The organism is Mesorhizobium shonense (assembly GCF_040545255.1).
GTDB classification, from domain to species: Bacteria; Pseudomonadota; Alphaproteobacteria; order Rhizobiales; family Rhizobiaceae; genus Mesorhizobium; species Mesorhizobium shonense.
Map to the genome: position 1 here is coordinate 341427 of NZ_JBEPLM010000002.1, position 56171 is coordinate 397597.

Sequence of the window (56171 nt, forward strand, 5' to 3'; positions counted from 1 at the left end):
TGCGCGGCCTGAACGCGTTCGGAGTGAAGCGGATCAGCATTCTCACGCCTTACACCGTCGAGACCAGCCGGCCGATGGCGACCTATTTCGCCGCGCACGGTTTCGATATCGAGAGCTTCACTTGCCTCGGCTTCGAGGACGATCGCGAGATGGCGCGCATCAAGCCGGGCGCTCTCGTCGAGTTGGCGCGCAAAGCCACCCATGCGCAGGCCGATGCGCTGTTCGTTTCGTGCACGGCGCTGCGCGCCGCACTTGCGGTCCCCGGAATGGAGGAGGCGATCGGTCGTCCGGTCGTCACCAGCAACCAGGCCAGCGCCTGGAATTGCCTGCGGCTCTGCGGCGATGACGCGCCGCGACCCGAGTTCGGCCGGCTGATGACACTGCCGCTTGGACAGTAAAAATTATGTCCTGCGTACAAGAGCGACCCCTTCTGGCCTGCCGGCCATCTTCCCCTCAAGGGGGGAGATTGGCTGCTGCTACGCTTTCGCCAATCATCGACGTTGCAGGAAGAGAGACAGTGTCGAAGCTGCGGATCTCCCCCCTTGAGGGGAAGATGGCCGGTAGGCCAGAAGGGGTCGCCCCATGACGCGCGCCATCGCTCTCGCGGACATCCGTACCGCCCGCGAACGCATTGCCGGCAAGGTCGAGCGGACGCCCGCCGTTAAGTCGCAAAGCCTTTCGGACCGCGCCGACCATCCCATCCACCTCAAGCTGGAGCATCACCAGACCACCGGCGCGTTCAAGCTGCGCGGCGCGTCCAACGCCATCGCCGCGTTGAGCCCGGAGCAAAGATCGCGAGGCGTCGTCGCGGCGTCGACAGGCAATCACGGCCGCGCGCTCGCTCACGCGGCGAAACTCGAAGGCATGCGCGCGGTGATCTGCATGTCCAGGCTGGTGCCCGAGAACAAGCTCGACGCGATCCGCCGCCTCGGCTCGGAGATCCGCATTGTCGGCAACAGCCAGGACGACGCCCAGCAGGAAGTCGACAGGCTGGTCGCGGAAGAGGGGCTCGTCATGCTGCCGCCTTTCGACCATCCAGACATCATTGCCGGGCAAGGCACGCTGGGGCTCGAGCTCATGGAGCAAGTTCCGGACGCAGCAAGCGTGCTGGTGCCGCTCTCCGGCGGCGGATTGGCAGCCGGTGTTGCCGCTGCCGTCAAGGGCGTGAGCCCGGCCACCAAAGTCATCGGCATCTCGATGGCGCGCGGCGCCGCGATGAAAGCAAGCCTCGATGCCGGTCGGCCGGTGCAGGTCGAGGAACTGCCGACGCTCGCCGATTCGCTCGGCGGCGGCATCGGCCTCGACAACCAACTGACCTTCGGCATGTGCCGTGGCCTGCTCGACGACGTCATCCTGCTTTCCGAGGATGAGATCGCCGCCGGCATCCGCCATGCCTATGAGGAAGAGCGCGAGATCATCGAAGGCGCGGGCGCCGTCGGCATCGGCGCGCTGCTTTCCGGAAAGGTGAAAGCGAACGGCCCGACCGTCCTCATCCTGTCGGGCCGCAATATCGACATGAGCCTGCATCGCCGCATTGTCTGCGGCGACACTGCACTGGAGGAGAGCGCAGCATGAGCCGCATGATCATCCTCACCGAAGCGGAACTGCGCAAGATCGTGACGCTGGATCTCGATGCCGTCGCCTGCGTCGAGAACGCATTCCGCGCTTTGGCCACGTTGCCGGTGGCGATGCCACCTATTCTCAGGCTCGACATTCCCGAGCATCGCGGCGAGGTCGACGTGAAGTCCGCTTACGTGCCCGGCATCGACGGCTTCGCCGTCAAGATAAGCTCAGGTTTCTTCGACAATCCGACGCTCGGCCTGCCGAGTGGCGGTGGCATGATGGTGCTGCTTTCGGCAAAGACCGGCGTGGTCGAGGCGCTGCTGCTCGACAATGGCTATCTGACTGATGTCCGCACGGCCGCCGCCGGCGCGGTAGCGGCCAAGCATCTGTCGCGCGAAGATTCCACCGTAGCCGCGATCTTCGGCGCCGGTTTGCAGGCCGGCCTGCAGTTGGAAGCCTTGCGCCTTGTCAGGCCGATCGAGGAAGCGCGTATCTGGGCGCGCGACGCAGCCAAGGCCGAGGCGACCGCCGCCCGCTTGCGCGAGAAGTTGGGCATCATGGTGCGCGCCGAGCCGGATGCGGCGAAGGCGGCGGCAGATGCCGACATCATCGTCACCACCACGCCGTCGACCGAGCCGCTGATCAAGGCCGGTTTCGTTTCCGCTGGACAGCACATCACGGCCATGGGCTCGGACGCCGAGCACAAGAACGAGATCGCGCCGGCGATCCTTCGCCTGGCCGATCTCTACGTCGCCGACAGCGCGAAGCAGACGCGGCGCTTGGGCGAGCTCCACCATGCCATCGAGGCTGGTGTAATGCCCGCCGACGCGGACGTCACCGAACTCGGCCAGATCATCGCCGGGAAAAAGCACGGACGACGCTCGGCCGGCGACATCACGATTGCCGACCTCACCGGCACCGGCGTGCAGGACACCGCGATCGCCACTTTAGCCCGCGATCGCGCCCATACGGCCAATGCCGGAACCATTTTCGAAAGCTGATACCCGGCCAAGCGTGATCCGGAAAAGTGGAACCGGTTTTCCGGAAAGATCACGCTCAAACAGAAATAGGCTCTGGGCCCAACAAACGAGGATCAAGAACAATGCAGCCAAACCTGAAATTCTCGCGAAGCGAATTTGCCGATCGCCTCGCCAAGACGCGGAAAGCCATGGAGGCCAAAGGGGTCGATCTGCTGATCGTCAGCGATCCCTCGAACATGGCCTGGCTGACCGGCTACGACGGCTGGTCGTTCTATGTGCATCAGGCGGTCATCGTGCCGCCTTCGGGCGAGCCGGTCTGGTACGGCCGCGGCCAGGACGCCAACGGCGCCAAGCGCACCGCCTATCTCGCCCACGACAACATCATCGGCTATGCCGACCATTATGTGCAGTCGACGGAGCGGCACCCGATGGACTACCTCGCCAGCGTGCTTGCCGATCGCCGCTGGGACAAGCTGACCATCGGCGTGGAGATGGACAATTACTGGTTTTCGGCGGCTGCTTTCGCCTCGCTGCAGAAGCATCTGCCCAATGCCCATTTCGTCGACGCCACCGCGCTGGTCAACTGGCAGCGCGCCGTGAAGAGCGCGACCGAGATCGGCTACATGCGCAATGCCGCCCGCATCGTCGAGGCCATGCACAAGCGCATCGTCGACAGAATAGAGGTCGGCATGCGCAAATGCGATCTGGTCGCCGAGATCTATGACGCCGGCACGCGCGGCGTCGAAGGCATCGGCGGCGACTATCCGGCGATCGTGCCGCTGCTGCCGTCGGGCGCCGACGCTTCGGCGCCGCATCTCACCTGGGACGACAAGCCGATGAAGGCGGGCGAGGGCACGTTCTTCGAGATCGCCGGCTGCTACAACCGCTACCATTGCCCGCTGTCGCGCACCGTCTTCCTCGGCAAGCCGACGCAGGGCTTCCTCGACGCCGAGAAGGCGACGCTGGAAGGCATGGAAGCAGGCCTCTCTGCCGCCAAGCCCGGCAACACCTGCGAGGACATCGCCAATGCCTTCTTCGCCGTGCTGAAGAAGTACGGTATCGTCAAGGACAACCGCACCGGCTACCCGATCGGCATCTCCTATCCGCCGGACTGGGGCGAGCGCACCATGAGCCTGCGCCCCGGCGACCGCACCGAGCTCAGGCCCGGCATGACTTTCCATTTCATGACGGGTCTCTGGCTGGAGACGATGGGACTGGAGATCACAGAGTCGATCCTGATCACCGAGACCGGCGTCGAATGCCTGGCCAATGTGCCGCGCAAGCTGTTCGTGAAGGATTGAGGCCGATGTCAACCCTGCGTCCATCGCCGATCACGCCCACCGTCGATTTCGAGCGCGACGGCGTCCAGCACGGCTTCCTGCGCCTGCCCTACAGCCGCGACGATTCCGCCTGGGGTTCGGTGATGATCCCGATCTGCGTCGTCCGCAACGGCAGGGGGCCGGCGGCTCTGCTCACCGGCGGCAATCACGGCGACGAATATGAGGGGCCGCTGGCGCTCTATGAGCTTGCCCGCACCCTCGACCCGAAGGACGTTTCCGGCACGGTCATCATCGTGCCGGCGATGAACTATCCGGCCTTCCGTGCCGGTACGCGCACCTCGCCGATCGACAAGGGCAACATGAACCGCTCTTTCCCCGGTCGTCCCGACGGCACGGTGACGGAGAAGATCGCCGACTATTTCCAGCGCGAATTGCTGCCGCGGGCGGACATCGTGTTCGACTTCCACTCCGGCGGAAAGACACTGGACTTCGTGCCGTTCTGCGCCGCGCACACGCTGCCGGACAAGGCGCAGGAGAAGAAGGCCTTCGCGGCGGTCGAGGCCTTCTCGGCGCCGTTCTCGATGCGCATGACCGAGATCGATACGGTCGGCATGTATGACACGGCGGCCGAGGAGATGGGCAAGGTCTTCGTCACCACCGAGCTCGGCGGCGGCGGCACGTCACGGGCCGAGACGGTGCGCATCGCGCGCCGCGGCGTGCTGAACGTGCTTCGCCATGGCGGCATCGTTGCTGGTGCCGTGGAGAAGGGCAGAACTCAATGGCTCGACATGCCCTCGGGCGATTGCTTCGCCTTCGCCGAGGACGACGGCATGATCGAGACCATAGTCGATCTCGGCGAGAGAGTGGATGAGGGTCAGGTCGTGGCGCGCATTCATTCGACCGGCCGCACCGGCGTGGCGCCACAGGAAATCAAGGCCAGGATGTCGGGCCTGCTGGCGGCGCGTCATTTTCCGGGCCTGGTCAAGGCCGGCGATTGCGTCTCGGTGTTTGCCGTCGAGGTCGACTGACGCAAAATCACGCGGCGCGCCGAACGCCTGGAGAAGCAAGTCGTAACGCGGGCCTAATCGCCTGCGTTACGACTCTGATCAACCACGGTGCCGATAGGCGGCAATGGAATCCGGCTTCATCTCGATCGAGAAGCCCGGCGCCGTCGGCGGCATGTAAGCCGCGTTCTCGATGGTGCAGGGTTCGAGGAAATGCTCGTGCAGGTGGTCGACATATTCGATCACTCGATCCTGCTTGGTGCCCGAGACGGCGACATAGTCGATCATCGACAGATGCTGGACGTATTCGCAGAGGCCGACGCCGCCGGCATGCGGCCAGACCGGCAGGCCGAACTTGGCTGCGATCAGCAGGACGGCAAGCACCTCGTTGAGGCCGCCCATGCGGCAGGAATCGATCTGCACGACGTCGATGGCGCCGCCGGCGATGAACTGCTTGAACATGATCCTGTTCTGGCACATCTCGCCGGTCGCGACCTTGATCGGCGCCACGGCCTTGCGGATCTTGGCATGGCCGGCGACATCGTCCGGGCTGGTCGGCTCCTCGATGAAGAAGGGCTTGGCGAAGGCAAGGTCACCCAGCCAGTCGATTGCCTGGTCGACCTCCCAGACCTGGTTGGCGTCGATCATCAGGTAACGGTCCGGGCCGATCACCTCGCGCGCGATCCTGAGGCGGCGGATGTCGTCGGCGCGGTCGCGGCCCACCTTCAGCTTGATGTGATCAAAACCCTGGTCGACCGCTTCCTGGCAGAGCCGCCTCAGCTTGTCGTCGGGATAGCCGAGCCAGCCGGCGGAGGTGGTGTAGCAGGCATAGCCTTCGCGTTTTAGCGTGGCGATGCGCTCGGCCTTGCCGGCCTCGGCTTTCTTCAGAATCTCCAGCGCCTCGGCCGGCGTGATGGCATCGGTGAGGTAGCGGAAGTCGACGATCCGCACGATCTCTTCCGGGCTCATCTCGGCGACCAGCCGCCAGACCGGCTTGCCGGCTTCCTTCGCCCACAGGTCCCAGACTGCATTGACGACCGCGCCGACGGCAAGATGCATGGCGCCCTTGTCCGGGCCGATCCAGCGCAGCTGGCTGTCGCCGGTCACGTGGTGCCAGAAACGGCCGGGATCCTCCTTGACCCAGTCGAGGTCGAGCCCGACGACCAGATGGCGCAGCGCTTCTATCGCCGCGCAGCAGATCTCGTTGCCGCGGCCGATGGTGAAGGTGAGCCCATGGCCCTTCAACGACGGCACGTCGGTGTCGAGGATGACGTAGGCCGCGGAGTAGTCCGGGTCGGGGTTCATCGCGTCCGACCCGTCGAGGCTTTGCGACGTCGGAAAGCGTAGGTCGAAGGTGCGAAGATCGGTAATGCGGATCATGCTCGGTGCCTCATCAGATCGACCAGCCGCCGTCGATATTATAGGCCTGTCCGGTCGTGTAAGTCGCCCCGCCAAGATAGACTGCGAGATCGGCGATTTCTTCGGCCGTGCCCAGCCTTCCCATCGGCTGACGGGCGATGAAGGCCGCGCGGGCCGTCTCATAATCGCCCTGGGCGCGCATTCGGCTTTCGAGCGATGGGCTCTCCACCGTGCCGGGGCAAATCGCGTTGCAGCGGATTCCTCTAGCGACATAGTCGGCGGCGATCGACTTGGTCAGCCCGATCACGGCCGCCTTGGTCACGCCATACGCGAAGCGGTTGGGCACGCCCTTCGGGGCACCCGCGACCGACGCCATGTTGATGATCGAACCATCGCCGCGCTCCAGCATGCCGGGCAGCACCGCGCGGATGGTGCGGATCATGGCGCGCACATTGAGATTGAAGGCGAAGTCGAGGTCCTCGTCCTTCATCTCGAGGATCGAGCCCGAATGGACGAAGCCGGCGCAGTTGAACAGCACGTCGACGCGGCCGATTTCGGTAAAGGCGGCCTTCACGGCATCGTCGCTCAGCACATCGAGCTTGCGGGTCTTGATGCCGGGCGTCTTGCCGAGTTCGGCCAAAACCGCCTCGTTGAGGTCGGTGGCGTTGACGGTGGCGCCGGCCCTGGCGAAGGCAAGCGCACTTGCCCGACCGATGCCTTGCGCCGCAGCGGTAACGACAACGACCTTGCCTGTCAGATCAGTCATGTTGTTTTGTCTCCGTTTTCAGCCGAGCCGGGGGCGCCGCTCGACGATATAGATGTGGTCCGCGGCCAGCACGACCTCGTCACGCTGGTTCAAAACTTCGACGCGTTCGATGACGCGACCGGAGTCCGGCCGCTTCGGGTCATCCTCCTTCGCGGCGATCGTCGTGCGCGTGCGGATCGTGTCGCCGATGAACACCGGCTTGATGAAACGCAGCCTGTCATAGCCGTAGGAGAAGGCGACAGGGTTGATCACGTTCGCCGTCAGGCCGACGCCGACCGAAAACACCAGCGTGCCATGGGCGATGCGCTGGCCGAAGGGCGTCGTCTTCATGAACTCGGCGTCCATGTGGTGCGGAAAGAAATCGCCGGTGTGGCCGGCATGGACGACGAAGTCCGTCTCGGTGATCGTGCGGCCGCTGGTGAGCCGCGACGAACCGATCTCGTAGTCCTCGAAGTAGGTGACCTGTTCCATGCCGTTCCTTACGGTTTCTCGGCCAGCGGCATCGCCAGCGCGGCGCTCGATCGATAGGCGGCTTCCACCAGCGCCATCGTGTTCCAGGCATCCTCGACGGAACTGACCAGTTCGCTGTCCTCTCCGCAAGCGAAACGCTGGACATTGGCCATGCGTCCGACAAAGGCGTCGGGGAACCATTCGCCTATAAGCGGCACGCTGACCCAGTCGGATCCGCCCTGGGGGTAGATCTCCAGCACGTCGGGCTCGCCGCGCGGATAGTCGAGATTGAGGCCGAGCTTGACGTAGGCAGCGCCCTCGGTGCCGCAGATGCGGAACTCGCAGGCCTGGTGCCGGCGTCCGAACTTGTGATCGTGATTGATCGAAAGCGCGCAGCGCACCGTGTCGCCATAGTCGAGAATGGCGCTGGTGCGGGTCTGCGCGACCTTGTGATTGGGATGGCCGAGGGTTTTGGCGTGAACCCCCTTGGGGTCGCCGAGGATCTGCCGGATCAGGTCGAGATAGTGGATCGAATGCATGGCTATCTCGACACGCGGCGCCGTGAGCAGGAATTCCCAGAGCTGCCAGGGTGTGGCGAGTGCCAGCCAGGCGTCGAAGTCGACGACCTCGCCAAGCCAGCCCTTGGCTATCGCGTCCTTCAGCGCCAGCATCATCGGCGCGAAGCGCAGCTGGAAATTGACCGCCGCCATGAGTTTCCTGGCGCGGCAGATTTCGAGGATCTCGGTTGCCTCGCCGAGATAGTTGCCCATCGGCTTCTGGATCAGCGCCACCGCGCCGTCAGGCAGGGCCTTCAGGACCTCGGCGTGCCGGCTAGGCGGCGTCGCCAGATCGAAGATCGCGTCCTCGACGGCGGCTGCCTCATCCACTGAGCGGAAGGCCGTCACGCCCCATTTCTCGGCCAGTTTCTGCGCCTTTGCCTGGTCCGGATCGTAGAGGCCCACCACTGGAAAGCCGGCCTTGCGATAGGCGGGAAAGTGCGCATCGCCGACGATCGAGCCGGCGCCGAAGGTCACGATCGGACGCGGCTTCGCAGGCCTTGGCCAGGACTGCGCCAGCGAGGCGGGATCGAAGGCGTCAGTCATGGTGGAAGACTTCATCCATCATCGCCCACCATTCGCCCTCCTGCCTTGTCGGCAAAGGCTCCTGGCAAGGCATGCAGACCGCCCACCATTCCTGGGTTATTGGATCGGCGGCCATCCTGGCCATGTCGGCGGCATAGTCGGTGCCGTGATACTCGAAATAGGAAAACAGCAGGTTCTCCGGCCGCTTGAGGTAGATCGAGTAGTTTTCGATGTTGCAGGCCGAGATCATCTTCAGCACGTCCGGCCAGACGGCGGCGTGCAGGCGCACATATTCCTCGACCTTCTCCGGCTTCAGGCCGAGCACCATGCCCATTCGCTGCATCTCAGTTCCTCCGTTCGGTGACGGTGACGCTGAACTCGGCGATGCCGCGCGCCTTGAGCGCATCGAAATCCCAGTCGATGCCGAGGCCCGGCTCGCTCGGCGCCAGCGCATGGCCGTTCTCGATCACCATCTTCTTGCCCGTCAACTCATCCAGTTGCGGAATGTACTCGACATATTTGCCGTTCGGCACCGCGCAGGCCAGGCTGACATGCAGTTCCATCAGGAAATGCGGGCAGATGGGCATGTCGAAGGCTTCCGCCATATGCGCCACCTTCAGCCAGGGCGTGATGCCGCCGATGCGGCCGACATCGACCTGGACGATGTTGCAGCCACCCCTCTGCATATACTCGCGGAAATGGCGGATCGAATAAAGCGACTCGCCGACCGCCACCGGCGTCGCGGTCGAACGCGACAATCGCACATGGCCATCGATGTCGTCGGCCGGCAGCGGCTCCTCGATCCAGGCGAGGTCGAGGTCGCGCAGCCGCTCGGCGCGCCGGATGGCTTCGTCGACGGAAAAGCCCTGGTTGCAGTCGGTCATGATCTCGTAGCCGTCGCCGACCGCCTTGCGCACCGCCGAAAGACGGGCGAAATCCTCCGAGCCGTGCGGCTTGCCGATCTTGACCTTGGAGCCGGTGAAGCCTTTCGCCTTGGCTGCCAGCGCGTCGGCAACCAGCGCCTGCGTCTCGATGTGCAGCCAGCCGCCTTCGGTGGTGTAGAGCGGGCAGCGATCCTTGGCGCCGCCGGCGAGTTTCCAGAGCGGCAGCTTCTGCTTCCGCGCCCGCAGGTCCCAAAGCGCAGTGTCGATCGCGGCGAGCGCAATGGCCGTGATGGCGCCGATCGTGGTGGCGTGGGTCTTGAATTCAAGATCGTGCCAGATGGCCTCGATCTGGTCCGCGTCCTGGCCGATCAAGCGCGGCGCCAAATGGTCGGCCAAAAGCCGCATCACCGAGGAGCCGCCGGTGCCGATCGTGTAGCTGTAGCCCATGCCGACCGCGCCATCGGCGTCGGTGATGGTGACGATCGGCGTCTCCTGGCTGACGAAACTCTGGATGGCGTCGGTGCGCTTCACCTTCGGCACCAGGTCGACCATTGCAAGCTCGACTTTCTCGATCTTCGCCATCGTCAGCTCCTCAAGGATTTGCCGGTTTCCGCGGAAAAGAGATGCGCCTGCGACAGGTCGAAGTGCATGGCGACACGGTCGCCCGCCTTCAGTGGCTTGGGATTCAACATGCGCGAGACCCAGTCGCGGCGGTCGAATTCGGCGAACACCAGCGTTTCGTTGCCGAGCGGCTCGGTCACCGTCACCGGCAGGTCGACCTCATGGACGTCCGCGGCGTCGCCGGAATGCAAGCCGTGACCCACGGGGTAGAGATCGTCGGGCCGCAGGCCGAACACCACCTTGTCTCCGGCGCTCACCCTGGCCTTGAACCGGCCGGGAACCGGCAGGCTCTGGCCGCTGGCGAAGACGATCTTGCCGTCGTCCACGGTCGCCTCCTGCAGGTTCATCGGCGGCGACCCGATGAAGCCCGCGACGAAGCGCGTCGCCGGGCGCTGGAAGACTTCGTCCGGCGTGCCGACCTGCTCGATATAGCCGTCGCGCATGATGACGATGCGGTCGGCAAGCGTCATCGCCTCGACCTGGTCGTGCGTAACGTAGATGACGGTGGACTTCACCTTGGCGTGCAGCTTCTTGATCTCGGTGCGCATCTGCGTGCGCAGCTTGGCGTCGAGATTGCTGAGCGGCTCGTCGAACAGGAAGACGTCCGGATCGCGCACGATGGCGCGGCCCATGGCGACGCGCTGGCGCTGGCCGCCCGAAAGCTGGGAGGGACGGCGCTCCAGCAATGCGTCAAGGCCGAGAATGGCCGACGCCTCGGCGACGCGGCGGTCCATCTCCTCCTTCGGCGCGCCGGCAATCTTCAGCGAGAAGCCGAGATTCTCGCGCACCGTCATGTGAGGATAAAGCGCGTAGGATTGGAACACCATCGAGATGTTGCGCGAGCGCGGCGGCAGGTCGTTGACGACGCGCCCGCCGATCTCGATCGTGCCGCCGGAGATGTCCTCCAGCCCGGCGATCATGCGCAGCGTGGTCGACTTGCCGCAGCCGGACGGCCCGACGAGCGCGATGAACTCACGGTCGGCGACGTCGAGGTCGATGCCGTGGACGATCTCCATGTTGCCGTAACGCTTTGTGAGTTTCTTGAGCGAGACAATCGCCATCGGATCAACCTTTCACCGCGCCGGAGGTCAGGCCGCCGACGAGGTGTTTCTGGACGATGAAGGTGAGGATAAGCGCCGGAATGATCATCACCACGGCCAGCGCGCACATGCCGCGCCAGTCGATGGTGAATTCGGCGGTGTAGTCGAGCAGCCCGACGGGCAGCGTCTTGGAATTGATCGAGCGCGTCAGTTGCGAGGCCAGCGCGAACTCGTTCCAGGAGGTGAGGAAGGCGAAGATGCCGGCGGACGCGATGCCGGGTCCGGCGAGCGGAAACTCGACCTGCCAGAAGGCCTGCCAGCGCGTGCAGCCGTCGATCTGCGCGGCCTCGGCAAGGTCCTTCGGCACCTGGCGGAAGAAGCCGTCGATCAGCCAGATGGTGAAGGGCACGTTGAGCGCGACATAGGCCAGGATCAGGCCGAAATGCGTGTCGATGATGTCGAGCCGCGCATAGACGAAGAACAGCGGCAGCGACAGCGCGATGCCTGGCACGGTGCGCGTCAGCATCAGGCCGAGGAACATCGCCGACTTGCCGCGGAAGCGGTAGCGCGCGAAGGCGTAGCCGCCGGCCATGCCGATGGCGATGGCAATGACCGTCGACGTCACCGAGATGATCAGCGAGTTGCGGAAATAGTCGAGGACGGGGATGCCGCCCTTGCCGACGCCGCTGAACATGGTGACGTAGGCGTCGAGCGAGACCTGCTGCGGAATCCAGACCGGCGGCTTGGCCAGGATCTCGACCGTCGGTCGTAGCGAGGACAGCACGATCCAGATGCCGGGCAGGCAGATCAAAAGCATGGCGAAGAACAGGCCGACGCGGTGCGCGACGACGCCGGCGCGGCGCTTCAGGCGGGCGGATGCGTTGGCGTCCATTCTCACCACTCCGCGCCGATCTGGGTGCGCGCCGCGGCGAGCTTCCTGAAGAAATAGACGGTGAAGACGATCGACAGCAGGATCGAGAAATAGGCCATCGCGTTGGCGACGCCCATGCGCGCATCGCCGTAAGCGGTGCGCGCCACCAGCGTCCACAAAAGTTCGGTGCGGCCGGCGGGCCCGCCATCGGTCATGATCTTGACGATGTCGTAGGCGCGCGCGACGTCGAGCGAGCGGATGGTCATGGCGATATAGGCGAAGGGCATGATGAAGGGCCAGGTCACATAGCGGAAGGTCTGCCAGGGTGTGCAGCCGTCGACTCGCGCCGCCTCGACCGGCTCCTTCGGCATGGCGAGCAGGCCGGCAAGGATCAGGATCGCGAAGATCGAGGTCGACGACCAGATCTCGGCGATCGAAATGGCGATGAAGGCGAGGTGGCCTTCGATCAGCCAGGGGATGGCATCCCGCGTCAGCCCAAGCGACTGCAGCGCGTTGTTCACCAGCCCGATATTGTCGTTGAACATGAACTTGAACTGGAAGCCGACGAGGATCGGCGAGAACATCATCGGAAACATCATGACGGTGCGCAGCAGCCGCTGGCCGCGGCTGGCCTTCTCGACCAGCAGCGCAAGGCCGAGCCCGAGCAGCATTTCGAGATTGAGCGCGATGGTGAGCAAAAGCACGGTGCGGCCGAATGCCCACCAGAAATTCGTGTCGGACAGGATGTTGCGATAGTTGCGCAGGCCGATGAAGGTGAAGAAGGTCTCCGGCCGCGTCAGCCTGAACGGCGTGAAGCTGGAATAGAAGGACAGGCAAAGCGGTACGACCACCACCGCCGCCAGCACGAGGACGGCCGGCAGCAGGAGAAGGGTTGGCGCGGATAGCCGCTTGGCCGTCATGCGATGTCCTAAAGAAGTTTGCGCGGCCGGCGATCGTGTCGCAGGCGGCGGCATCGGTCAAAGCGGCGCCGGTCGCGAGGACCGGCGCCGCGGGGAAGATAGCGCTTGAAGCGCGTCGCTTCGAAACGAACTCCAAGCGACGCGCTTTAAGCCTTTGTTCCGATGCATGTCGTTCACCCAAAACCGCTGCGCACTTTTGGGCGACATGCATTAGAGCTTGCCCGCGTCCTCGAGGATCTGCGTCGCCTTGGCGGCAGCGTCGTCGAGCGCCTGCTTGGAGGTCTTGTCGCCAAGGATCGCCGCCTGCAGCTCCGGATAGACGGCGTTGGAGATCTCGATCCACTCAGGTGTCTGCGGCACCGGGAAGGCGTTCTTGGCGGCTTCCTGGAAGGCCTGCAGCACTTCGGTCTTGTATGGATCGGACTTAGCCTGCTCTAGGTCCCATTCCCACACCTTGGTGCGGGTGGGCAGCGGGCCGGCGGCGGCTTCCAGCTTCTGGCTGTCCTCGTTGGTCAGCCACCAGACCAGCGAGGCGGCGGCTTCCTTGTTGGCGCAGTTCTCGGTCACCGAGAAGCCATGCGCGCCGGACCAGCCGGAGCGCTTGCCGGACGAGCCCTTGGGCTGCACCTTGACGCCGACATTGCCGGCGACCTTGGACGACTTCGGGTCGTTGAAGAAGCCGGCCCAGCCCGGCCAGTCGAGGTTGATCGCCACGGTGCCGGAGGCGAAGCCCTGGCCGAGGTCATCCCACAGATAGTTGGTCGTGCCGGCGGGCACTGCCTTCGCCTTGTAGAGGTTGACGAACCAGTCGAGCGCCTTGACGCCGGCATCGGAATTGAAGGCCGGCTTGCCGTCCTTGTCGAGATATTCGCCGCCGTCGGCGATCAGCATCTCGTAGAAGCGGCCGTTGATCGCCTCTTCCTTGCCGGCATATTGCGTGCCGTAGAAATCGGGCGGGCTGGCGAAGAATTCCGCCTGCTGGGCCATCTCGTCGAACGTGTCCGGCGGGGCGAGATCCTCGCCGTACTTCTCCTTGTAGGCCTTCTTCTTGGCTTCGTCCTGATAGAGGCTCTTCTGGTAGTAGAGCGCCGAGACGTCGAACTGCGCGCGCGGCAGCATCACCAACTTGCCGTCGAGCGTGCCGGCGGCGATGTTGGCCGGAACGAAGGCGTCGATCTCCTCCTTCGGCAAGAGCTTGGCGAGATCGGTATAGATGCCCGGATATTGCGGCGCGAACGAGGTGTGGTTGGAGCCGACGCACCAGGTGATCGAGTTGGAGGCGATGTCCGACTTGATCTCCTTGTCGAGATCGAAGTGATTCTTCTTGGAGATGACGTTGACCTTTGCGCCGGTCGCCTTCTCCCACTCGCCGATGCGCTCGTAGAGTTTTTCGTATTGCTGGCCGCCGATCAGCTTGGCGTCGATGGTGACGCCGGGAAACTTGCCCGGCAGGTCGGCCGCGAATGCAGCGCCCGATGCCATGAGCAATGCGCCGGCGGCGACGCCGGTAAGCAGTCTGTTCATGAATTCCTCCCTGGACGGCCGATGGCCGTCATGACCTGAAGCTCTGCCGCTTCATTCATATGCAAACAAAATATTCATAAGTCGTCAAGCCGAAACTTCTTTCCAATGAAGGCGCTCTTGCGTATATGAAGATAGAAATTCACCAGAGGGGCATCCGGTGCAGGACGACGAGGAAGACCGCTATCGCGCGCCGGCTCTGGACAAGGGGCTGGACATCCTGGAGCTGCTGGCAAGCGTCGATGGCGGCCTGACGCAAGCCGAGATCGCCAAGCGGCTCGACCGCAGCCCGAACGAGTTCTACCGGATGCTCGACCGGCTGGTGAAACGCGGCTACGTCACCCGGCCGGACGGCGATCGCTATTCGCTGACGCTGAAGCTTTTCGGGCTCGGCCAGCTGCATGCGCCGGTGCGCAGGCTGGTCTCCTACGCCACTTCGATCATGCGCGAACTGGCCGAAACCACATGGCAAGCGAACCAGCTCGTGGTGTTCGATCGCGGCAGCGCCGTCGTCATCGCCCAGCAGGAAGCGCCGCGGTACTGGGGAATTTCGATCCGCGTCGGCTCGCATATCAGCCTGTTCGACACCGGGTCGGGACATGTGCTGCTGGCCTTCCGCTCGCCGGAAGAACGCGAGATGATGATCGCCGAGCATTTGCGCAGCAACGAGGAGATGAAGTTGTCGCCCGACTTCTTCGCCCGCCTCGACCAGGTGCGTGACCGCGGCTATGAGATGATGGCTTCGCTGCAGACGGCCGGCGTCTACAATCTCTCGGCGCCGGTGCTCGGGCCCGACGGACGCGGCATCGCCGCGCTCACCATACCCTATATCACCCTGGTCAATGCGCCGGCCGCGCCCGATATCACCAGGACCATCACGCTGCTCCAGGCCGCCGCCGCCCGTCTGTCGCAGCTCGCCGGATCGGATGTGATGCCCAAGGCGTAATTCTTATTTGAATGATAAATTCTCCCGTGAGATGATCGGGTCCATGTTTTGATGCATGTTCTTTTCCCAAGACCGCTGCACGGTTTGGGGCAACATGTATGTGCGCGACAAGGGAGGAAGCGATGATCGTCGACACGCACCTGCATCTCATCGATAAGGCGGCGCTGCGCTACCCTTGGCTGTCCGGCGTACCGGCGCTGGACCGCAACTTCCCCTACGATGAATACGCCACAGAGGCGCGCCGCGCCGGCATAGAGCTGGCGCTGCATATGGAGGTCGATGTCGAGCCGGCCGATATCGAGGCCGAGACGGTTCACGTCGAAGGATTGTCGAAGAAGCCTGGCAGCCTGGTGCGGGGCGCGATCGTCTCGTGCCGGCCGGAAGAGCCGGACTTCGCCGCCTGGCTGGACAAGGTGAGGGCCGATCCCTTCGTCAAGGGGTTCCGCCGCGTGCTGCATGTCGTGCCCGACGACGTCTCGGAGGGCCCCCTGTTCCGCGAGAACATTCGACGCGTCGCCGGCAGTGGGCTGACCTTCGACCTCTGCGTGCTGCCGAGGCAGATGGCCCAAGCGATCGCGCTGGTCGATCTGGCGCCGGAGGTGCAGTTCGTCCTCGACCATTGCGGCGTGCCCGACATCAAGGGCAAGGCCGAGCACCCCTGGCGCGAGCAGATCGCCGAGATCGCCCGGCGCCCCAATGTCGTCGGCAAGATCTCCGGCGTCGTCGCCTATGCCGATCCCGCGACCTGGACCGTCGAGACGCTGCGGCCCTATGTCGAGCACACGATCGGAAGCTTTGGCTGGGACCGTGTCGTGTGGGGCAGCGACTGGCCGGTCTGCACACTGGGCGGCGGGCTGCTCGGCTGGGTTTCGGCGACGCATGCGCTCCTTGCAGGCGCAAGCGACACCGAGCGCGCCAAGCTTTTGTCCGGCAACGCGAAGAAGCTGTGGCGGCTTTAAACCCCGAGACCGTTGCGCGGGTTAAGCGACGTTAGCCGGCGACGGACGGCGCGAAACTTTCTCGGAACAGGCGGTTGATGTCGGCGACGACGCGGCGTGCGTCCTGCCGGCCGACAAGGCCCTCGTTGAGGCGGTCGGATGCCGCCTGCTGGAAGGCCATGTAGCCGTCATGGCGCGGACGCACCCAGGCGCCTTCGAGCGTTGCCCGCGTGGCGCGATAGAAGTCGCCGGTCGCGGCATTGACGGCCTCGTCCTCCCAGGCGGCGGCATGGCCGGGCTGGCCACCGGCGACGGCATACGGTCCGCGCTGCACCTCGCCGCTGGCGATCCAGTATGCGAAGTCGATCGCTTCCCTGCTCGCATTTGAGAAGGCCGAGACGGCGATGCCGGTGCCGCCGAGGGCGGAGCCGACCGGACCGTTGCCGCCGGCGACCGGCATGTCGCAAAAGGCAAGCCGGTTCGGGCGGAACCCTGCTACTGCATAAGGCACGTAGCCATAGACCAGCGGCACACAGGCGATGCGGGAGCCGGCCTCGACCGTCTTTTCGAACACGGCGATCGGATCCATCGTCAGACATTCGGGATCGACGAGCGCTATGATCTCGCGCAGCATTTCGATGACGGTTTCGCCGGTCTCGGGATCGACCAGGTCGCCTGATCCATCGACAACGCATGGCCGGCCGAGATCGGCGGCAAGCGTGTAGAAACACATCAGCGAATGGGGCGGCCTGAGCGGCAGAAGCACGCGGCCCTCTAGGGCGAGTTCCAGCACTTCGGTCCAGAACGTCGGCGCGGTCTCGATCAGATCGGGACGCCAGGCCTGCACCTGGGTCGCGGCATCGATAGGGAAGGCCCATTGCCGTCCTTGCCAGGTATAGCTTGGGTAGGATCGGCCGACGCTTGCCTTCGCCAGCGCCGCGCGGTCCGCCTCGCGGCCCGGCACGTCGAGCGGCGCGAGACACTTCTCGGCGGTGATCTGGCCGACATGCGGATGATCGATGACGATCAGGTCATACGCGCGGGCGAGTTCCTCGACCGGGAAGGATTCGAAATCCTGCAGCGAGCGCTTCTCCCATTCGATCGAAACGCCGGTCTTTTCCTTCCACAGCCTGGAGCAGGCGACCATCGGGTCGTAGCCGCGCGGATGGTTCCAGGTCATGCCCTTGAGCGACGTCACAGGCCGAATTCCTCGCGGATTTTTGCGCTGTGCTCGCCGACGCGCGGCGCGGCCTGCTCGACCTTGGCGCGCACGCCGTCGATCCTCAGCGGCGACCGGGTGGTGTGGATCGCAACACCGTCCTCGCGCGTCACGGTCTGCAAGAGGTCGAGCGCCGTGAAGCCGTCGCTCTCCAGCATCTTCTTCCAGTTCAGCACCTTGGCGCACCAGATGTCGGCCGGCTCGAGGATCGCCAGCCATTCGTCGACCGACTTCTGCGCGATGCGCTGGGCGATGATCGCCTTGATCTCGTCGCGCGCGGTGAACCAGGTCGACGGCTGGTCGCGATAGGGCGCCAGCGCCTCGATCTCCAGCAGGTCGGCAAGCTTCGGGATCGGCGTCATGGCGATCGCGAGGAAACCGTCCTTCGCCGGATAGACGCCGTAGGGCGCCGCCAGATAGGCGTGGGCGCTGCGGAAGGACGAGCGGCGCGGCAGCCGCCGGCCATCGTTGAGATGCGTCGTCAGGACCTCGAATTGGAAGTCGATCAGCGCCTCGAACAGGCTGGTCTCGATATGGCCGCCTTCGCCGGTGATGCCGCGCCGGACCAGGGCGGCGAGGATGCCTTGCGCGCAAGCGGCACCCGCCAGCATGTCGGCGATCGCCAGGCCGAACGGCACCGGACCCTGGTCCTCGTCGCCATTCAGCCACATCACGCCGGAACGCGCCTGGGCGAGCAGGTCCTGGCCCGGACGCTTCACCCACGGGCCTTCCTCGCCATAGCCGCTGATCGAGGCATAGACCAGGCGCGGGTTGAGCGTGCGCACATGCTCATAGTCGAGGCCGAGCCGCTCGATGACGCCGGGCCGGAAGTTCTGGATTAGCACGTCGGCTTTCGCGAGCAGCCCGCGCAGCGCCTTCAGGTCGTCCTCATTCTTCAGGTCGACCGCGAAGCTCTCCTTGGCCCGGTTGATGGCGTGGAAGATGGTGGAATCGCCGCCGATCTCGGTGTCGCTGAGATAGAGCCTGCGCGATAGGTCGCCGCCATCGGGCCGCTCGATCTTGATGACGCGGGCGCCGAGATCGAGGAGCCTCAGCGAGCAGTAAGGTCCCGACAGGAACTGGCTCATATCGACGACGACGAGGCCGGAGAGCGGCAGGTCGGCCATCATCACTTCTCCGTCTTGCCGGCGAAGTCGGCCGGGTTCTTGTATTTCACCGTCTGCAGGTGCTCGCAGTAGAGCACCAGCTCGCCTTCGCCCTTGAACACTTCGTAGCTGGCGCGGATCAGCCCCATGTCATGATAGCGAGGCCTTTTTTCCATGTTGGTGCGGATCGAATAGATGGTGTCGCCGATGAAGACCGGCTTGATGAAGCGAAGCTTGTCGTAGCCGTAGGAAAAGGCGTTGACGCAGTTGGTCGCGACGAGGCCGAGCCCGGCGGAGAAGACGAACGCGCCGGCCACCAGACGCTTGCCGAAAATGCCTTCGCGCTCGGCGAACATCTGGTCCTGAACATAGGGATGGATGTCGAGCACCAGGGTGTTGAAGAGATGGCTGTCGCCCTCGGCCATGGTGCGCCGGAGCGAGCGGATTTTCTGGCCGACCGGCCAATCCTCGTAAAACCAGTTTTCGGCGTTCCACACCGGCAGCTCGGCGTGATCTGCCGGCATGTCGGAAGGGCGTGTCGAAGCGACGCCGACGGTGGGCGGGAAGCTGGTCATTGTCCTGTTCATCCGCTGCCGGAGAATAGGCCGTGCCGTCCGGGCAAAGCCGGAGCCAGACGCGATCGATCCTCCCCAAATCTTCTCTTGTGAAGACTATATTCACATATGAGATTTCGGTACAAGCGGGGTCGGCAGAAATTTTGGCTGTGCGGTCGCGCCGTCGATAGCGCCGTGTTGGTCGGGATAGCGGCAGCGTCCTGCGGTGGCTCGAGGGCTGATCGCAAAGGGCTGGGGCCAGGGGCAATCAGGAAAGGCGTGCAATGGCTCTCCACCGGATTACGCGAAAACAAATGATTATTAGTCGATCCTACAACCCTTAAATATCTTTGGAGTTGTAGAATTTGGAAGCTCAGGTGTGGCGGAGGAGCGCTGCACGGCGGCGTGAGATATGGCCAATAAAATTGGCTTCGACGGCGGTGTAATTCGTTAGTAATCGATCGTCAGGATAATACGGACCTCGACCATATCCGGTGCCTTTTTTCTTGAGTCGACCATGGCGGTTCTCGGTGCATTTCCTCCCGGTGTCGGCTGCCGACCCTTCGACGAGGGAGATTGGGAAGGCGTGGCGGATTGCCTGCACAGGGGCTTTCCGGAACGCAGCCGGGGCTATTGGATAGATGCGCTGACGCGTCTCTCGCAGCGGCCCGTGGTCGCCGATTTCCCGCGATATGGATTTGTCCTCGAGAAGTCAGGCCGGATCGTCGGCGCCGTGCTTACGCTTTATGCCAGGCACAGGAGCCTGGAGGGCGACGAAATCCGCTGCAATCTGTCGAGCTGGTCCGTGGACGCGGAGTTCCGGCCCTATGCCAGCAGGATGATCGCGACGGTCATTGCGCGCAAGGACGTGGTCTACATCAATATTTCTCCATCACCCGGGACCGTGAAGCTCAACAAAGCGTTCGGTTTTCGCCTGTTTTCCGGCGGACAGGTCGCCTTCCTTCCGGCTTTCAATTCCGTGCCGCCGTCGGACCGCGTGCTGGAAGTCCATGCGGAGCTCGCCGACATGGCTGAGCTCACCGACAATGAAAGATACATACTCCTGGAGCATGCGGCGCTGGGCTGCCTTTCGCTGATATGCATTTGCGATGGCGTAGCGCTGCCCGTTGTGCTCAAGCCGCGCCGGATCTTGCGTGGCCTCATTCCGTGCTGCCAGGTCGTCTACTGCCGTTCGCACGTGGACCTTGTCCGCTGTGCCGGGGCCCTGGGGCGCTTTCTCCTGCGGCGTGGAAAGCTGCTTTGCCTCGTCGATGCCATGGGGCCGGTTCCCGGTCTGTCGGGCAGGTATTTTCCGAAGAAGGGGATCAAGTATTTCAAGGGTCCGAAACAACCTTCGCCGGGAGACCTGACGTTTACCGAGATGGTGCTGTTCGGCTCCTGAACGACATCGCGCAGCCGGCTGAATCAGCCGGGCGAACCAGCTCTTGCCGCGGCGGCAATGCGCCAGCGTGTTCCGAGCGAGATCCCGGCGAGCAGCAGGCAGAAGGCGAGGGCGAGCGGGGAGTAGAACGCTTCCTCCTGCAGCACGGCGTTGGCCGAGATGGTGGCGATGCCGACAAAGCCGAACAGGAAATCAGGGTCGCCGGTTTCGATGAGCTGCCGCCGCAATGCCACCAACAGTGCCGCCAGGAAGCCGAAGAACACCAGGCTGCCTACGCCCATCTGGTAAAGCATGACGCCAACCGCGCTCTCGACCGGAACGGAGGCGGCACCCTCGGCCTGAGCGCTTTGCCAGTTGAGATTGATGCTCGTGCTCGACAGGTTGCCGCCGAGACCCAGTCCTTGGCCGAGCGGATCGGCCAGGAAGTCGCGCATGCCGGCGATCAGGCCGAGGACATGGTAGTCGCCATGCGTGGCGCCGTAGGCGATCGCCGCCGTCGTCCAGACCACGGCCAGGGCGATCGCGGCCATGAGCGCCAGACCGGCGCGGGCGGGGCTGTAGATGAGCCGCACGGCGATCGCGACGAAGAGCATGAAGGTGGCGCCCTTGGAGCCGATGACGAGCAGCAGCGGCAAGGCCGCAAGAGGCAGCAACCATCGTCCCCTGAAGAGAAGCCAGGCCGATATGATGCTCAAGGCGTAAGCATAGCTGATCGGATGGAAGTTGGGGCCGCCGATGCGGAAGACGCTCGGCAGGATGTCGTTGAACAGCGGCGTGTTGAAGAAGGTCGTGGTCATCACGTCCTCGATCCCACGGTAAACGAAACCCGTCTCCTTCAGCGCCTGCTCCCATACACCTGTCTCGACCTGTCGCGATATGCTGCGCTCGACATATTGGTCGCCATGGAAGAGCCCGAGGAAATCCATGGTGAAGGTCAGTTCCGCATAGCCATAGATGATCGCGCCGGCGCCAAGCCAGAGCATGCACTTGCGCAGGTCGACGGGATAAAGGCTGGCGGCAAGGACCGCAACGTGGAAGCAGGCCAACGGCGTGATCGTATTGCGGAAATAGACGACCGCGTCCTTGGGGCCGCCATGCACGACCCCGAGGGCGAAATAGAAACAAACCGTGCCGCACAGAACCATGCTCAGCAGCAACCATGGCCGCAATTCGGTCAGCGCGCGGACGCGGTGCTGAAACGAGGCGGCCAGGAAAATGCCGAACGCGGTCATCAGGATGATGAAGTTCGTGCCGCGCAGCGTGTCGAATGTGTCGTTGTCGGGAATGTAAGGGGTGAACCAGGCGACCACGAGGTTCTGGTAGAGGAAGGCGCAGATGATCAGCACGGGAACGCCCGAAGGCATCGCGTTCGCAATGATCAGCGTCAGCACGAATGTCGCGGCAATCCCGAACGGAGTCCAGACCGCAAACGAGGAGACGGCGAGCGCAACGACAAGCAGAGCCGTGCCGACATGCAGCACGGCTTCCGACGTGGCCCTGCTCGGCGCGCCCGGTCCGGCAGGCGAATAGGCCTGCGTCGTGCTCATTTCTGGCCCGTCCCGGTCATTGCTTGCTCCAGCAAGCGTTTATGGCGCCTGTCGTCCACGTCCGTTTCCCGCTTAACTGCCAAGGAGCGCGGCAATCATCGAGTCGTCGAAGCCTTCGACACTCTGCCTGCTCCTGATGAAGCCGAAACCCTGATCGAGTTCCCAATAGGTCCATGCCAAATGGTTCGCTTCCGCCGCCTTGCGCACGGCGCGCACCCAGGACTCCCGACTGTCGGCGTCCACGCAGAAATTGAGCACGCCGAATTCGTTCAGCATGACCGGGCAGCCGTGGGTCGCGGACCAGCGCGCCACGTCGGCAAAGTCCGCGGCGATCCGCGCCTCCGTCCAGGGCGCCGACAGTTCGTCCTCGACGAGGTTCGCGGCCTCTTCGTCGCCAGTGGCGCGCAGTTTGGAGAGCACCTGACTGACTGCCGGTGTTCCCCTTGTGGCGGGAAAGGGCAGGTTGGCGATGCGGGCGAGCGGCGAGGCATCCCAGTTCTCGCATTGATGGGTGAATGCCATGGGCGCGTAATAGTGAACGGCGGCAATCTGGTTGTCGTCGGCGAGCGGCGGCGTGTCGGCGATTTCCCAGATGCCCTGAAACCGCGCCGGTCCCCAGACCAGCGTGTGGAGCGGGCAGGTCGCTCGCAGCGTCGCGGCGATCTGTTCGCGCAGCGCCAGCCAGTTGGTTCGTTCCATGGGCGGCTCGTTCAGGAGCTCCGGATAGACCCAATCCGCCGGCAGATCGGCGACGACGACACGCAGCGCCGTCCAGGCCCGGAGCACCTGCCCGCCCGCGGCCTCGGGATCGTTCCGGAACGCCGCCACCAGCTTGCCCGAGGGGTGCATGTCGAGCAGGACGGAAAAGCCCAACCCGACAAGGTCCCTGATCCCGTTCTGGATGCGGCGAAGCGTTGCCGGGCCGCCGCTGGAGACGAGTTCGCCGTTTACCGGCAGCCGGATCGTTTCGAACCCCGCCTGGCGCAGCTTTTCAAGCGTGGCCGCGCCGGCAGCAGGGCCACCGTCGCGATCGAGCCATCCGGGAAGGTTGAAGCCGCGCGACGGGATGCGGGCGCCGGCCGTCGCCAGCGCGGCCGACCTGGGCAGGAGGGAGGTGGCGAAAAGGGCTCCGGCGGCGAGCGCCAGCGCACGTCGCCGTGACACCTTGGGCGGTGATGTCATCGATCCACCGCCTCCACGGCTCATCCGCGGGCGGCGGATATGTGGCGCCGTTCGCCCGTCGCTCGCGGACCGTCGATCGCTCCGGCCGGCCGCGCGCCATCCGGCGCAACAACAAGAGTGGCACTGCGGCCGATCTGGCCGGCGCCGAATTTCTGCGCGATGAGCTTGGCAGCCTCCGAAGGCTGTTCGGACGGGCTGAGCGCCAGAATCGCCAGGTCTGCCTTGGCGAAGAGTTCAGGATTCCAGCCGTCCTCTTTGAATGAAGGCACGGTCACGAGCACGAAATCGAATGCGCTCCCAGCCTCGGTCAGAATGCCGCGGAAGGTGTTGCGGTCCGCAACGCCAGGACTTTTCTCCGTCACGGAACTGCACACGACCGTCTGCAGACCGGTCGCGCCATCGATGAACAATCCGGCTCCGTCCGTCGTCGAGTTGGACAGATGATCGCCGATTTCCACCATCAGCACATTTTGATCCGCCCTTTGCATGCCGATGCCCAGCATCGCGCCCGCGATCCTTGCCTCGAAGCTGCTGCGTATCGACGACACGAGGATGACAAAGGGTTTGCCATGATCGTTCAAGTGCAGGATCATCTGCCGCATGATCTTCAGGACGTCGAGCGAAAGCGTTTCGTTTCCGGTCTGGAACAGCTGCTTCCTGATCGCCTTGATGTTGGAATAGGCGGTCCCGCCGGCAACGCCAGGCAGACGGTATTCGCCGAAATTGGCAGGCGTCGGCAGTGGCCGGGGGCTGACGGGCGTGCGGTCCGCGACCGGCTCCGGCGCGGCATCCTTCGGTGCCTGCGGATCCTCTTGCGGCTGCGGGATCGGACCAAGCGCAAGAGCGAGGCCGCATCCGGCGAGAAGCCCCAGAACGGCGCTCACCAGGAGAAGCAGGACGGGCTTCGGCCATGTCGGCTGGACCGGCGGCGAGGCGACGCCGATCTTGCGCGCCTCGGAAGTCTGCACGCCCTGCATCTGGGACGTTTCCTGGGCGCGCTTGAGATAGTCGTCGAGCACGGCGCGCGCGGCCTGCGCCTTCGATTCCAGTTGCCGCAGCTGCACCTGCGCGATGTTTGAGTCCGTGGACTGCTGACGCAGGGCTTCGAGCTTGTCCTGCAGCTTGCCGACATTCTGCACGGCAAGATCGTAGCTGGCCTTCAACTGCTGCCTTATCCGGTCGGCTTCAGCCGCCATCAGTCGCTGCAACCGCTCCAGTTCGGACTGAAGCCGTCCGATCGTCGGGTGACGCGGCCCGTACATGGTTTGCAAGCTGGCAAGCTCGGTGGCGCGCTGGTTGTAGTCGTCGCGCAATTTGCTGGCGGAAGTGGAGGTAAGAATGTCCGCCAGCTTGGTGAGCCCCGCCGGCGAATTGCCCGCCGCAAGCGCCTGGTTGTACCGGTCCTTGGCCCGATCGGCGTCGCCCTGGGCGGCTATCAGCTGTGCCGTGAGCTGATCGAGCTGCGACTGCAGCGTGCCGCCATCCGTCGAATTCACTATATTGTGTTTGGCCTTGAAATCCTCGACCGCTCGCTCTGCGTCGCTGACATCCTTTTGCAGGCCCGAGATCCTGTCTGTCAGCAGAGTATTCACGTCGCTGTTGGCGGTCTCGCGTTCTCCCACGAGGCCTGCCCGGTACTGGTCGACGATGGCATTGGCGATGCGCGCGGCCTTTTCCGGCGACGGCGACCTGAAGCTGACATTGATGACGTAGGTGAGTCCTTCGCGCTCCACCGATACCTTGCTCTGGAAGCGCTTGAAGGCGGCATCCTGCGTGGGGGTCGCGCCGGCTCCGAACAGCGACAACAGACGCGACATCATGCCGACGCCGGCGAATTCCGGATCACTGTCGAGCTTCTGGCTTTTGAAGACGGAACCTAGCAGGTCGGGCGACTGGATGACGAAGACCTGGCTGGCGATCGCGGCGCTGTCGGAGCCGATCCCGGGAAGCACGTTGTTGAAATTGGTCGCGCGCGTGTCGCGGGGATCGATCAGTATCGAGGCGGTCGCCGTATAGCTCGGCTTCGTCACCGCAAGATAGGAGAGCGCCAGCAGCACTGTCGCGCCGGCGATGGCAAGCACCATCAGGCGACGCGCCCAAAGGATGGCCCAGACGGCACCTATGTCGAACAAGGGCGGGAGAGAGCGCTCGTCGATACTGGCTGGCTTCATCATTTCCCTCATGCAGAGCCGCGATCTCACGCCCTCACGCGTCTCCACATTATTAAGGATTATCGTTAGCCATCCGTTAAGGGTGGCGGCGTGACGATGGGCTCTGCGTGGGCGATGCCGGTAACCATGCGAAGCGTTCGCGCTGGCGCGGTTGCGGCATTTTGCTTATGCAGGATTGGGTTTTGAGCGTCGTCGTAGGTGCGGGGTAGGCCCATCGCCGATCGTCTCAGGAGGCGACGTTGAAGGACAATACAGGGAACCGCGAGGCCGCCCAGGGGGCAGCGGCCAGCCCGGCGACCGACATGCGCATGTCGATCACAGCCCTCGCCAAGAGCGGCGCCGTGGCCGGCATCATCAAGCTTGCCAGCGCGGGCCTGTCCTTCCTCATGTTCGTGGCCGTGGCGATGGTGACGGACGAACGGGAGTTCGGCCTTTACAGCGCGACCTATGCCGGCGCGAGCCTGGTTTCCTTCTTTGCTTCGGTGGGCCAGCAGAGCACCGTGCTCCGGTTCTGGCCCCAATATGCCGGACTGGGCGACCTCGCCTCGGCTCACGGGCTGATGGCGCGCGCTATTCTGGTTGCGCTGGCCGGGCTTATCGGCACCAGCCTGCTCATCATCATGGTGGGATTCCTGCCCTTCATCGGCAGGGGAACGCCCGAATGGCTCCCGCTGTGTGTGGCGACCGCGGTGCTGTCCTTCTCGCTCGGCTGGTCGGAGTTTACCTCCGGCGCTTTCCGGGCCAAGAACGCGTTGATATCGGGCCTGTTGCCGCGGGATATCATCTGGCGCGCGGCGACGATCGCCGCCGTTCTGGCGCTGCATTTCATGCATGTGAAGATGGATGCGGTTACGGCAACGTACCTGACGGCACTGCTGCTCGTCCTCTCGGTCGTCCCGCAAACAATCATCCTGGCACGCGACACGATGCGGGCCGATCGCGGCGGTCTCACCGAAGGGCAAAAGCAGGAATTCAAGACCGTCACGCTTGGCCTATGGGGCGTCACCTCGCTGCCGCCCGCTCTCGGCCAGGTCAGCACGCTCCTCGTGGCGATGATCCTGGGGCCCGAGGCGGCCGGCGCGATCTTCGTTGCGGACCGGACCACCCGTTTCGTGACCCTCGCCCTCAACGGCCTGAACCAGGCGCTGGCGCCGCAGATATCGGCCGCTTTCTATAGCGGCGACAGGGCTCACGTGCAGCGCATCACCAGTCTCGCCGCGCTTGGCGGCTCGGCCATTGCGCTATGCGTTCTGGCGGCGTTCTGGATATTCGGCAGCTTCATCCTGTCCATATTCAATCCGGCCTATGCGACGCCGACCATGAGGGCAACGCTCGTCATCTTCGGCATAGGGGCGACATTCGGCACGGCCTGCGGCCCGATCGAAGTCCTGCTGCAGTTGACCGGTCTCCAGCATGCGCTGTTCAAAGTGCTTGTCGTCGTCAACCTCGTCGGACTTTGCGTGACGGCCGTGGCAACCTACTACCTCGGACCCATAGGCGCGGCACTCAGCATCGCCGGAACCGTGATCGCCTGGACGGCCTTCGGGGTGTCGATCCCCCGGCGCAGGATCGGCATCAACCCGTCGATCCTCGGCTTGTCTTTTGACAGGATCGGTCTCGTGCCGCATGTGCTCATGAGAGGGCGCACGTGAAGATAGTCCAGGTGCAGACCCAGGCGGAGGCGGCGGGGGCGCAACGCATCTCCGACATGGTGGGCGAGGGATTGCGGGCCCGCGGCCATGACGTGCGCACCGTCTTCATGTATCGCAAGACAGATGCCTATGACCGCGACCCCAATGCGGATTTTGTCCTGTCGGAACGCCCGCGCGGATTGCCGGGACAGATCCGGGCGACCATCGACCTGGCGCGATACCTGCGTAAGGCACGCCCCGACGCCGTCATCACCTACCAGCATTATGGCAATATCTTCGGCACGATCGGCGCCCGGCTGGCCGGAGTCAGGCACATCGTCGCAAACCAGAGCGGCGCCCCGCACAGCAAGGGCGTCATGGGGCTGCTCTCCCAGATCGACAAGCTGATGGGCATGGTCGGCCTTTACCAGGCGAATGTCGTCAATTCCGGCTGGACGCAAGCGCAGTTCGATTCCTACCCGCGATCCTACCGGCGGCGTATGCACCGCATCGATCACGGCGTTCCCGTACCGGGCGAGGAGTTCGACAAGGCAGCGGCGCGCGCCGCCTTCGGCCTGCCGCAGAGCGTATGGCTGGCTGTCTCGTCCGGCCGGCTGACGCCCATGAAGAACCAGATCGCGCTTGTCGGCGCGCTCGACCGGCTGCCCGATGTCCATGTCGCGCTCGCCGGCGCCGGGCCGGAGCGCGAGGCGCTCGTCGCCTTCGCCGAAAGCCACGGCGTGGCGAATCGCCTGCATCTCGTCGGCGAGGTTCCTCCGGCGCGCATCTTCGAATTCCTTGCTGCCGGCGATGCCTACGCGTTTGCGTCGATGACGGAGACCTTCGGCCTTGCCTGCGTCGAAGCGGCCATTTCCGGCCTGCCGGTCGTTGCGAGCAACCTTGACGTCATGCGCGAGGTGCTGACCGCGGAGGACGGCTCACCCGCCGCGCTGTTCGTCGAGGCCGACGCCGCCGGCATCGCTACGGGACTTGCCGATCTGTTTGCGCGGCCGGAATTCAAAGCCAGGCTTTCGGCCGCGGGGCGGCGGCTCCGCGACAAATATTCGCCGGCCAGGATGTGCGCGGGATACGAGGCGCTACTGCTTGCCTGACCGCTTGCGCACGGCGGCGATCCCGTCGATCACCTCCAGGCGGCCGGCCCGGTTGAGCGTGTGGATCTTCGGATAGGGCCAGTCGCCGGCGGCATCGATCGGCCGCGGCGCGGAGAGCCGCACCGCCTGCTGGTCGAGTTGCAGCAATTCGGACAGGCCAAGCCCGCCGCCATAACCCAGCGTTCCATCCTGAACCGGAAGGAGGATGCGGCCATCGCAGCTGCGGACGAAGGCGCCGCCGGGGCGAGCCATGCGATGGTCGATCAGGATCGGGTTCGCCGGATGCGGCCGCCATGGACCGGCGAGCGCGGGGGCGGAGAAAACCGCCAGCGTATCGGAAGTGCTTCCATGGCCGTCCCGGTCGGTAGCGAACAGCCAGAGCATGCCTTCATGCTCGAACAAGGTTGCGTCGGAAATCTCGCCTTCGACCAGCACGGTCTCGGCAACCCAGCCATCCGGGAAGCCCGAGGCGCGGTAGAGCGTCAGCTTGCCGCTGGCGCTCGCCTCCGGCAGCATCCAGATCACGCCGTCGCGCTCGAATACCTGCGGGTAGGAGAGGTGGTGGGCCTCCTCCAGCACGACACGAGGCGTCCCGGGGACACCGTTCGCGTCGAAGGCAACAACGGAGATGACCGCCTTGCCGGTGGCATGCGGATAGTCCTCGATGAAGACGAAAGGCCGACCCTGCCGCCAGAAAGGGAACGGGTCGGCATAGAAATGGTCGCCCAGGTCCGGCAGCACCGACCAGCCGGTGCCGAGCTTGCCTGTATCGGCGACGCCCGGCGCATCAGTGAAGCGGTAGCCGACGCGCCAATGCGCATGGCGGAAGCGTGCGCGCCGGAGTGCTTCCTGGCCCAGCCGCGGCAACGCGACGCCTAGATATGCCGATGTGAACCGGCCTCGCCGACCGCGAGCATGGGTTTCAGCGATCGGCTCCAGCGGCAACCGCCCCGCAGCGAACGCCCGGGCGACCGACCGAACCAAGGTTATGGCCCGGGCGAATACGTCCTCGGTGCCGAGTGCGGTGGATTCGCGCTTGTCCACCATCGGCCGCGCCTGGCCCACGACCGTCTTCGTGTCGAGGACGGCCTCGATCACCGGCAGCCGACCGGCCGCGACGGCAATTGCCGCCGAGAGATCGGCGCCCGATCCGTCGAACCGAACGCCGATTGTCGGAACGTCCGATGGGGTCGCATCGCCGGCGAGGTCGAGTCTCAGCGCGGCGGGGCGATTACCGGATCGAGCCTGGATTGCCTGCACCGCTGAGCCGAGAAGCGGTCCGGGCCGGCGGAAAAGACGTTGCTCGAACTGGAAGGCGGCTTTTGCCGCGGCCGGCCAGCTTGCCGGCTCCGGCCGATGCGCCACCGCGACATCGTGGCCGTCCGCCTCAAGCCGCTCTATGACAAGCTGCTGCCAGCGGCGGGGCGCCGATTGCGGAACAATGACCTCGATCGCCAGCATGTCTTCCCGTCCGGCTCTCATCGTGCTCGGGTTTCCGAGGAAGAAATGACTTGGCTGAAAAAGCTTACCTTGCGGTTACAGGCAAAGCCCGACGGCGCGCTTCCAGGCAAAAAATTCTTGGGGCCACGCACCGCAATCCGGTCGCCTTCCGGCCCTGTGCAACGCAACATTAGCACTTTGCGCATATACCAAGATTCCAACAATCCCGGCGATCGATCTTGACCTGAAGGCTAAGACGTCGTCGATAGGCCGCTGTCGCGCCGGTTCGGATCACATGTTTGAAGTCACTGCCGAGGATGTGTTCGATTTCCGCTCGACGGAATACGCCGAGCTGTTCGCTAGTTCGGCGGCGACCGCTTTTCAGCATCCCATATGGCTCGCGCAACTGTACGAGAGGCTCGTACGGCAAGGCGCCGCGACGCCGCTGATCATCCTCGTACGCGCGCGGGCAAGCGGGAAGCTTGCGATGGTCCTGCCGCTGGTGAGGCGCCGCTACACGCTGCTGAAGGCCGTGGAATTCGCGGATATGCGGGTCTCCGACTATGTGTCGCCGGTCGCCGATGAGGAGACCTTCTCCCGCATCCTCGCCGACAGCCACGCAGTCGCCGCCATCCGCAAGCATTTGCGGCCCTACGATCTCTTGCGCGTCGGCAAGCTGGCGGACCGCTCGCTGGCGATGGAGCGCTTGCTTGGCATCGACAAGCGCGACAGCATGGGCATGAGCGCCTATTCCAGCAAGCTGGAACCGACATTCGCCGGCTGGCGCGAGCACCGGCTGGACCAGTCCTATCGCAAGGAGCTCGACAAGAAGTCCCGGCAGCTCAACCGCATGGGCGAGGCGCGCTTCGAATGCGTGGACGGCGCGGCCGCCATCCGCACGACATTCGATGCCCTCAAGCTCTATCGCGGCAAACGCTTCGACGGGAGCAACGGTCCCGCCGACCTTCTGCAGATGCCCTCCTATTTCGATTTCTATCTGGCCGTCGCCAATGAAGGATGCGGCGGTTTCGCCCGCACCTACGCATTCTGGATGAACGGACGGCCGATCGCTGGCGCGCTCGGGCTCGAGCACCGCGGCTCGCTCCTGGTCATTCTCGGCGGCTTCGACGAAGCAGGCTACAGAAAACAGTCGATCGGCAGCCTGATGTTCGAGCAGATCGCCCGCGACTGTATCGAGCGTGGCGACCACCACCTCGATTTCACCATCGGCGACGAGCCCTACAAGCGCATCTTCGGCGGCCGGCCTTCACCGATGTGGCAAATCTACCGCGCGGGAAGCCCGCTCGGCTATGCGGCGCATCTGACGGTGGAGAAATTGCCGGCGGCCAAGGCATTGGCGCGGCGTATCCTGGAAGCCGCGCACGTCAAGAAGGCCAAGCCTTCTCCCGTGATGGTGCCGCCGGCCTCCGATGAGGCTGCCGAATCGTCCTGATCGATGCGTCGGGTTTGAACGCCTTAAAGCATGTCTCCCGAAAGTGGGTCCGGTTTCGGGACGAAGACATGCTTAAAATCAAGAACCTAAAGCAGGCTGCGTGAATCCTTTTTCACGCGACCTGCTTTAGGTGCGTTCAAGACCCCGTTCTATCGCGCCGTCATCTTCATGCCGGAGCCTGGCATCGAACGAAATGCGCTAAAGCCCGCCGCAACGGATTCAGGCGCCGCGCTTTAAGCCTTTGTTTTGATGCATGTCGTCTTCCCAAAACCGCTGCGCGGTTTTGGGCGACATGCATCGGCCGACGGTCCGTGATCAGGTGACGGCTTCGATTTGCGGCCGCTTGAGCCCGCGCAGCCTCGCGGCAAAGCTTGGGCTCACCTTGTCGATCTCGTGCAGGATGCGGCGGCGGCTGAAGTGAACCTGCCGGCGCGCGCGCCAGCGCAGGTCGGTGTCGATGGTCAGGCTGCGGCGGAAATTCGCCATCTCGAGTCCCCGCTCATCCATCGCCTGCTTCATGGGATCATCATAGAAAGTGGCGATCTTTGCCGCCGCCATGCCAGGCGATGCCATCCACTGCGGCACGTGCACCATGCACAGGCGTTCGACGTCGGTGAGCAGCCGGCTGACCCCTGTTCCGGCGGCGGGACAGGATGTCTGATAGGCATCTCCGATCAGCACGACGCCATCGCGCTTGCAATTCTCGGCGACGGTGATGTCGGTGAGCCAGCTCGAGACACGGTCGATGACCTCGAAATCGCCGAATGTGTTGATCAGACCGGGAAGCGTTTCGATGAGCGTCTCGCGAGGGCGGTCGCGCAGCGCCTTGACCCACGGGTCGGTGTGGTCCCGGAAAACAAAGAGATTGGCGCGGGTAACACCGCCGGCCGGGAAGAAGTTGAGGTAGTCGATCCCGTCGGAGACCCGCTCGCCGTAATAGGTCAATGCCGGATGCTTGAAGGCGCTCGCGCCCGCCGGCCGGACATTGAAGCCGAAGGTCAGCGATTGGCGCTGGTGGACGAAGCGGCGCTCGATACCGACGTCACGCCGCAGGATGTCTCCCATGCCGGTGGCGAGCACAAGCAGGCGAGCCGTCACGTCCGGCTGGCCGATGATCGACACACGCTGCCGCTCGGGCCCAGCCTCTACCGCGCTTACCCGGCCGGCGACGAAACGTACGGTCTTGGGCAGCTCGGCCCGCATCGCCGCGACGAGGTCGTCGTAGAAAATGCCGTAGTGGCGGGCGCGCGTGCGGTCGAGCACACGCCCCTTGCGCACGTTGACGATCTCGTCGAAGGCCGCGGCCGCCGCCGAGAGACTGTCGAGGAGACCGATCCGGCGCAGCTTGTCGATCTGGTCGCCGGCGATCTTCTCGACGCGGAACTCGCGCGGAAAAACGGGGTGGCGGTCGATCAGCGTGACACGGTAACCCGACCGCCCAAGTAGGGTCGCGGCAAGCGTTCCGGAGAGCCCGCCGCCGACGATAGCGATCTCCGTATCGGTTCCCGCCGGCAGCGGACCAAGCGATTGTTCGGCGGTCATTGCGAATACCTCAGGAGGGCATAGAGGGCGCGGGGATTGGTGGTGAAATAGCGCCAGAAGAGCCGGCGCGGCTCCATGAGCATGCGCCAGAGCCATTCGAAGCCGGCCTTCTGGACCCAGAGCGGCGCGCGCCGGACCTTGCCGGCGATATGATCGAAGAGCCCGCCGGAGGTCTTGATCACGCCGACATTCGAGAGCCGCGACGCAAAATCGCGGACAAAAATCTGCTCGCGCGGAACGCCGAGGCCCAGCCACAGTATGTCCGGCGCAAGCGCGTTGATCTCATCGAGCTTTTTCTCGAGCGCCTGGCCGGAAAGATAGCCGTGGCTGTGGCCGACGATGCGCAGGCGCGGGTAGCTGGCCTTGATGGCGGCCACGGCGTTGGCGTTCCCGGCCTCCGTCGAGCCCAACAGGTAGAAGGTCGTGGCCTCGTTCTCGGCGAGCTTTGCGACGTCGTGGAACAGATCGGTGGTCGCCACCCGTTCGGGCAGCGGCGTGCGGCACAAAAGGCGCGAGGCAAGAACAAGCGGCTGGCCGTCGGCGAAGATCTGGTCGGCTTCGCGGAAGAGGGCAGCTATTTCCGATTTCGCACGCGCCTGGGCGATGACCTCGCCGTTGGCGGAGGTGAAATAATACGGACGGCTGCCGTGGCGGTGTTGCCGCGCCGCTGCGATCATCAGCCGGGCGGCGCCCTGCCGATCAATCACGGTGACGGGCAGCCCGCCCAACTGCACCGTCGGCAACGCAGGCAGGTCCTGCCGGGAAGGCGCTGCTTCCAGCTTCATTACGGCGTTCACGCTGGTGTGCCCGGTGGAAGTCTGATGCTGCAACCGGAGGAAATGAGAAGTCTCATGATTCGCGGGCGTCAAATGTTGGCTGGGATAGAGCGGATCCGATCCGCCGGTCGTAGCGCCGTCTTCTTCAAAATCCTTTTTTGAATTCCCTAAAACTTTTCGCATAGGAGAAATCGCCCCATTCTCCGATATTCAAACTACCCCCTTCATGGGCACCATAAGTAAAAAAATCAAAATGTTAAGCGATATATTAATAGTTAGTTAATATGTAAAAATTGAATTGAAATATAAATTAATTTAATTATTTTGGATGCAATCGCAGCTTGTTTTTTCGCCGTTTGAAGTTGCAATTTGTCCCAGACGAATGGCGATGCGCTGGTCGCGGCCGCTGCGGCACGCCTCAGGCCGCTGTCACATGATGCCGAAGGTCTTGTAAGCGTCCACCGCGCTCATCCCCTCGCGGATCGCCTTGGCGACGAGCTTTTCTCCGCGAACCTTTTCAAGGGCGAGCCGCACGACCTCTTCCTCGGCTTGCCGTGGGATAACGAGGACACCTTCCTTGTCGCCGAAGAGGAGCGTTCCCGGCTCTACGCGCACACCGCCGATCTCGAGCGCGCAGCGATAGTCGATGACCTTGCCGCGCACGCCCTGATCCTGTGCGTAGTAGCCGGTGCAGAAGCAGGGGAAGCCCAGCGCCTTGATGCCATCCGTATCGCGGGCGAAGCCGTCGAGCAGCGCGCCGCGTGCGCCGAGGATCTTCGCGCGCGTCGACATCAGCTCTCCCCACAGCGCGTAGCGGGGCGAGGCGCCGCTGGCGACGTAGATTTCGCCGGGCTTCAGCTCATCGAGCGCTTCGAACATAAGCCCGAACGGCTTGGTCATCAGCGGATCGCGTGTCGGCTCGTTGGACGGAAAGATGTCGGTTTCGAGCACCGGCATGGCCCGGCCGAGCAGCCGCGTCTTCTCATCGACAGGCTTGAACACCGGCGGCAGGAACTGATGCTGCAGCCCAAGCATGTCCATCACGTCGCCGACCACCGCGACGAAAAGTTCTTCCTCGAACCGGCGGTACATTTCAGCATCGTCGGCATAGAGGCGCGTCGGTCTCGTCATCAAGCTTGCATCCGGATGTTGGTGGCTTGGGCGGTGCGGGAAAGTCCCAGCGCCGCGGCGTTCTGCACCAGCGCGCGCATATAGCCGAGCGCGAAGGCCTTGCCCGCATGCCAGGGCGCGTCGCAGGACATTTCCGGCGTGTGGTCGGGGATGATGACGCCATCATAGCCCTCGTCGCGCAGGATGCGGACGATCTCGGCCATGTCGATGTCGCCGTCATCGACGAAGGTCTCGTGATAGTTCGGCACCTTGCCGCGCACGTTGCGGAAATGGATGTAGCCGATGCGCTTGCGCCGGGCGAAGCGCCGGACATGCCCGTAAATCTCGTCGGTGCCCGGCATCTCCTGCAGCGAGCCGAGACAGAGCTCCAGCCCGTTGGACGGCGACTCGACGATGTCCATCAGCCGGTCATATTTCTCCGGCCGGTTGACGAGCCGTGCCGTGCCGCGCAGCGCTTCGGCCGGCGGATCGTCGGGATGCGCGGCCAGCACCACGCCGGATTCCTCGGCCACCGGAACGACTTCGCGCAGGAAGGTGCCGAGCCGCTGCCAAAGCTCATCGCTGCTCACCGTCACCGGTTCGGCGCCCGGCCGACCGGCTCGGTAGCGCATGTTCCAGACGACGCCGTCGGGCAGCGGCAGATTGGGATCGATGGCCGCAAGATCGAGCCCCACGGACATCGCCTCACCGCGCGCAAACGGTCCGCGCGACCAGCCCCAGACGCCGGCAATGGAGAAGTTGTAGCCGATGCACGGAATGCCGGCGCGCCCGGCGTCGCGGATCAGGCGCTTCAAGCCTTCGATCTGCTTTACCCTGTCGGGGCCGTCGAGCAAAACATCGGACCAGAAACGGGGCGAAAAATTCTCGATCGCGGCGATTTCCAGACCGTTGTCGCGTACTGTCTTCACCAGGCCGGCGAAGTCCTCATAGCCCCAGAGCTCATCGGTGGAGCAGTCGCCCCAGCCTTCCTTCTCGCTGCCGGCGGACAGCGAAGGATCGCGCCCGCGAAAATAATTGGTGAGGTGGGCAACGATGTGCGTGGCGCCTGCCTGACGTGCAAAGCGGAAATTGTCCGGCGTCAGCGATTCCCGGTAAAGGCCAAGACCGATCTTCATGGTTACTTCACACCGATGCCGGCGGTCAGACCGCCATCTATTTTGTAATCCGCGCCGGTGCAGAAGCCGGCCTTCGACGAACAGAGAAAGGCGATGAGCTCCGCCACTTCCTCCGGCTCGCCGATACGACCGAGCGGATGGGCCGCGCCGAAGCGCCTGTAGGCTTCCTCGACGTCGGCATTGCTGCCGTTTTCGCCGCGCGCGGCCTTCTCGAGGATCGGCGTGCGGATCGAGCCAGGGCTGACGGAATTGACCCGAATGCCGGCCGCCGCGTAGTCGAGCGCCAGCGAACGCGTCAGCGTGTGGATGGCGCCCTTGGTCGTGGCATAGGCGACGACGTTCTGCTGACAGGCGAAACCCTGCACCGAGGCGACGTTGACGATCGCGCCGCCACCGCGGCGGATCATTTCCGGGATGCCGAAATGGGCGGTCAGGTAGATCGAGCCGACATTGACCGACATCGCCTTGTTCCAGGTCTCGAAATCGGTGCTGGTCGCAGTCCCGTACGGATGGACGGCCGCCGAATTGACGATCACATCGAGGCCGCCGAAGCGTCCGACACCGGCGGCGACGGCGTCGCGAACCTGGTCGGAGACGGAGACGTCGGTGTCGATGACCAGCACGCCGGCCTCGGAGCTTTCCAGTTCCGCTCTCATCGCCGCATTGGCTGGGCGGTCGATGCCGCAGGCGATGATCGCGGCGCCCCCTGCCGCAAGGCGCCTGGCGGTTGCGAGACCAATTCCGGTCGTGCCGGTCACCAGGGCGATCTTGCCTTCAAAATCCTTCATTGCGAACTCCTTCAGTCACTGTCGGAAGCCGGCTCTTCCGGCAGGAATCGCAGGGCGAAATCGAGGTGGCGGCTGCTCAGGTAGGCGTAGGCCAGCCTGTCGCGCGCACGCAGGGCGGCGATGATCTCGCCATGCGCGGCGCGGGTGTCGGCCAGCACCGGGCGCATTTCCTTGCCGATGGTCATGATCCGCAGGATCACCGGGGACAGGAAGGAATACATATCCGTCAGCATGCGATTGTCGGCCAGCGCGACCAGCGCCATGTGGAAATTGAAATCGTTCTCGGCGGCCTCCTCGATCGAGCGGCTGTCGACGATCCGGGCATTGATCTCGTCGAGCGCCTCGATCTGTTCGTTCGTGGCGTTAAGCACGATGTGGTCGCCGATACCGACCTCGATGATGCGCCTGAAGCCCTGGATATCGGCGAAGGACGAGCGCGAGACATCCATATGCGCGGCGAAGAAATTCTGGATGGCGATGCTCTGCCCGTCGGCGAGCACGGCGCCGACGCGGGGTTTTGGTTCGATCAGCCCGTAGGTTCGGATGGTGCGCAACGCCTCGCGCACCGTGTTGCGGCTGGCGCCGGTGATCTCGCTGAGCTCGCGCTCCGTCGGCAGCACGTCGCCGACATTCAACCGCCGCGCGCGGATGAGGTCGAGGATCCGCCCGGCCGCGACGTCGACCGCGGAGCTGCCGCCGGCGCGGCGGGCGACGACATTGTCGCGCGCCACCTGAGAGTTTTCCGACATCGATCCTCCTAATTGTTGGACCACAATATCGTAAGATTTCGGGAAAACAACCGCTCTGGGCCATGTCAGCGAATTTCCTACGCCTTTTTGCGAAAAGATAATCGCCGTGAGCGCCGCAATTTTTAATTTGACTTGCATTGTGGTCCAACAATAAGTTGCCGGCCTCTCACGGAGGAGAACGACAATGGAACAGTGCTGGCGCTGGTATGGCCCGGACGATCCGGTGACACTCGATCACGTCAAGCAGGCGGGCGCGACCGGCGTCGTGTCGGCCTTGCACGACATCTATGACGGACGCGCCTGGCCGCTGGAAAACATCCTGGAGCGCAAGCGGATCATCGAGGCGGCAGGGCTGACCTGGTCGGTCGTCGAGAGCATTCCCGTCCATAACTCGATCAAGATCGGTTCGCCGGAACGGTCCCGCTATGTCGGCTTCTACAAGGACACGATCCGCGCGCTGGCGAAGACCGGCATCGCCACGATCTGCTACAATTTCATGCCTGTAGTCGACTGGACCCGCACGGATCTGGCGTATCGCCTTCCGACGACCGGTTATGCGTTGCGCTTCGACGCGATCGATTTCGCGGCTTACGACTTGTTCGTGCTGAAGCGCAGGAATGCCGAGGCCGGCTACGCGCCCGCCCGCATCGCCGAAGCGGAAGCGCGGCTGAAGGAACTCGGCAAGGAGAAGATCGACAGGATCGAGCGCAACCTCATCGCCGGCCTGCCGGCCACCGAGCGCAGCTACAACCGCGACAGTTTTCGCGAGGCATTGGCCGAATACGATGCAATCGGACCGAAGGAATTGCGCGACAATCTCGCCTGGTTCCTGCGCGAGATCATTCCGGTGGCCGAACAGGAAGGGGTGCGCATGTGCATCCATCCCGACGACCCGCCCTTCTCGCTCTATGGCCTGCCGCGCGTCGTTTCGACAGCCGAGGATGCGCGCTTCATCCTCGACGCCGTCGACAGTCCGGCCAATGGGCTGACTTTCTGCACCGGCTCCTACGGCACGCGCGCCGACAACGACATCGTCGCCATGGTCAAGGAATTCGCCGGCCGCATCCATTTCGTCCATCTGCGCAACGTCACCATCGAGGACGACGGCTCGTTCCACGAGGCCGAGCATCTCGAGGGCGGGACCGACATGGCGCATGTCATCCTCGCCTTGATGCAGGAGGAGGCGCGCCGCCGCTCGGAAGGCCGCGCCGACTGGCGCATTCCGATGCGGCCGGACCACGGACATCTGCTCGCCGACGACATCGGCAAGACCAGGATCAATCCCGGCTACTCGCTGATCGGCCGCCTGAAAGGCCTCGCCGAGTTGCGCGGCATCATGCGGGCTGTCGAGCGGTTTGGGCTGGCTTGAGGCTGTGGCTGGCCGGGGGAGCGCTGTTTGCGTATGTAAAAACTATTTGCTCAGGTAAAAATACCTGCTACTGATTTGCGAGCCGGGCAACAGGCCCGGTTCCAGGGAGGAATTGCCGGATATGACAAGACTGCGCGGTCTTGCGTGGGATCATCGACGTTGCTGGGGTCCGCTGGACGCCAGCGTCGGGCCGTATTGCGCCGCCAATCCCGGCCTGGAAATCGAATGGGATCGCCGCAGTCTCTATGAATTCGGCGAAGGCGCGCTCGGCCCGGTGCTCGGCAAGTACGATCTGGTCGTGTTCGACCATCCCTTCATCGGCGACATCGCGCAGGACGGGCTGATGGTGCCGTTCGACGCCTATCTGTCGGCGGAGCAGATCCGCTTCTTCGAGCAGGATTCGGTCGGTCCGTCCTGGCGGTCCTACGAGAAGAACGGACGGCAATGGGCATTGCCGATCGATGCCGCCTGCCACGTAGCGTCATATCGTCCGGACCTCCTGGAGCGCTACGGGCCGGTGCCCCGTACGCATGAAGAGGTCGTCGATCTCGGCCGGCTGGCGCGCAAGGACGGGAGATGGCTCGGCCTGCCTTCCGTGCCGACGGATGCCATGTGCCTGCTTCTGACGCTCTGCCATCCGCAGGAGAACGGCGAGCAATTCATCGCCAGGGAGATGGTCGAGCAGGCCGTGGCACAACTGCGCGAGCTTGCGGCGTTGTCACATCCCAACTCGTCCAAATGGAATCCGATCCGCTGCTACGACCACATGATCGCGCATGACGACGTGGTCTATGTGCCCTTCGCCTTCGGCTATGTGAATTACGCGTCGAAGACCGACGGGCCGTATCTGCGCTTTGCCGACGTGCCGACGACGCGATCGGCCGGCGCCCTGCTCGGGGGCGCCGGCATCGGCGTCAGCGCCCAGTCGAAGCACAAGCGGGAGGCGATCGACTACGCGCTGTTCCTGTGCTCGCCCGAATATCAGCGCGGCGACTATGTGAGATCGGGCGGACAGCCGGGATCGCTGGCCGCCTGGAAGGACGCCGAGGTCAATCGTTTCGCCGGCGATTTCTTCTCATCGACGCTGCGCACGATCAGTTCGTCCTATCTGCGCCCGACGAACCCGGGCTTCATCGCCTTCTTCCGCGAATGCGCGCCGCGCGCGGCTGCTGCTATCGCCGGCGATATCGCGGCTGCCGAACTGGCCGAGCACGTGAACCGTCTCTGCCGCGAAACCAGGCAACCGGAACGGAGCGTCGCGTGATGGCTGCCGGCATTGCCGAAACGATCGACGAGGGCGAAAGCGGCCGCAACGGCTATCGCGTGCCGGCGGTGGAGAAGGCGCTCGACGTCCTGGAGTTCATGGCTGCAAGCGCCGAAGCGCTGACCCAGACCGAGATCGCGACCGGTCTCGGCCGCTCCATCCACGAGATCTACCGCATCCTCCTACTCCTGGAGAAGCGGGGCTATATCTTCCGCACGCAATCGGACCGCTTCCGGCTGTCGCTCAAACTGTTCGAATTGGCGCATATGCATCCGCCGGTGAACCGCCTGGTCGAATGCGCGCTGCCGGTGATGCGCGAATTGACCGCCAATGCCGACCAAAGCTGTCACCTGGTGGTGCGCGAGGGACAGAACGCGCTGGTGGTGCTGCAGATCGATTCACCGCTGCCGATGCGCTATTCGGTTGCGCTGGGATCGCATTTCCCGATCCTCGAAACCAGTTCCGGCGCGGTCCTGCTCGCCCACTCGAATCGGGCCGAGCGCGACCGCATCGTCGAGCGCATCGTGGCCGCCGGCGAAGGCCAGGGAACGCGGGCGGAAATCGAGGCGCGGCTGAACGAAGTGGCCAGGCTCGGCTACGAGATGCGCGCTTCCTTGGCCGTCGAGGCCTGCACCAACATCTCCATGCCGGTGCGCGATCACACCGGCGCCGTCATCGCCGCGCTCACGGTGCCGCTCTTGCCGCAGAAGGCGGCGCGCTTCGACCGCGAAACCGTCTTCGAACGCACCCGCGCCGCCGCCGAGAAGATATCGGCCGCGCTCGGCTGGGGCGAATCCACCTCTTCGTTGCATGCCGACCCGGAACGGCGGGACTACCCGTTCAGCGACTGACAAAAAGCGAAAAAACCTGGGAGAAGGAAATGCACTGGACCAAGTCAATCCTATTCGCATCCGCGGCCGTACTGGCCCTGGGCGCCGCCGCGGCGCATGCCGAGAACATGCCCAAGCGCATCGGCTACGTCACCAACTACGCCACCCATGAGTGGTACCAGAACGTCATCAAGGGCATGAAGGCGCGCGCCAAGGATCTCGGCATCGAGTTCGAGGTGCAGGACGCCAATCTCGACATCGCCAAGGAAGTGTCGGCCGCGGAAGACTTCATGGCCAAGGGCGTCGACGTGCTGATCATCACGCCCGTCAACGAGGAGGGCGTGGTGCCGTTGCTGCGCCAGGCCAAATCCAACAACATCCCGGTCGTGCTGGAAGGCAACCCGGTCAAGGGCATGACCACCATGGTCGCCATCTGCGACTACGACACCGGCTACATGTCCGGCGTCGAGGCCGGCAAATACGCCAAGGAAAAGCTCGGCGGCGTCGCCAAGGTGATGAATGTCGGCCTGCCGCTGCTGTCCGCCACGGTGCTGCGCTCGCATGGCTTCATGGACGGGCTGAAGACGATCATCCCCGACGCGGTCATGGTCCACGACCTCGACGGCGGCGGCAATCCGGACCGCGCGCTCGAAGTCTCTTCGGCGGCGCTGGCCAAGAATTCCGACATCAACATCATCTACGGCATCAACGATTCCTCCTCGCTGGGCGGCCTGCAGGCCTGGAAAGCGGCCGGCAAATCGCAGGACGGCCTGCTGACGGTCGGCACCGGCGGCGAAGGGCTTGCCTTCATCAACGCGATGCAGAACGAGCCGTCCTACCGCATCGAGGCGGCGATGTTCCCGGAAAAGGAGGGGTTCACCGCCATCGATGCCGCGGTCAAGCTCTTCAACAGCGAGGAAGTGCCCGAGCACATCGTCAGCCCGACCGCACCGATGGCCGGCGAGGACTGGAAAAAGTTCTATGATTACGACGGCACCACCCGCACCATCAAATGGGACGCCGTCAATGCGCTGCAGCCGCCGGCAAAGTGCATGAAGACCTCAGCCGACCTAAAGAAATAGGCTGATCGACACGGCTCTTCCCGCGACGCGGGAAGGGCCCAGGCGGGCGCTGTCGGCAGCAAGGACACGGCACCAGCGCCTGACCCCGAGCGACCGGAATGGACTGAGATGAGCGAGCTTACCCACGCCCCCGCGCAAAGACGTTCGATCGGCGGCCAGCTTCTGGGCGGCAGCCAGCTCGTGCTGGGCGCCATCCTGGCCGCGCTGTGCATCGCCATCTCGATCGCGGCGCCGCAGTTCTATTCGGAGGCCAACATCATCGCCATCCTGCGCCAATGCGCGCTGGTGCTGATCGTCGCCTCGGGCATGACCATGCTCATCATCACGGCGGAGGTCGACCTGTCGGTCGGAGCGTCGCTCGCGTTCGTCGGCTGCATCGGCATGGCGGTGCTCAACTCGACGCACAGCCTTGCGCTCGGCATGCTGGCGGCGCTTGCCTTTGCCGGCGGTGTCGGGCTGTTCAACGGGCTGGTGGTCACAAGGCTCAGGGTGAACTCGCTGATCGCCACCATCGGCACGATGATGATGCTGCAGGGCGGCGTCTATCTGTTCACGCGCGAGGCGGTGCAGAACCACAATCAGCTGGCGAGCTTCACCGATCTCGGCGCCGGCTATGTCGGCGCGGTGCCGGTCCCTGTCATCCTGGCGGCGCTGATCTTCGCGGTTGCCTATGTGACGCTGCGCTTCACCACGCTCGGCCGCTATCTCTACGCGGTCGGTGCCAATGAAAAGGCGGTGCGCCTGTCCGGCCTGCGCTCGGAACGGCTCAAGCTGTTTGCCTTCGTCGTCACCGGCCTATGCGTCGGCGTCGCCGGCATGATCCTGTCGTCGCTGATGAATGCCGGCCAGCCGACCGCCGGCCGCGGTTTCGAGCTGACGGTCATCGCCGCCGTCATCCTCGGCGGCACCAGCCTGCTCGGCGGCCGCGGCTCGCTGTTCGGCACGTTGCTCGGCGTGCTGGTGCTGAAGGTGATCGACAACGGCATCATCATTCTCGGCTGGAACCAGGATTTGCAGATGGTGGTGCCCGGCATCGTCATCATCCTGGCGACTTATCTCGACATCATCCGGAACAAAGCCAATGTCCGTTGATTTCCTGCATCCCGGCGAAGGCGCGGCTATCGACACGAATGTGCTGGCGCTGGAACTGCGCGGCATCGGCAAGCGCTTCCCGGGCGTCGTGGCGCTGGACAATGTCGACTTCACCCTGGAGCCCGGCAAGATCCACGCCCTGATGGGCGAGAACGGCGCCGGCAAGTCGACGCTGATCAAGATCATGGCGGGCGTCTACGGCAAGGATGCCGGCACCATCCGCATGCGCGGACGCGAGGTCGACATCAAGTCGCCGCGCGACAGCCTGAAGGAAGGCATCAAGGTCGTGTTCCAGGAGATCGCATTGATCTCCGAATTCACCGTCGCCGAGAACATCTTTCTCGAAGGCTATCCGACCGGCAAGGCCGGCTCGATCGACTGGAAGAAGATCCGTACCGATTCCGCAGCGCTGTTCAACCGCATCGGCTTCAATGTCGATCCGGCGGCGCGGACGGGATCGCTGCCGGTCAGCCAGCAGCAGATGGTCGAGATCGCCCGCGCGCTCGCTCACGAGGCGCGCGTCGTAGTGATGGACGAGCCGACGTCCTCGCTGACGCCGAACGAAGTCTCGCTGCTGTTCACCGTCATCCGCCGCCTGGCGGCCCTCGGCATCGCGGTGGTCTATGTCAGCCACAAGCTCGACGAGGTGTTCGAGATCGCCGACACGGTGACCGTGCTGCGTGACGGACGCCACATCTCGACCAAGCCGATCGGCGAGCACACCAACGACACGCTCATCCAGGACATGATCGGCCGGCGCATCGACAATCTGTTTCCCCGCAAGCGCGGTGCGCCGGGTAGCAAGGTCGCGCTCTCCGTGGAAAACCTCAGCACGGCGAAGAAGCTGAACGACGTCTCCTTCGAGGCGCGCGCCGGCGAGGTGCTCGGCTTCTTCGGGTTGATGGGCGCCGGCCGCACCGAACTCGCCAAGGCGATCGTCGGTTACGACCCGATCAGTTCGGGCGCGATCACGGTCGATGGTCAGCGCCTGGCGCCGCATGACACGCGCGCCGGCGTCCGGCTCGGCATCGGCCTGCTCACCGAGGATCGCAAGAGCGAAGGCCTGATGGGTGAGCTGCCGGTCTACCAGAATGCCAGCCTTGCTTCGCTCGGCGCCTTCGCCCGCCTGGGGTTCGTCGACAAGGCGAAGGAACATAGAGCGGTACAGGATTATGTCGACCGTTTCCGCATCAAGACGCCCAGCCTGTTCCAGCAGGTGAAGAACCTGTCGGGCGGCAACCAGCAGAAGGTGCTGATCTCGCGCTGGCTGATGCGCGGCCTGAAGGTCATCGTCGTCGACGAGCCGACACGCGGCATCGACGTCGGCGCCAAGTCGGAAATCTTCGCGCTGATCGACCGGCTTGCCGGCGAAGGCCTGGCGGTCGTCATGATGACGTCAGAGATGCCCGAACTGCTCGGTCTCGCCGACCGGATCGCGGTGATGTGCGAGGGCCGCCTGACCGCGATCATGTCGCGCGAGGAAGCTACGCAGGAAAAGATCCTCAATGCGGCGATCGGGTGAGACCATGGTGCCTCGCGGCGGCATTTCCTGCGTTCAGTCCTTTGAAGGGGAGAAGCGATGAGCCTTACAAGCACAGCTTCTGCAAAAGCTGAGCCCTCCATGCTGGCGCGGCTCTTCGCCAGGCAGGAACTGGCGCTGCTCGTCTGCCTCGTCCTGGTGCTGGTGTTCTTTTCCGCCACGGTCGAGAATTTCCTCTCCGTGCGCAACATGACCAACGTACTTGGCCAGGCCTCGCTCGCGCTCACCGCAGGCATCGGCTGCGCCATCGTCTTCATTTCCGGCGAGGTCGACATCTCGATCGGCTCGCTGCTGGCGACGATTGCGCTGCCGCTGATCATCGTCATGAACGACACCAATTCGCTTTTGGCCGGCGTCAGCGTTGCGCTGTTGTTCGGCCTCATCACCGGTGTGGTCAACGGCTACCTCACCGCCTATGCCGGCATCAACTCGCTGATCGTGACGCTGGGCACGATGTTCATCATGCGCGGCGGCGTCTATCTCTATACCGGCCAGCGCGCGATCCCCGACGACGCCAGCCTCGACAGCTTCATCGCGCTGTCGGACGGGCGCCTGTTCAACATCATCCCGTATTCGGCTGTCATCGCCATCGTGCTGCTTACCGCCTTCGGCTACATGATGCAGCACCGGCCGTTCGGGCGGCAGATCTACGCCGTCGGCGGCAATCAGGAAGTGGCGCGGCTGGCGGGCTACGACGTGCGGCGCGTCAAGTTCATCTGCTTCATCATCAGTTCGCTGCTGGCGACGGTTGCCGGCATCATCCTGGCGGCGCGTGTCGGCTCGGCGCAGCATACGGCAGGGCTCAATTTCGAATTCCAGGTTGTCGCCGCGACCGTGCTCGGCGGGGTGAGCCTCGCCGGCGGCATAGGCAGCCTGACCGGCATGGCGCTCGGCGTTCTGATCCTGCAGTTCCTGTCCAACGGCCTGCGCGGGCTTGGGCTGCCGACCGAATGGCAGCTGGTCATCACCGGCATGATCATCATCGCCGCGGTCGCCTTCGACGAGGCGAAGCGCCGGCGCGCGAATGGAGGCTGACATGGCTCGTCTTGAAGGAAAAACCGCCGTCATCACCGGCGCCGCCGACGGCATCGGCCACGCGATCGCCGAGGCGATGGCGCGGGAAGGGGCGCATGTCTTCCTCGGCGACATCGCCGACGGTGCCGGCGAGGCTTTCGCGGCCGCACTGCGCGCGGCCGGCCACCTTGCCGACTATGTCCATTGCGACGTCTCGCAGGAAGCCGATATCGCCGGCCTCATCGACGGCGCGGTCAAGAAGACCGGACACCTCGACATCCTGGTCAACAACGCCGCCATCGCCATCGGCGGCATGCCGGTGCACGAGATGACCGACGAGCAATGGCACCGGCTGATCGCGGTCAACCTGACCAGCGTGTTCCGCGGCTGCAAATACGCGCTGCCGCACATGATCGCGCAGAAGTCGGGCTCGATCATCAACATGGCCTCCGCGCAGGGTCATATCGGCCTCGACGGCTGGACTGCGTACGCCGGCGCCAAGGGCGCGGTGATGGCGATGACGCGCCAGATGGCGGTCGAGTTCGGCCCGCTGAACATCCGCGTCAATTCGATCTCGCCCGGCACCATCAACACGCCGATGAACGACAGGCTGATCAAGGAGATCGGCGGCAACCTCGCCAAGGCCTGGATCAAGATGCATCCGCTCGGCCGCATCGGCGAGCCTTCCGAAGTGGCCGAGGCCGCCGTCTATCTGGCTTCCGATGCGGCCGGCTTCACCACCGGCACCGACCTGCGCGTCGACGGCGGGCTGACCGCCGCGCCGCGCTACGTTCCCGAACTGCTCTGAAACACGAAACGAGAATTGAAATGAACAAGGCCCTCGAAGGCGTCCGCATCCTCGATTTCAGCCATCTGTTGCAAGGGCCGTTCGCCACGCAGTTGCTTGGCGACATGGGCGCCGATGTCATCAAGATCGAGCGCGCCGGCGCCGGCGACATGTTCCGCGGCATGACCTTCTTCGCCAAATGGGTGGGCGGCTCCGAGAGCCCGAACTTCCTCGCCTGGAACCGCAACAAGCGCTCGATCGCGCTCAACCTGAAAAGCCGCAGGGTGCGTGCCATCATCATGGAGATGGCCCGGACCGCCGATGTGGTGGTGCAGAATTTCCGCCCCGGCGTGCTGGCCAAGCTCGGCTATGGCTACGAGGACTTCAAGGCCGTCAATCCGCGTATCATCTACTGCTCGGGTTCGGGCTATGGCGAGGAGGGGCCTTACGTCGAGCGCCCCGGCCAGGACATGCTGATCCAGGGACTTGCCGGGCTGATCGCCAACACCGGCCGCGGCGACCAGGCTCCGGTTCCCGCCGGCGCCGGCCTCGCCGACCAGATCGGCGCCATGAACATGGTCTACGGCATATTGTCGGCGCTCTACTATCGCGAGAAGACCGGCAAGGGCCAGAAGATCGAGGTCAATCTGCTGGCCGGCCTCTTGGCGCATCTCAACCAGGAATATGTCGCCGTGCTCAATCTCGGCGAGGATTTCGTGCGGCCGAATTCCGGCATCGGCCATCCCGGCATGCAGGCGCCGTTCGGCATCTACGAGACAAGGGACGGCGGCTACGTGTCGATCGCCATGAGCCCGTTCAAGACGCTTTACGAGGTGCTGGAGGCGCCGCAGCTCGCCGTCTATGACGACTTGAAGACGCTGTTCGACAAGCGCGACGAGGTCTTCGAGAAGGTCAATACCGAGACCAAGAAATTCGCCACGCAGGATCTGCTGGCTAGGCTGCTCAAGGCCGACATCTGGTGCGCCGAGGTGAAGGATATCCGCAGCGCGGCGGAAGACCCGCAGGTCACGCATATGGGCATGATCACCAGCTATAATCATCCGCGCGGCGGCAAGGTGCGGGTGGTGGCGCCGGCTGTCAAGATGAGCGAGACGCCCGCGACCATCGAACGGCCGGCGCCTCTGGTCGGCCAGCATGGGCGCGAGATCCTCTCCGAGCTCGGCCTGTCGAAGGATGAGATCGCCGCGCTCGAAGCGTCCGGTGACATGACCGTGGACGCGGCCTGACGATGAGCACCTACCGGACACTCACGGTCGAGACCTCTGGCCGTGTCGCGATCGTCACTTTCCGGCGCGCCGATCAGCTCAACGCCATGAACCGGCTGATGCAGGGCGAGATCACCGAGGTGTTCGAGGCGCTGTCGGCAGATGCGGGCGTCGGCGTGATCGTGGTAACCGGCGAGGGGCGCGGCTTCATGGCCGGCGCCGACATCAAGGAATACGCCGCCCAGACGGCTGCCGAGTTCGACACGTTCCAGGCGGCGGGCACGCGCATGTACGCGGCGATCGAGAACAACCGCAAGCCGGTGATCGCGGCGGTCAACGGCTTCGCGTTGGGCGGCGGCATGGAGCTGGTGCTGTGCTGCGATCTCGTGATCGCCAACCAGTTCGCGAAGCTCGGCCTGCCGGAGATCAAGCTCGGGCTGATCCCCGGCGGCGGCGGCACGCAACGCAGCGTCGCCAAGCTCGGCCGCAACCGCGCCAATCTTCTGCTGATGACAGGCGCCATCGTGCCGGCTTCCGAATTCGTCGGTGCCGGCCTGGTCAACGAGATTGTCGATGTCGACGCCCTGATGCCGCGCGCGCTGGAATTGGCCGGGATGATCGCCGCCGAGCCGGCCGCGGCGATCGAAGGCCTGAAAGCGCTGACGGCGCATGCGCTGTCGGGCGATCTGGCCGAAGGCCTCGCCATGGAGCGCGACATTCTGGGCGGCCTCTACCGCAGCGAGATCGGCCAGCGGCGCATCAGGGAGTTCGCCGACAAAAGCACGACAAAGGCTAAGAAGGCTGCGCCGTGAACGCCGGCGACGACTATCGCGGCCTGGGCTGGGCACATGGCGCGCTGACCGTGCAGCGGCTCGGCGCGATGCTGGCGCCGGTCACCTTCCTGCTGGCCGATGGCCGGCAGGTCGCGCCGATGCACATCGCGCCCTGGTCCAACGAGCCGGGGGCCGAGATGCTGCCTGGCATTCTGCGCAGGCTGCGCGGCGAATGGCCTTGTGTGCCCTTCGGCTATTCGGTGCCAGCCGAGGGATGGCCCGAGAGCTGGGTGCGCGTCATGGGCCCGCCGGCGCCGGACGAAGAAGTCCATGGCCACAGCTCCAACCATGACTGGACCTGGCGCGACAGCGAGCGCGGATCGCTATCGCTGGCGCTTGCCTATCCTGAGGCAAGCCCGGTCGAGCGTGTCGAGCGGACGGTGAGGCCCGATCCGTCGGCGCCGGCCATCGACATTGAATTCAAGGTCGTCGTCCGCCGTGACTGCCGGCTGCCGATCGGGCTGCATCCGGTGTTCCGGCTGCCGTTCGAGACGGGCGCCGCCACGCTGGAGCTTGGCGGCTTCGACGAAGGCCGCACCTATCCGCACGATGTCGAACCCGGCGCGGCGCTGTTTGCCCGAAACAAATCCTTCACTGACCTCGCCTCGGTGCCCGCGCGCGCCGGCGGTGTGACTGACGCCTCTCGCTTGCCACTGGACGCCGACACGGAAGAGCTGCTGCAAATCGAGGGGCTGGACGGCACGGCGGCGCTCGCCAACCATGAGGACGGCTACCGGGTGCAGCTGTCCTGGCAAAAGGAGCATTTCCCAAGCCTGCTGCTTTGGTATTCCAATCGCGGGCGCAAGGCGGCGCCCTGGAACAGGCGTCACGTCGCCATCGGCATCGAGCCGATCTGCTCGCCCTTCGGACTCGGTCCGGCGACCGCGCTGGCCGGCAATCCGATCGCGCAATCCGGCATTGCGACGGCGCTGGAATTCTCGCCCGAAAAACCGTTCGTGACCCGCTACCGCATCGAGGCATCCACGCTGTGACAGATCGCAGGTCAGTCTCCTTGGTCAAGTCGAACCGGCCTCAATTCACCGATGTCGAGGGGCTGGCGGCGATGGTCGGCCACGGCGATGCCTTCGGGGTCGGCGGCCATCATTTCGCCCGGCTGCCGGTCGCGCTGCTGCGCGCGATAGCGAGGTCCGGCATCAAGGACTTGCGCTATATTTGCTGGGCCGGCGGGTTGCCGCTCGAGCTGCTGCTCGAGGCGGATGCGGTGGCGGAAATAGACCTCTGCTTCTCCAGCCTCGACATCTTCGGGCTGCCGCCGAAGTTCCGCGCCGCTGCCGAGAGCGGCGCAATCCCCGTTCGCGACTGGACGGCCCTGGCCATGATCCAGGCATTGCGGGCGGCACAGCAGAACCTGCCGTCGATGCCGTTCCAGCTTCCAGAGGGATCCGACATGCTGGCGCGCATGGCGAATGCGACAGCCGGACCCGATCCGCTTGCCGGAACCGATACCGGATTTGTCCCGCCGCTCAGGCTCGATACATTCGTCGTCCATGCCCAGCGCGCCGATGCAAGCGGCAATGTGCAGATCATCGGGCCGCGGGCGCTGGACTTCGCCATGGCGGGCGCGGCGCGCAAGGTGCTGGTCACCGTCGAAGAGATCGTGCCGGTCGGAGCGCTGCGGCAGGACGGCCGCCAGAGCATCCTCACCCGCAATCAGGTTTCGGCCATAGCCCTGGCGCCGGGCGGCGCTTATCCGGCCTCGTGCCTGCCGTTCTACGTCACCGACTATCAGGGATTGTCGGAGGCATTCGCGGCGAAGGACACAGCCTTGTCGGACAAGCTCCGCCTGCCTTCGGGCGGCCTGTCGGAGCGGCTCCGGAAAGCGGCGAAAGTCAGCACGGAGACGGTTCTTGCGATGCCTGCGCTCGCGCATGGCGACAAGGAGGCATCCATCGACGAGGTCATTACCGCGCGGATCGCCACCGAATTCGACAATGAGAGCTTCGCCAGCGCCGGCGCGGTGTCGCCGCTCGCCAACGTCGCCTACCGGCTGGCCAAGGCGACGCATGCGCCGGATATGTTCATCGCGACGATGAGCTGCGGCCATCTCGACATCGCGCCGAGCCCGATGGTGCTCTCGCTGATAGAAAGCCTCGATTGCGAGACGGCGGCGGCGCATGCCGGCGGCGACGACACCTATTCGACCTACTACCAGGCCGGCGCGGTGACGCATGAGATCGTCGGCGCGGCACAAGTCGACCGGCGCGGCCGCGTCAACACTATCGCGCTGCGCAAACCGAGCGGCAGCCTGTTGCGGCTGCCCGGACAGGGCGGCATGGCCGACGTCGCCAACATGCACCGCGACTATTTGCTCTATATCCCCCGCCATTCGGTCCAGTCGCTGGTGCATGAGGTCGAGATCGTGAGTTCGGCGCGCGGGCTGCTGACGCCGGCCGAGCGGGAGCCGATGGGCTATCGCACCGGCAAGGCGCTGGTCTTCACCGACCTCTGCGTCTTCCGGCTCGACCAGACATCGAGGGAATTGACCGTCATCGAAACCATGCCGGGCGTTACCCGCCAGCAGATCCGCGACGCCACCGGATTTACCGTAACATTCGATGCCGGTTGCCGGGAGGTGCCGGTGCCGTCCAGCGATACGCTCGCTACGTTAAGAAACCGCATCGACCCGCTCGGTTTGCGGCGTCTCGAATTCGTCAGCGCGAAGGAGCGTGGCGCTCTGATTGCCGAGATCCTCGCCGCCGATCGCGCGATGGTCGAGCGCTTGATCGGCATGCAGAGATCGCCTGTTACAAGCTGAGGAGCGCTCCATGGCAAAGCCGTTGCTCGACATGTCCGCCGCGCGCACCTTCTTCGACGGCATCTTCACCAATCCGCGCGTCGCGCATCCGGAAGGTGTTGCTGTCCACCGCGATGGATCGATCTGGTGCGGCACCGAAAACGGCGATCTCCTGAGGCTTGCCGCCGACGGCAGCTCGGTCGAGCGCATGGGCGGCACGGATGGGTTTCTGCTCGGCATTGCCTTCGACAGCGCCGGCAACTGTTTCGCGTGCGATCTCAGGCATGCCGCGATCTTCCGCTGGGACGCCGCGACGGGTTACATGGAGCGCTTTGCCTCGTCCGGCATCCGCGTGCCCAACTATCCGGTCGTCGACGAGACGAGAGGCTGGCTCTTCGTTTCGGACAGCGTCGGCGAGGGCAATCGCTCGGGCATCTTCCGCTACGATCTCAAGACGGGCGAGGGCGGCCTGTGGTGCCGGGAAGTCATGTCGTTCGCCAACGGCATGGCCATGGCGCCGGACGGCAACGGCCTCTACGTGGTGGAAAGCAACGCGTCCTGCATCAGTCATGTGCCGATCCTCGGCGACGGCAGCGCAGGGGCTCGGCAGGTCGTCGTCGAAGACGTGCGCAATGTTCCGGATGGCGTCGCCTTCGCTCCCGACGGCTCGCTGTTCATCTCATGCTACGAGCCGAGCCGGATCTATCGCTGGCGAAAGGAGCGAGGCCTCGAAGTGCTGATCGAGGATCCGGCGGCGACCACGCTGGCTCACCCCACCAACATCGCCTTCAAGGGCGACAAGCTCTACACCGCAAATCTTGGCCGCTGGCACATCACCGAGATCGATCTGGCCACAATTCCAGGCTGAGCAGCCTGGCGCTGTCAGTGAGCTGCTGCTTGCGAGTGTTGACCGCCAGCTTGAGAGATGCCTTCAAGCGCTTTTCCAGCATGGGTCGCTTCGCCGTTTCCGACGAGGTCGCCGAGCGAGACGATGCCCACCAACCGTTTGTCCCTGTTGAGCACCAGAAAGCGCCGCACCTGGATATCGCCCATGTCCTGAAGGACGGCACTGACTTCCTCATCCTCGAAGCAAAATTTGACGTCAGTCGACATGACATCGCGCACGGGGGTGTCAGGTTCCATTCCCGCGGCGATGCCCCGGATGGCGATATCCCGGTCAGTCACGATGCCGACCAATCGGCCGTTGTCGGCAACGGGGATCAGCCCCGCGTCCAGAACGGCCATCGCTTGGGCAACATCACGCAGACTTGCTTCCAGTGTCGCAATCCGCACGTTCCTGGTCATACACTCTTGCACTTTCATGGCGTTCTCCCGGAAAAATTGGGTGCGCTCGCTGAAGCGCTGACCAACGCCCAATGAACCTGCGGCAAAAACGTTCCGACAAATCTGGACCGGCCGCGCAGCTCAGTCATGGCTCATGCAGCCGGGAGCGACGCAAAAAAAGCCGTCGTGTGCGCAGCGACGTCGCGGAACTGTCAGCCTGTGTCGCCGACGATTCAAGGAGCACGATCGGTAAGCGCATCAGCGCCTTCCTGCTCCGCGCAGTGGACGCAACAGTAGATGATGTCGCCTTGCTCGACGCCATGCCCAATGATGCGGACCTGGCAATGGGGACAGATAGGCGCGAGCTTCTGGATCGCGCATTCGAAGCTGTCGAATGTGTAGGTTTCTCCTCCCAGATGTAGCTGAAAGGACTTGTCGTAGTCGTTGCCGCACTGGTCGCATCTGGCCATGGTCATACTCCTTTGGAAATCAGTTCTCATCACGGCTGCTCTCAGGCCGATCGCAACACCTGATCGATGTCATGAGGCTCTATCCCGAGATCGCGGAGTCCCGGCAGTCGAGTATCCGCAACATTGTCGATCTGCATGAGCTCGACCTGGTTGCGCGTCAGCGGCACGCCGGGGACGAACTCGCCGAAAGTGGCGAGTGCGTGCCAAAAGACAAACGGAACGGGCACCAATCGTGTCCTGATGCCAAGCAGCCGGGCAACTTCCAGCACCAGGTCTCGATAGGTGTAGACACGCGGCCCACCGAACTCGAACAGACGGGCGTCGGCACCTGCGGACGCGATGCGCGCAATGGCTTCCGCAACGTCTTCAACGGATGCCGGCTGGAGACGGGTGTCGCCGTTGCCGAACAGCGGATATGCAGGAAGGATGCGCAACAATCTCGTGATCGTCGTCAAAAAGGCGTCGTCCCGTCCGGTCATCACCGCGGGGCGGACGATGGTCGCGCCCGGAAATCCGACGTCGACGGCCTCTTCACCTTGCCCCCGCGCCTTGATGTAACTGGACCGCGAGCGTGAGTCGGAACCGATGCCGGATATCTGGATGTATCGTTCGGCGCCGGCTCGCCGCGCCGCGTCCGCCAACTGGGAAGCAGCCTCGACATGGACGCGCTCGAAAGTAACGCCTCCATGTTCGGAATAGAGGCTGACTGCGTTTACGACCGTGCTTGCATCCGAAACGGCCGCGGCAATTTGGCTTCGGTCGAGGATGTCGGCTTTGACCGCGCTAAAGAGCTCGTGATGAGCCTGCTTCCGTCCCGCACGTCCGGGATGGCGGGAAGCCGAGCGCACGACAAGCCCGTGGTTCAAGAGGTGCTTGACGATTCTTCGCCCAAGAAAGCCAGAACCGCCGAACACTGTGACGCATCCTGACTGCGGTCGAGTGTTTGATAACGAGGTTTGTGCGCCGGCCATACCCCTAAACGGTCTTGCGAGCGAAATGTTCGCTCGAACAATCTCACGACATGCTTTGCCCCTAACGGGTATGCAGGGCCTATCGCGCCGCTCGCTGCCTCGTCGCCGGGCCGAACCCGAAAATCGCTTGTGCGCGGGAACATTCATGCGCTGCCAATGTTCGTAATGCATGGCGCGCAGTTCTCGCTCTCCCGCGAAAAGCGCGCCGGCAAGCCGAGCATCAAGCCCGAGCAAGCCGGCCTCGGCTGCCCTCTCGAGGCGAACTCTGAAGTCAGCACTGGGGAGGATCATGCTTTATCGCGCGGCCAAGATCGCTGAAGAGGCTCATCGCGGCCAGAAAGACAAGACCGGCCAACCCTATATCGAACATGTCAGGCGCGTCGCCAACGCAGTCGAGACGCTCGACGAAAAGACCGTCGCCTATCTGCACGACGTGGTGGAGAAAGGCGAGGGCTGGACACTGGATCGGCTGGAGGCGGCAGGCTTCAGCCTTCCCGTCGTGGCGGCGGTCGATGCCCTGACGAGACGACTCGACGATAGTGAGCAGGGTTTCATTTGCCGCGCCGCCTCGAATCCGCTGGCGAGGCGGGTCAAGGAGGCGGACCTGACGGACAATCTGCGGCAGGCGCATCATGCAGGCGCCTCGCCGCAAAGATACGAAACCGGGCTGCGCCTGCTCGGCGGCATGGCCGTCGAAAACTGATGGCGGCCGCGAACGGCCAACTGATGAAGTTGGCCGCTCTGCAAAGCGCCCCGGCGCAATCCCGGTTCATGCATGTCGCCCAAAGTGTGCAGCGGTTTGGGAAAACGACATGCATAAAAACAAAGACTTAAAGCGCGTCGCCTGAATCCGTTTCGACGCGACGCGCTTTAAGGCATCATCTCGGCCTGATGGGCGCTCATCGGAGCCATGTTCACGTTGAGATGGGCCATGATCCAGACCGAGCCGATCACGACGAGCGCGACGATCAGCACGCCGAAGGCGAGCGCCAGCACGTTGTTGGTGTTGTCGGGCCCCGTGGTCAGGTGCAGGAAGAAGACGAGATGCACGCCCATCTGCGCGATGGCTAGCACCACCAGAGCCGAGATCACCGCCGGCTGGTAGATCAGGCCGGTTTGCGCCGCCAGGAAAGAGGCGATGGTCAACAGGATTGCCAGGCCGAAGCCGAGCAGATAGCCCGAAAGCCCTCCCGCCAGCTCGTGTTCGGTGATGCGCTCTTCGCCCGGCGCTGAATCGCGGCGGTCGAGCTCTTCTTCGATCCGACTTTCAATGTCGCTCATGGCGATGCTCCCAGCAGATAAACCAGGGTGAAGATGGCGATCCAGATGATGTCGAGCGCGTGCCAGAACAGGCCGAAGCAGTGCAGCCGCCGCAACAAGTCCGGCCGAAAACCCTTCACCCAGAGCTGCGCCATCATGGTGCCGAGCCAGAGCAGGCCGAGGCCGACATGGGTACCATGGCAGCCGACGAGGGCGAAGAAGGCGGAGAGGAAGGCACTGCGCGAGGGCCCCGCATTCTCGTGCGCCATCGCCACGAACTCCTGTACCTCCAGGAACAGGAAGGCAGCGCCGAGCAGGCCGGTGACGAGCAGCCAGAACTGGGTGGCCGCCATCGACCGGCGATGGGTCGCGAGCGTCGCAAGGCCGCCGGTGAAACTCGAGGTGAGCAGAAGCCCCGTCTGGGCCGCAACGCGGTTGAGCTCGAACAGCTCCTTGCCGGCCGGCCCGCCGGCCGTCGCCTGGGACAGCACGGCGAAGGACGCGAAGAAGGCCGAGAACATGATGATGTCGGACAAAAGGAAGATCCAGAAGCCGTAGGCAACCGTGACGAATTTCGAGGCCGGGCCGCCCTGGCCATGGCCGGTCGCCGAGAACAGGCCATGACCGTGCCCGTCGTGCTGTCCGGGCCGATACGGTTCGCGCACCGCGCTGCCGGCTGCGATGTCGCTCATGCCACGCGCTCCCGCTTATGTATCCAGGCAAGCTGCGCGGCCCTGCCATCGCGGTCGATGCGCTCGACCTCGTCCGCGGGGACCTCGTAGTCGCCATGCTCGCGCCAGGCGAAGACGACGAAGGTGGCATAGGCGCCGAGGAAGCCGACGATCGCCAGCCACCAGATATGCCAGATCAGCGCGAAGCCGATCAGCGTGGCAAAGAAGGCGGTGACGAAGCCGGTCGGACTGTTGCGCGGCATCTCGACCGGCTCGTAGCTTTCGTTTTCGGCCGGGGCTTGCCCATCCAGCGCCCGCTGCTTGACGGTCCAGTAGGGCTCCTCGTTCTCGACATAAGGCAGCCGCGCATAGTTGAAGAAAGGCGGCGGCGAGGACGTCGACCATTCCAGCGTGCGGCCGTCCCAGGGGTCGCCCGTCTCGTCGCGCAGCGCTTCGCGATGCCTGATCGAGACGACGAGTTGCGCGACCTGGCACGCGGCGCCGACGATCATCACCGCAATACCGAAGGCCGCCACCACCAGCCACGGCGTCCACAGGTCCATGTCGATGTGCTGGAGGC

The 56171-nt window shown here is 64.3% G+C and carries 54 protein-coding genes (2 of these 54 cut by a window edge); 25 read left to right on the top strand and 29 right to left on the bottom strand.

Annotation, left to right across the window (positions count from 1 at the left end; genetic code table 11):
• The 5 genes from eutA to doeB form a co-directional block, all read left to right on the top strand.
• Positions 1-398, top strand: the 3' portion of a protein-coding gene (gene eutA, locus ABID26_RS07070) for an ectoine utilization protein EutA (protein WP_126102554.1). It extends 379 nt beyond the left edge of the window; only the last 398 of its 777 coding nucleotides appear in the window; its start codon lies off the left edge, out of view; its stop codon occupies positions 396-398.
• A gap of 184 nt (positions 399-582) precedes the next feature.
• On the top strand, positions 583-1575 hold the full coding sequence (gene eutB / locus ABID26_RS07075; protein ID WP_354414664.1) for a hydroxyectoine utilization dehydratase EutB: 993 nt from the start codon (positions 583-585) through the stop codon (positions 1573-1575).
• Entirely contained in the window at positions 1572-2564 is a 993-nt protein-coding gene (locus ABID26_RS07080; RefSeq protein WP_292303027.1) for a cyclodeaminase, read from the top strand. Before eutB ends, ABID26_RS07080 begins: the two co-directional genes overlap by 4 nt.
• A gap of 101 nt (positions 2565-2665) precedes the next feature.
• On the top strand, positions 2666-3844 hold the full coding sequence (gene doeA, locus ABID26_RS07085) for an ectoine hydrolase DoeA (protein ID WP_292303028.1): 1179 nt from the start codon (positions 2666-2668) through the stop codon (positions 3842-3844).
• 5 nt (positions 3845-3849) lie between these two features.
• Positions 3850-4851, top strand: coding sequence for a N(2)-acetyl-L-2,4-diaminobutanoate deacetylase DoeB (gene doeB / locus ABID26_RS07090; RefSeq protein ID WP_292303029.1), 1002 nt, complete (start codon positions 3850-3852; stop codon positions 4849-4851).
• A 78-nt stretch (positions 4852-4929) separates the two neighbouring features.
• Here the strand turns inward: doeB and ABID26_RS07095 are convergent, their stop codons facing one another.
• The 10 genes from ABID26_RS07095 to ABID26_RS07140 form a co-directional block, all read right to left on the bottom strand.
• Positions 4930-6207, bottom strand: a complete 1278-nt coding sequence (locus ABID26_RS07095; RefSeq protein ID WP_292303030.1) for an L-fuconate dehydratase — start codon at positions 6205-6207, stop codon at positions 4930-4932.
• A 13-nt stretch (positions 6208-6220) separates the two neighbouring features.
• Positions 6221-6952 carry an SDR family oxidoreductase gene (locus ABID26_RS07100; RefSeq protein WP_292303031.1) on the bottom strand — a complete coding sequence of 244 codons (732 nt, stop codon included), beginning with the start codon at positions 6950-6952 and terminating at the stop codon, positions 6221-6223.
• Positions 6953-6970: 18 nt separating this feature from the next.
• Positions 6971-7423, bottom strand: coding sequence for a MaoC/PaaZ C-terminal domain-containing protein (locus ABID26_RS07105; protein ID WP_292303032.1), 453 nt, complete (start codon positions 7421-7423; stop codon positions 6971-6973).
• Positions 7424-7431: 8 nt separating this feature from the next.
• The gene (locus tag ABID26_RS07110) at positions 7432-8505 is read right to left on the bottom strand and encodes a Gfo/Idh/MocA family protein (protein WP_292303047.1); all 1074 of its coding nucleotides are present in this window, start codon (positions 8503-8505) and stop codon (positions 7432-7434) included.
• On the bottom strand, positions 8498-8827 hold the full coding sequence (locus ABID26_RS07115; RefSeq protein ID WP_292303033.1) for an L-rhamnose mutarotase: 330 nt from the start codon (positions 8825-8827) through the stop codon (positions 8498-8500). Before ABID26_RS07115 ends, ABID26_RS07110 begins: the two co-directional genes overlap by 8 nt.
• A gap of 1 nt (position 8828) precedes the next feature.
• Positions 8829-9950: a mandelate racemase/muconate lactonizing enzyme family protein gene (locus ABID26_RS07120; RefSeq protein ID WP_292303034.1), complete on the bottom strand. Its 1122-nt coding sequence runs from the start codon at positions 9948-9950 to the stop codon at positions 8829-8831.
• A 2-nt stretch (positions 9951-9952) separates the two neighbouring features.
• Entirely contained in the window at positions 9953-11050 is a 1098-nt protein-coding gene (locus ABID26_RS07125; protein WP_292345103.1) for an ABC transporter ATP-binding protein, read from the bottom strand.
• A 4-nt stretch (positions 11051-11054) separates the two neighbouring features.
• Positions 11055-11921 carry a carbohydrate ABC transporter permease gene (locus ABID26_RS07130; RefSeq protein ID WP_292303036.1) on the bottom strand — a complete coding sequence of 289 codons (867 nt, stop codon included), beginning with the start codon at positions 11919-11921 and terminating at the stop codon, positions 11055-11057.
• A gap of 2 nt (positions 11922-11923) precedes the next feature.
• Positions 11924-12820, bottom strand: coding sequence for a carbohydrate ABC transporter permease (locus ABID26_RS07135; protein WP_292303037.1), 897 nt, complete (start codon positions 12818-12820; stop codon positions 11924-11926).
• Positions 12821-13030: 210 nt separating this feature from the next.
• Complete coding sequence (locus ABID26_RS07140) at positions 13031-14344, bottom strand: ABC transporter substrate-binding protein (RefSeq protein ID WP_292303038.1); 1314 nt, start codon at positions 14342-14344, stop codon at positions 13031-13033.
• A 157-nt stretch (positions 14345-14501) separates the two neighbouring features.
• On the opposite strand from ABID26_RS07140, the gene ABID26_RS07145 reads away from it, so the two are divergent.
• Both ABID26_RS07145 and ABID26_RS07150 read left to right on the top strand, forming a co-directional pair.
• Positions 14502-15287, top strand: coding sequence for an IclR family transcriptional regulator (locus ABID26_RS07145; protein WP_292303039.1), 786 nt, complete (start codon positions 14502-14504; stop codon positions 15285-15287).
• A 122-nt stretch (positions 15288-15409) separates the two neighbouring features.
• A complete protein-coding gene (locus tag ABID26_RS07150; protein WP_354414673.1) occupies positions 15410-16246 on the top strand; it encodes an amidohydrolase family protein in 837 nt (278 codons plus the stop codon).
• A gap of 31 nt (positions 16247-16277) precedes the next feature.
• Here ABID26_RS07150 and ABID26_RS07155 read toward each other — a convergent pair whose 3' ends face one another.
• From ABID26_RS07155 to ABID26_RS07165, 3 genes are read right to left on the bottom strand one after another with little or no spacing between them, the layout of a single operon-like run.
• The gene (locus tag ABID26_RS07155; RefSeq protein WP_354415038.1) at positions 16278-17405 is read right to left on the bottom strand and encodes an extracellular solute-binding protein; all 1128 of its coding nucleotides are present in this window, start codon (positions 17403-17405) and stop codon (positions 16278-16280) included.
• Between the two features lie 14 nt (positions 17406-17419).
• Positions 17420-18574 carry a CaiB/BaiF CoA transferase family protein gene (locus ABID26_RS07160; RefSeq protein ID WP_126098177.1) on the bottom strand — a complete coding sequence of 385 codons (1155 nt, stop codon included), beginning with the start codon at positions 18572-18574 and terminating at the stop codon, positions 17420-17422.
• Positions 18574-19125: a MaoC family dehydratase gene (locus ABID26_RS07165; protein ID WP_126098178.1), complete on the bottom strand. Its 552-nt coding sequence runs from the start codon at positions 19123-19125 to the stop codon at positions 18574-18576. The genes ABID26_RS07160 and ABID26_RS07165 overlap by 1 nt, the downstream gene beginning before the upstream one ends.
• A 649-nt stretch (positions 19126-19774) precedes the next feature.
• Between ABID26_RS07165 and ABID26_RS07170 the strand changes: the two genes are divergently transcribed.
• Positions 19775-20506 (top strand): hypothetical protein, encoded by a 732-nt coding sequence (locus ABID26_RS07170; protein WP_292345097.1) that lies wholly within the window; start codon positions 19775-19777, stop codon positions 20504-20506.
• A 23-nt stretch (positions 20507-20529) separates the two neighbouring features.
• Here ABID26_RS07170 and ABID26_RS07175 read toward each other — a convergent pair whose 3' ends face one another.
• From ABID26_RS07175 to ABID26_RS07185, 3 genes are all read right to left on the bottom strand, one after another.
• Positions 20530-22053, bottom strand: a complete 1524-nt coding sequence (locus tag ABID26_RS07175; RefSeq protein ID WP_354414677.1) for a hypothetical protein — start codon at positions 22051-22053, stop codon at positions 20530-20532.
• Positions 22054-22125: 72 nt separating this feature from the next.
• On the bottom strand, positions 22126-23235 hold the full coding sequence (locus tag ABID26_RS07180) for a glycoside hydrolase family 5 protein (RefSeq protein ID WP_354414680.1): 1110 nt from the start codon (positions 23233-23235) through the stop codon (positions 22126-22128).
• Between the two features lie 20 nt (positions 23236-23255).
• Positions 23256-25406 (bottom strand): GumC family protein, encoded by a 2151-nt coding sequence (locus ABID26_RS07185; RefSeq protein ID WP_354414683.1) that lies wholly within the window; start codon positions 25404-25406, stop codon positions 23256-23258.
• A 239-nt stretch (positions 25407-25645) separates the two neighbouring features.
• Here ABID26_RS07185 and ABID26_RS07190 point away from each other — a divergent pair, with 239 nt between their 5' ends.
• Together ABID26_RS07190 and ABID26_RS07195 are read left to right on the top strand one after the other, a co-directional pair.
• Positions 25646-27058 (top strand): lipopolysaccharide biosynthesis protein, encoded by a 1413-nt coding sequence (locus tag ABID26_RS07190; protein ID WP_354414686.1) that lies wholly within the window; start codon positions 25646-25648, stop codon positions 27056-27058.
• Complete coding sequence (locus ABID26_RS07195; RefSeq protein WP_354414688.1) at positions 27055-28149, top strand: glycosyltransferase family 4 protein; 1095 nt, start codon at positions 27055-27057, stop codon at positions 28147-28149. Before ABID26_RS07190 ends, ABID26_RS07195 begins: the two co-directional genes overlap by 4 nt.
• Here the strand turns inward: ABID26_RS07195 and ABID26_RS07200 are convergent.
• On the bottom strand, positions 28135-29631 hold the full coding sequence (locus tag ABID26_RS07200) for a glucosamine inositolphosphorylceramide transferase family protein (RefSeq protein WP_292303340.1): 1497 nt from the start codon (positions 29629-29631) through the stop codon (positions 28135-28137). The genes ABID26_RS07195 and ABID26_RS07200 overlap by 15 nt on opposite strands.
• Before the next feature lie 253 nt (positions 29632-29884).
• Here ABID26_RS07200 and ABID26_RS07205 point away from each other — a divergent pair, with 253 nt between their 5' ends.
• Positions 29885-31042, top strand: coding sequence for a GNAT family N-acetyltransferase (locus ABID26_RS07205; protein ID WP_292303342.1), 1158 nt, complete (start codon positions 29885-29887; stop codon positions 31040-31042).
• A 315-nt stretch (positions 31043-31357) separates the two neighbouring features.
• On the opposite strand, the gene ABID26_RS07210 is transcribed toward ABID26_RS07205, so the two are convergent.
• The 6 genes from ABID26_RS07210 to ABID26_RS07235 form a co-directional block, all read right to left on the bottom strand.
• Positions 31358-32584 carry an FAD-dependent oxidoreductase gene (locus ABID26_RS07210; RefSeq protein WP_292303344.1) on the bottom strand — a complete coding sequence of 409 codons (1227 nt, stop codon included), beginning with the start codon at positions 32582-32584 and terminating at the stop codon, positions 31358-31360.
• Entirely contained in the window at positions 32581-33369 is a 789-nt protein-coding gene (locus ABID26_RS07215) for a WecB/TagA/CpsF family glycosyltransferase (RefSeq protein WP_292303345.1), read from the bottom strand. Before ABID26_RS07215 ends, ABID26_RS07210 begins: the two co-directional genes overlap by 4 nt.
• Before the next feature lie 420 nt (positions 33370-33789).
• Positions 33790-34491: an RraA family protein gene (locus ABID26_RS07220; protein ID WP_245460211.1), complete on the bottom strand. Its 702-nt coding sequence runs from the start codon at positions 34489-34491 to the stop codon at positions 33790-33792.
• Positions 34491-35606, bottom strand: a complete 1116-nt coding sequence (locus ABID26_RS07225; protein WP_292371343.1) for a mannonate dehydratase — start codon at positions 35604-35606, stop codon at positions 34491-34493. Before ABID26_RS07225 ends, ABID26_RS07220 begins: the two co-directional genes overlap by 1 nt.
• A 2-nt stretch (positions 35607-35608) precedes the next feature.
• Positions 35609-36394, bottom strand: a complete 786-nt coding sequence (locus ABID26_RS07230) for an SDR family NAD(P)-dependent oxidoreductase (protein WP_126098186.1) — start codon at positions 36392-36394, stop codon at positions 35609-35611.
• Between the two features lie 11 nt (positions 36395-36405).
• Positions 36406-37143: a FadR/GntR family transcriptional regulator gene (locus tag ABID26_RS07235; protein WP_126098187.1), complete on the bottom strand. Its 738-nt coding sequence runs from the start codon at positions 37141-37143 to the stop codon at positions 36406-36408.
• A gap of 184 nt (positions 37144-37327) precedes the next feature.
• Here ABID26_RS07235 and uxuA point away from each other — a divergent pair, with 184 nt between their 5' ends.
• From uxuA to ABID26_RS07300, 13 genes are all read left to right on the top strand, one after another.
• A complete protein-coding gene (gene uxuA, locus ABID26_RS07240; protein WP_126098188.1) occupies positions 37328-38512 on the top strand; it encodes a mannonate dehydratase in 1185 nt (394 codons plus the stop codon).
• A gap of 121 nt (positions 38513-38633) precedes the next feature.
• The gene (locus ABID26_RS07245) at positions 38634-39776 is read left to right on the top strand and encodes an ABC transporter substrate-binding protein (protein ID WP_126098189.1); all 1143 of its coding nucleotides are present in this window, start codon (positions 38634-38636) and stop codon (positions 39774-39776) included.
• Positions 39776-40627, top strand: coding sequence for an IclR family transcriptional regulator (locus ABID26_RS07250; RefSeq protein WP_126098190.1), 852 nt, complete (start codon positions 39776-39778; stop codon positions 40625-40627). The genes ABID26_RS07245 and ABID26_RS07250 overlap by 1 nt, the downstream gene beginning before the upstream one ends.
• A gap of 29 nt (positions 40628-40656) precedes the next feature.
• Entirely contained in the window at positions 40657-41688 is a 1032-nt protein-coding gene (locus ABID26_RS07255) for a sugar ABC transporter substrate-binding protein (protein WP_126098191.1), read from the top strand.
• 108 nt (positions 41689-41796) lie between these two features.
• A complete protein-coding gene (locus ABID26_RS07260; RefSeq protein ID WP_126098192.1) occupies positions 41797-42780 on the top strand; it encodes an ABC transporter permease in 984 nt (327 codons plus the stop codon).
• A complete protein-coding gene (locus tag ABID26_RS07265; protein ID WP_126098193.1) occupies positions 42770-44302 on the top strand; it encodes a sugar ABC transporter ATP-binding protein in 1533 nt (510 codons plus the stop codon). Before ABID26_RS07260 ends, ABID26_RS07265 begins: the two co-directional genes overlap by 11 nt.
• A 57-nt stretch (positions 44303-44359) precedes the next feature.
• A complete protein-coding gene (locus ABID26_RS07270; protein WP_126098194.1) occupies positions 44360-45355 on the top strand; it encodes an ABC transporter permease in 996 nt (331 codons plus the stop codon).
• A 1-nt stretch (position 45356) separates the two neighbouring features.
• On the top strand, positions 45357-46142 hold the full coding sequence (locus tag ABID26_RS07275; protein ID WP_126098195.1) for an SDR family NAD(P)-dependent oxidoreductase: 786 nt from the start codon (positions 45357-45359) through the stop codon (positions 46140-46142).
• A 20-nt stretch (positions 46143-46162) separates the two neighbouring features.
• Positions 46163-47368, top strand: a complete 1206-nt coding sequence (locus ABID26_RS07280; protein ID WP_126098196.1) for a CaiB/BaiF CoA transferase family protein — start codon at positions 46163-46165, stop codon at positions 47366-47368.
• A gap of 2 nt (positions 47369-47370) precedes the next feature.
• Positions 47371-48159, top strand: coding sequence for an enoyl-CoA hydratase/isomerase family protein (locus tag ABID26_RS07285; protein ID WP_126098197.1), 789 nt, complete (start codon positions 47371-47373; stop codon positions 48157-48159).
• Entirely contained in the window at positions 48156-49172 is a 1017-nt protein-coding gene (locus ABID26_RS07290; protein WP_126098198.1) for an aldose epimerase family protein, read from the top strand. The genes ABID26_RS07285 and ABID26_RS07290 overlap by 4 nt, the downstream gene beginning before the upstream one ends.
• Positions 49173-49192: 20 nt before the next feature.
• The gene (locus ABID26_RS07295; protein WP_354414698.1) at positions 49193-50956 is read left to right on the top strand and encodes a CoA-transferase; all 1764 of its coding nucleotides are present in this window, start codon (positions 49193-49195) and stop codon (positions 50954-50956) included.
• 10 nt (positions 50957-50966) lie between these two features.
• On the top strand, positions 50967-51803 hold the full coding sequence (locus ABID26_RS07300) for an SMP-30/gluconolactonase/LRE family protein (RefSeq protein WP_292304003.1): 837 nt from the start codon (positions 50967-50969) through the stop codon (positions 51801-51803).
• Between the two features lie 14 nt (positions 51804-51817).
• Here ABID26_RS07300 and ABID26_RS07305 read toward each other — a convergent pair whose 3' ends face one another.
• The 3 genes from ABID26_RS07305 to ABID26_RS07315 form a co-directional block, all read right to left on the bottom strand.
• Positions 51818-52258, bottom strand: coding sequence for a CBS domain-containing protein (locus tag ABID26_RS07305; RefSeq protein ID WP_292304001.1), 441 nt, complete (start codon positions 52256-52258; stop codon positions 51818-51820).
• Positions 52259-52452: 194 nt separating this feature from the next.
• Complete coding sequence (locus ABID26_RS07310) at positions 52453-52689, bottom strand: hypothetical protein (RefSeq protein ID WP_292304000.1); 237 nt, start codon at positions 52687-52689, stop codon at positions 52453-52455.
• Between the two features lie 41 nt (positions 52690-52730).
• The gene (locus ABID26_RS07315; RefSeq protein ID WP_292303998.1) at positions 52731-53603 is read right to left on the bottom strand and encodes a complex I NDUFA9 subunit family protein; all 873 of its coding nucleotides are present in this window, start codon (positions 53601-53603) and stop codon (positions 52731-52733) included.
• Positions 53604-53949: 346 nt separating this feature from the next.
• Between ABID26_RS07315 and ABID26_RS07320 the strand changes: the two genes are divergently transcribed.
• Positions 53950-54363 carry an HD domain-containing protein gene (locus tag ABID26_RS07320; protein WP_126098202.1) on the top strand — a complete coding sequence of 138 codons (414 nt, stop codon included), beginning with the start codon at positions 53950-53952 and terminating at the stop codon, positions 54361-54363.
• 167 nt (positions 54364-54530) lie between these two features.
• Here ABID26_RS07320 and cyoD read toward each other — a convergent pair whose 3' ends face one another.
• The 3 genes in view from cyoD to cyoB are tightly spaced (each overlapping or abutting the next) and all read right to left on the bottom strand, a layout consistent with a single transcriptional unit that may run on beyond the window.
• Complete coding sequence (gene cyoD / locus ABID26_RS07325) at positions 54531-54941, bottom strand: cytochrome o ubiquinol oxidase subunit IV (protein WP_126098203.1); 411 nt, start codon at positions 54939-54941, stop codon at positions 54531-54533.
• Positions 54938-55612 carry a cytochrome (ubi)quinol oxidase subunit III gene (locus ABID26_RS07330; protein ID WP_126098204.1) on the bottom strand — a complete coding sequence of 225 codons (675 nt, stop codon included), beginning with the start codon at positions 55610-55612 and terminating at the stop codon, positions 54938-54940. The genes cyoD and ABID26_RS07330 overlap by 4 nt, the downstream gene beginning before the upstream one ends.
• A protein-coding gene (cyoB, locus tag ABID26_RS07335) for a cytochrome o ubiquinol oxidase subunit I (protein ID WP_292303995.1) crosses the window boundary here: on the bottom strand, positions 55609-56171 show its final stretch. The gene runs 1441 nt beyond the window's last position; the window shows 563 of its 2004 coding nt (coding positions 1442-2004); its start codon lies off the right edge, out of view; the stop codon is at positions 55609-55611. The genes ABID26_RS07330 and cyoB overlap by 4 nt, the downstream gene beginning before the upstream one ends.

What these genes read in the sequence shown, in the direction of transcription:
- eutB (WP_354414664.1), top strand. Translation starts at nt 583, where the DNA reads ATGACGCGCGCCATCGCTCTCGCGGACATCCGTACCGCCCGCGAACGC.
- ABID26_RS07080 (WP_292303027.1), top strand. Translation starts at nt 1,572, where the DNA reads ATGAGCCGCATGATCATCCTCACCGAAGCGGAACTGCGCAAGATCGTG.
- doeA (WP_292303028.1), top strand. Translation starts at nt 2,666, where the DNA reads ATGCAGCCAAACCTGAAATTCTCGCGAAGCGAATTTGCCGATCGCCTC.
- doeB (WP_292303029.1), top strand. Translation starts at nt 3,850, where the DNA reads ATGTCAACCCTGCGTCCATCGCCGATCACGCCCACCGTCGATTTCGAG.
- ABID26_RS07095 (WP_292303030.1), bottom strand. Translation starts at nt 6,207, where the DNA reads ATGATCCGCATTACCGATCTTCGCACCTTCGACCTACGCTTTCCGACG.
- ABID26_RS07100 (WP_292303031.1), bottom strand. Translation starts at nt 6,952, where the DNA reads ATGACTGATCTGACAGGCAAGGTCGTTGTCGTTACCGCTGCGGCGCAA.
- ABID26_RS07105 (WP_292303032.1), bottom strand. Translation starts at nt 7,423, where the DNA reads ATGGAACAGGTCACCTACTTCGAGGACTACGAGATCGGTTCGTCGCGG.
- ABID26_RS07110 (WP_292303047.1), bottom strand. Translation starts at nt 8,505, where the DNA reads ATGACTGACGCCTTCGATCCCGCCTCGCTGGCGCAGTCCTGGCCAAGG.
- ABID26_RS07115 (WP_292303033.1), bottom strand. Translation starts at nt 8,827, where the DNA reads ATGCAGCGAATGGGCATGGTGCTCGGCCTGAAGCCGGAGAAGGTCGAG.
- ABID26_RS07120 (WP_292303034.1), bottom strand. Translation starts at nt 9,950, where the DNA reads ATGGCGAAGATCGAGAAAGTCGAGCTTGCAATGGTCGACCTGGTGCCG.
- ABID26_RS07125 (WP_292345103.1), bottom strand. Translation starts at nt 11,050, where the DNA reads ATGGCGATTGTCTCGCTCAAGAAACTCACAAAGCGTTACGGCAACATG.
- ABID26_RS07130 (WP_292303036.1), bottom strand. Translation starts at nt 11,921, where the DNA reads ATGGACGCCAACGCATCCGCCCGCCTGAAGCGCCGCGCCGGCGTCGTC.
- ABID26_RS07135 (WP_292303037.1), bottom strand. Translation starts at nt 12,820, where the DNA reads ATGACGGCCAAGCGGCTATCCGCGCCAACCCTTCTCCTGCTGCCGGCC.
- ABID26_RS07140 (WP_292303038.1), bottom strand. Translation starts at nt 14,344, where the DNA reads ATGAACAGACTGCTTACCGGCGTCGCCGCCGGCGCATTGCTCATGGCA.
- ABID26_RS07150 (WP_354414673.1), top strand. Translation starts at nt 15,410, where the DNA reads ATGATCGTCGACACGCACCTGCATCTCATCGATAAGGCGGCGCTGCGC.
- ABID26_RS07155 (WP_354415038.1), bottom strand. Translation starts at nt 17,405, where the DNA reads ATGACCTGGAACCATCCGCGCGGCTACGACCCGATGGTCGCCTGCTCC.
- ABID26_RS07160 (WP_126098177.1), bottom strand. Translation starts at nt 18,574, where the DNA reads ATGATGGCCGACCTGCCGCTCTCCGGCCTCGTCGTCGTCGATATGAGC.
- ABID26_RS07165 (WP_126098178.1), bottom strand. Translation starts at nt 19,125, where the DNA reads ATGACCAGCTTCCCGCCCACCGTCGGCGTCGCTTCGACACGCCCTTCC.
- ABID26_RS07175 (WP_354414677.1), bottom strand. Translation starts at nt 22,053, where the DNA reads ATGAGCACGACGCAGGCCTATTCGCCTGCCGGACCGGGCGCGCCGAGC.
- ABID26_RS07180 (WP_354414680.1), bottom strand. Translation starts at nt 23,235, where the DNA reads ATGACATCACCGCCCAAGGTGTCACGGCGACGTGCGCTGGCGCTCGCC.
- ABID26_RS07185 (WP_354414683.1), bottom strand. Translation starts at nt 25,406, where the DNA reads ATGAAGCCAGCCAGTATCGACGAGCGCTCTCTCCCGCCCTTGTTCGAC.
- ABID26_RS07200 (WP_292303340.1), bottom strand. Translation starts at nt 29,631, where the DNA reads ATGAGAGCCGGACGGGAAGACATGCTGGCGATCGAGGTCATTGTTCCG.
- ABID26_RS07205 (WP_292303342.1), top strand. Translation starts at nt 29,885, where the DNA reads ATGTTTGAAGTCACTGCCGAGGATGTGTTCGATTTCCGCTCGACGGAA.
- ABID26_RS07210 (WP_292303344.1), bottom strand. Translation starts at nt 32,584, where the DNA reads ATGACCGCCGAACAATCGCTTGGTCCGCTGCCGGCGGGAACCGATACG.
- ABID26_RS07215 (WP_292303345.1), bottom strand. Translation starts at nt 33,369, where the DNA reads ATGAAGCTGGAAGCAGCGCCTTCCCGGCAGGACCTGCCTGCGTTGCCG.
- ABID26_RS07220 (WP_245460211.1), bottom strand. Translation starts at nt 34,491, where the DNA reads ATGACGAGACCGACGCGCCTCTATGCCGACGATGCTGAAATGTACCGC.
- ABID26_RS07225 (WP_292371343.1), bottom strand. Translation starts at nt 35,606, where the DNA reads ATGAAGATCGGTCTTGGCCTTTACCGGGAATCGCTGACGCCGGACAAT.
- ABID26_RS07230 (WP_126098186.1), bottom strand. Translation starts at nt 36,394, where the DNA reads ATGAAGGATTTTGAAGGCAAGATCGCCCTGGTGACCGGCACGACCGGA.
- ABID26_RS07235 (WP_126098187.1), bottom strand. Translation starts at nt 37,143, where the DNA reads ATGTCGGAAAACTCTCAGGTGGCGCGCGACAATGTCGTCGCCCGCCGC.
- uxuA (WP_126098188.1), top strand. Translation starts at nt 37,328, where the DNA reads ATGGAACAGTGCTGGCGCTGGTATGGCCCGGACGATCCGGTGACACTC.
- ABID26_RS07245 (WP_126098189.1), top strand. Translation starts at nt 38,634, where the DNA reads ATGACAAGACTGCGCGGTCTTGCGTGGGATCATCGACGTTGCTGGGGT.
- ABID26_RS07250 (WP_126098190.1), top strand. Translation starts at nt 39,776, where the DNA reads ATGGCTGCCGGCATTGCCGAAACGATCGACGAGGGCGAAAGCGGCCGC.
- ABID26_RS07255 (WP_126098191.1), top strand. Translation starts at nt 40,657, where the DNA reads ATGCACTGGACCAAGTCAATCCTATTCGCATCCGCGGCCGTACTGGCC.
- ABID26_RS07260 (WP_126098192.1), top strand. Translation starts at nt 41,797, where the DNA reads ATGAGCGAGCTTACCCACGCCCCCGCGCAAAGACGTTCGATCGGCGGC.
- ABID26_RS07265 (WP_126098193.1), top strand. Translation starts at nt 42,770, where the DNA reads ATGTCCGTTGATTTCCTGCATCCCGGCGAAGGCGCGGCTATCGACACG.
- ABID26_RS07270 (WP_126098194.1), top strand. Translation starts at nt 44,360, where the DNA reads ATGAGCCTTACAAGCACAGCTTCTGCAAAAGCTGAGCCCTCCATGCTG.
- ABID26_RS07275 (WP_126098195.1), top strand. Translation starts at nt 45,357, where the DNA reads ATGGCTCGTCTTGAAGGAAAAACCGCCGTCATCACCGGCGCCGCCGAC.
- ABID26_RS07280 (WP_126098196.1), top strand. Translation starts at nt 46,163, where the DNA reads ATGAACAAGGCCCTCGAAGGCGTCCGCATCCTCGATTTCAGCCATCTG.
- ABID26_RS07285 (WP_126098197.1), top strand. Translation starts at nt 47,371, where the DNA reads ATGAGCACCTACCGGACACTCACGGTCGAGACCTCTGGCCGTGTCGCG.
- ABID26_RS07300 (WP_292304003.1), top strand. Translation starts at nt 50,967, where the DNA reads ATGGCAAAGCCGTTGCTCGACATGTCCGCCGCGCGCACCTTCTTCGAC.
- ABID26_RS07305 (WP_292304001.1), bottom strand. Translation starts at nt 52,258, where the DNA reads ATGAAAGTGCAAGAGTGTATGACCAGGAACGTGCGGATTGCGACACTG.
- ABID26_RS07310 (WP_292304000.1), bottom strand. Translation starts at nt 52,689, where the DNA reads ATGGCCAGATGCGACCAGTGCGGCAACGACTACGACAAGTCCTTTCAG.
- ABID26_RS07320 (WP_126098202.1), top strand. Translation starts at nt 53,950, where the DNA reads ATGCTTTATCGCGCGGCCAAGATCGCTGAAGAGGCTCATCGCGGCCAG.
- cyoD (WP_126098203.1), bottom strand. Translation starts at nt 54,941, where the DNA reads ATGAGCGACATTGAAAGTCGGATCGAAGAAGAGCTCGACCGCCGCGAT.
- ABID26_RS07330 (WP_126098204.1), bottom strand. Translation starts at nt 55,612, where the DNA reads ATGAGCGACATCGCAGCCGGCAGCGCGGTGCGCGAACCGTATCGGCCC.